Annotated in this window: 42 protein-coding genes, 1 tRNA gene and 2 pseudogenes (2 of these 45 running past the window's edge); 19 read left to right on the forward strand and 26 right to left on the reverse strand. The window is 50.5% G+C overall.

Features of this window, described 5'->3' with window-relative positions; genetic code table 11:
- The 6 genes from KHS78_RS07630 to KHS78_RS07655 form a co-directional block, all read right to left on the reverse strand.
- On the reverse strand, positions 1-1,252 hold the 5' portion of the coding sequence (locus tag KHS78_RS07630) for a phage tail sheath family protein (RefSeq protein ID WP_211826867.1). The gene continues 152 nt to the left of window position 1, outside the view; only the first 1,252 of its 1,404 coding nucleotides appear in the window; its start codon is at positions 1,250-1,252; its stop codon lies off the left edge, out of view.
- Between the two features lie 701 nt (positions 1,253-1,953).
- Positions 1,954-3,039, reverse strand: a complete 1,086-nt coding sequence (gene selD, locus KHS78_RS07635) for a selenide, water dikinase SelD (protein ID WP_211826869.1) — start codon at positions 3,037-3,039, stop codon at positions 1,954-1,956.
- Positions 3,040-3,042: 3 nt separating this feature from the next.
- Positions 3,043-3,438 carry a GrdX family protein gene (locus KHS78_RS07640; RefSeq protein WP_211826871.1) on the reverse strand — a complete coding sequence of 132 codons (396 nt, stop codon included), beginning with the start codon at positions 3,436-3,438 and terminating at the stop codon, positions 3,043-3,045.
- Positions 3,439-3,441: 3 nt separating this feature from the next.
- Complete coding sequence (selB, locus tag KHS78_RS07645) at positions 3,442-5,244, reverse strand: selenocysteine-specific translation elongation factor (RefSeq protein ID WP_211826873.1); 1,803 nt, start codon at positions 5,242-5,244, stop codon at positions 3,442-3,444.
- Positions 5,241-6,596 (reverse strand): L-seryl-tRNA(Sec) selenium transferase, encoded by a 1,356-nt coding sequence (gene selA, locus KHS78_RS07650; RefSeq protein ID WP_211826875.1) that lies wholly within the window; start codon positions 6,594-6,596, stop codon positions 5,241-5,243. The genes selB and selA overlap by 4 nt, the downstream gene beginning before the upstream one ends.
- A gap of 51 nt (positions 6,597-6,647) precedes the next feature.
- Positions 6,648-6,739, reverse strand: a tRNA-Sec gene (locus KHS78_RS07655).
- An 896-nt stretch (positions 6,740-7,635) separates the two neighbouring features.
- On the opposite strand from KHS78_RS07655, the gene KHS78_RS07660 reads away from it, so the two are divergent.
- Together KHS78_RS07660 and KHS78_RS07665 are read left to right on the forward strand one after the other, a co-directional pair.
- On the forward strand, positions 7,636-8,184 hold the full coding sequence (locus KHS78_RS07660; protein ID WP_211826877.1) for a hypothetical protein: 549 nt from the start codon (positions 7,636-7,638) through the stop codon (positions 8,182-8,184).
- Between the two features lie 374 nt (positions 8,185-8,558).
- Complete coding sequence (locus KHS78_RS07665; protein ID WP_211826879.1) at positions 8,559-9,371, forward strand: methyltransferase domain-containing protein; 813 nt, start codon at positions 8,559-8,561, stop codon at positions 9,369-9,371.
- Between the two features lie 128 nt (positions 9,372-9,499).
- On the opposite strand, the gene KHS78_RS07670 is transcribed toward KHS78_RS07665, so the two are convergent.
- Positions 9,500-9,850, reverse strand: coding sequence for a hypothetical protein (locus KHS78_RS07670; RefSeq protein WP_211826881.1), 351 nt, complete (start codon positions 9,848-9,850; stop codon positions 9,500-9,502).
- A 699-nt stretch (positions 9,851-10,549) separates the two neighbouring features.
- On the opposite strand from KHS78_RS07670, the gene KHS78_RS07675 reads away from it, so the two are divergent.
- The gene (locus KHS78_RS07675) at positions 10,550-11,980 is read left to right on the forward strand and encodes a rhodanese-like domain-containing protein (RefSeq protein ID WP_211826883.1); all 1,431 of its coding nucleotides are present in this window, start codon (positions 10,550-10,552) and stop codon (positions 11,978-11,980) included.
- A 50-nt stretch (positions 11,981-12,030) separates the two neighbouring features.
- On the opposite strand, the gene KHS78_RS07680 is transcribed toward KHS78_RS07675, so the two are convergent.
- Positions 12,031-14,481, reverse strand: coding sequence for a PP2C family serine/threonine-protein phosphatase (locus KHS78_RS07680; protein WP_211826885.1), 2,451 nt, complete (start codon positions 14,479-14,481; stop codon positions 12,031-12,033).
- A gap of 514 nt (positions 14,482-14,995) precedes the next feature.
- Here KHS78_RS07680 and KHS78_RS07685 point away from each other — a divergent pair.
- The gene (locus tag KHS78_RS07685; RefSeq protein WP_211826887.1) at positions 14,996-16,321 is read left to right on the forward strand and encodes a hypothetical protein; all 1,326 of its coding nucleotides are present in this window, start codon (positions 14,996-14,998) and stop codon (positions 16,319-16,321) included.
- A 130-nt stretch (positions 16,322-16,451) separates the two neighbouring features.
- Here KHS78_RS07685 and KHS78_RS07690 read toward each other — a convergent pair whose 3' ends face one another.
- A complete protein-coding gene (locus KHS78_RS07690) occupies positions 16,452-18,590 on the reverse strand; it encodes a hypothetical protein (RefSeq protein WP_211826890.1) in 2,139 nt (712 codons plus the stop codon).
- Between the two features lie 282 nt (positions 18,591-18,872).
- On the opposite strand from KHS78_RS07690, the gene KHS78_RS07695 reads away from it, so the two are divergent.
- The 4 genes from KHS78_RS07695 to KHS78_RS07710 all read left to right on the forward strand — a co-directional run bounded on the left by KHS78_RS07695 (position 18,873) and on the right by KHS78_RS07710 (position 23,428).
- Positions 18,873-19,232 (forward strand): hypothetical protein, encoded by a 360-nt coding sequence (locus tag KHS78_RS07695; protein ID WP_211826892.1) that lies wholly within the window; start codon positions 18,873-18,875, stop codon positions 19,230-19,232.
- A gap of 117 nt (positions 19,233-19,349) precedes the next feature.
- Complete coding sequence (locus KHS78_RS07700; RefSeq protein WP_211826894.1) at positions 19,350-20,561, forward strand: PilT/PilU family type 4a pilus ATPase; 1,212 nt, start codon at positions 19,350-19,352, stop codon at positions 20,559-20,561.
- 168 nt (positions 20,562-20,729) lie between these two features.
- Positions 20,730-21,959 (forward strand): hypothetical protein, encoded by a 1,230-nt coding sequence (locus KHS78_RS07705; RefSeq protein ID WP_211826896.1) that lies wholly within the window; start codon positions 20,730-20,732, stop codon positions 21,957-21,959.
- An 80-nt stretch (positions 21,960-22,039) separates the two neighbouring features.
- Entirely contained in the window at positions 22,040-23,428 is a 1,389-nt protein-coding gene (locus KHS78_RS07710) for a hypothetical protein (protein ID WP_211826898.1), read from the forward strand.
- A 25-nt stretch (positions 23,429-23,453) separates the two neighbouring features.
- Here the strand turns inward: KHS78_RS07710 and KHS78_RS07715 are convergent, their stop codons facing one another.
- The 11 genes from KHS78_RS07715 to KHS78_RS07775 form a co-directional block, all read right to left on the reverse strand.
- Positions 23,454-24,473, reverse strand: a complete 1,020-nt coding sequence (locus KHS78_RS07715) for a PTS sugar transporter subunit IIC (RefSeq protein ID WP_211826900.1) — start codon at positions 24,471-24,473, stop codon at positions 23,454-23,456.
- Positions 24,474-24,833: 360 nt separating this feature from the next.
- Positions 24,834-25,862, reverse strand: coding sequence for an L-threonine 3-dehydrogenase (gene tdh / locus KHS78_RS07720; RefSeq protein WP_211826902.1), 1,029 nt, complete (start codon positions 25,860-25,862; stop codon positions 24,834-24,836).
- Between the two features lie 158 nt (positions 25,863-26,020).
- Positions 26,021-27,217: a glycine C-acetyltransferase gene (locus tag KHS78_RS07725; RefSeq protein ID WP_211826904.1), complete on the reverse strand. Its 1,197-nt coding sequence runs from the start codon at positions 27,215-27,217 to the stop codon at positions 26,021-26,023.
- A 70-nt stretch (positions 27,218-27,287) separates the two neighbouring features.
- Positions 27,288-28,553 (reverse strand): cation:dicarboxylate symporter family transporter, encoded by a 1,266-nt coding sequence (locus tag KHS78_RS07730; protein ID WP_211826906.1) that lies wholly within the window; start codon positions 28,551-28,553, stop codon positions 27,288-27,290.
- 209 nt (positions 28,554-28,762) lie between these two features.
- The gene (gene grdB / locus KHS78_RS07740; protein ID WP_246506214.1) at positions 28,763-30,061 is read right to left on the reverse strand and encodes a glycine reductase complex selenoprotein B; all 1,299 of its coding nucleotides are present in this window, start codon (positions 30,059-30,061) and stop codon (positions 28,763-28,765) included.
- Positions 30,062-30,084: 23 nt separating this feature from the next.
- Complete coding sequence (locus KHS78_RS07745) at positions 30,085-31,377, reverse strand: glycine/sarcosine/betaine reductase component B subunit (protein ID WP_211826909.1); 1,293 nt, start codon at positions 31,375-31,377, stop codon at positions 30,085-30,087.
- A gap of 49 nt (positions 31,378-31,426) precedes the next feature.
- Entirely contained in the window at positions 31,427-32,581 is a 1,155-nt protein-coding gene (grdD, locus tag KHS78_RS07750; RefSeq protein WP_211826911.1) for a glycine/sarcosine/betaine reductase complex component C subunit alpha, read from the reverse strand.
- Between the two features lie 10 nt (positions 32,582-32,591).
- Positions 32,592-34,127, reverse strand: coding sequence for a glycine/sarcosine/betaine reductase complex component C subunit beta (grdC, locus tag KHS78_RS07755; RefSeq protein ID WP_211826913.1), 1,536 nt, complete (start codon positions 34,125-34,127; stop codon positions 32,592-32,594).
- Positions 34,128-34,446: 319 nt separating this feature from the next.
- Positions 34,447-34,917, reverse strand: a complete 471-nt coding sequence (grdA, locus tag KHS78_RS07760) for a glycine/sarcosine/betaine reductase complex selenoprotein A (RefSeq protein WP_246506227.1) — start codon at positions 34,915-34,917, stop codon at positions 34,447-34,449.
- Positions 34,918-35,132: 215 nt separating this feature from the next.
- Positions 35,133-35,450, reverse strand: a complete 318-nt coding sequence (gene trxA / locus KHS78_RS07770; protein WP_211826923.1) for a thioredoxin TrxA — start codon at positions 35,448-35,450, stop codon at positions 35,133-35,135.
- A gap of 10 nt (positions 35,451-35,460) precedes the next feature.
- Entirely contained in the window at positions 35,461-36,669 is a 1,209-nt protein-coding gene (locus KHS78_RS07775) for an FAD-dependent oxidoreductase (RefSeq protein WP_211826926.1), read from the reverse strand.
- A gap of 608 nt (positions 36,670-37,277) precedes the next feature.
- On the opposite strand from KHS78_RS07775, the gene KHS78_RS07780 reads away from it, so the two are divergent.
- A complete protein-coding gene (locus KHS78_RS07780) occupies positions 37,278-39,173 on the forward strand; it encodes a S41 family peptidase (protein ID WP_211826928.1) in 1,896 nt (631 codons plus the stop codon).
- 468 nt (positions 39,174-39,641) lie between these two features.
- Here KHS78_RS07780 and KHS78_RS07785 read toward each other — a convergent pair.
- Positions 39,642-39,869: pseudogene (locus tag KHS78_RS07785) on the reverse strand (M24 family metallopeptidase); the annotation flags it as partial.
- Between the two features lie 71 nt (positions 39,870-39,940).
- On the opposite strand from KHS78_RS07785, the gene KHS78_RS07790 reads away from it, so the two are divergent.
- From KHS78_RS07790 to norW, 6 genes are all read left to right on the forward strand, one after another.
- The gene (locus tag KHS78_RS07790) at positions 39,941-40,093 is read left to right on the forward strand and encodes a hypothetical protein (protein ID WP_211826930.1); all 153 of its coding nucleotides are present in this window, start codon (positions 39,941-39,943) and stop codon (positions 40,091-40,093) included.
- A 156-nt stretch (positions 40,094-40,249) separates the two neighbouring features.
- The gene (locus KHS78_RS07795) at positions 40,250-40,819 is read left to right on the forward strand and encodes a class I SAM-dependent methyltransferase (protein WP_211826932.1); all 570 of its coding nucleotides are present in this window, start codon (positions 40,250-40,252) and stop codon (positions 40,817-40,819) included.
- A 15-nt stretch (positions 40,820-40,834) separates the two neighbouring features.
- Complete coding sequence (locus KHS78_RS07800) at positions 40,835-41,167, forward strand: cupin domain-containing protein (RefSeq protein ID WP_211826934.1); 333 nt, start codon at positions 40,835-40,837, stop codon at positions 41,165-41,167.
- A 56-nt stretch (positions 41,168-41,223) separates the two neighbouring features.
- Positions 41,224-42,414, forward strand: coding sequence for an anaerobic nitric oxide reductase flavorubredoxin (locus tag KHS78_RS07805; RefSeq protein WP_246506216.1), 1,191 nt, complete (start codon positions 41,224-41,226; stop codon positions 42,412-42,414).
- A gap of 19 nt (positions 42,415-42,433) precedes the next feature.
- Entirely contained in the window at positions 42,434-42,616 is a 183-nt protein-coding gene (locus KHS78_RS22265; protein ID WP_246506218.1) for a rubredoxin, read from the forward strand.
- Between the two features lie 19 nt (positions 42,617-42,635).
- Positions 42,636-43,781, forward strand: a complete 1,146-nt coding sequence (gene norW, locus KHS78_RS07810; RefSeq protein WP_211826935.1) for an NADH:flavorubredoxin reductase NorW — start codon at positions 42,636-42,638, stop codon at positions 43,779-43,781.
- A 41-nt stretch (positions 43,782-43,822) separates the two neighbouring features.
- On the opposite strand, the pseudogene KHS78_RS22645 reads toward norW, so the two are convergent.
- The 4 genes and pseudogenes from KHS78_RS22645 to KHS78_RS07830 all read right to left on the reverse strand — a co-directional run.
- A pseudogene (locus KHS78_RS22645) lies at positions 43,823-44,071 on the reverse strand (DUF488 domain-containing protein); the annotation flags it as partial.
- Between the two features lie 297 nt (positions 44,072-44,368).
- Positions 44,369-46,459 carry a site-2 protease family protein gene (locus KHS78_RS07820; protein ID WP_211826937.1) on the reverse strand — a complete coding sequence of 697 codons (2,091 nt, stop codon included), beginning with the start codon at positions 46,457-46,459 and terminating at the stop codon, positions 44,369-44,371.
- Entirely contained in the window at positions 46,404-50,165 is a 3,762-nt protein-coding gene (locus KHS78_RS07825; protein WP_211826939.1) for a cadherin-like domain-containing protein, read from the reverse strand. The genes KHS78_RS07820 and KHS78_RS07825 overlap by 56 nt, the downstream gene beginning before the upstream one ends.
- A gap of 171 nt (positions 50,166-50,336) precedes the next feature.
- Complete coding sequence (locus KHS78_RS07830; protein WP_211826948.1) at positions 50,337-50,933, reverse strand: DUF938 domain-containing protein; 597 nt, start codon at positions 50,931-50,933, stop codon at positions 50,337-50,339.
- A 237-nt stretch (positions 50,934-51,170) separates the two neighbouring features.
- Here KHS78_RS07830 and KHS78_RS07835 point away from each other — a divergent pair, with 237 nt between their 5' ends.
- The 3 genes from KHS78_RS07835 (at position 51,171) to KHS78_RS07845 (ending at position 56,813) form a co-directional block, all read left to right on the forward strand.
- Positions 51,171-52,991 carry a hypothetical protein gene (locus KHS78_RS07835; RefSeq protein ID WP_211826951.1) on the forward strand — a complete coding sequence of 607 codons (1,821 nt, stop codon included), beginning with the start codon at positions 51,171-51,173 and terminating at the stop codon, positions 52,989-52,991.
- 192 nt (positions 52,992-53,183) lie between these two features.
- On the forward strand, positions 53,184-54,602 hold the full coding sequence (locus tag KHS78_RS07840; RefSeq protein WP_211826953.1) for a hypothetical protein: 1,419 nt from the start codon (positions 53,184-53,186) through the stop codon (positions 54,600-54,602).
- A gap of 402 nt (positions 54,603-55,004) precedes the next feature.
- A complete protein-coding gene (locus KHS78_RS07845; protein ID WP_211826955.1) occupies positions 55,005-56,813 on the forward strand; it encodes a sensor domain-containing diguanylate cyclase in 1,809 nt (602 codons plus the stop codon).
- Between the two features lie 56 nt (positions 56,814-56,869).
- Here KHS78_RS07845 and KHS78_RS07850 read toward each other — a convergent pair whose 3' ends face one another.
- Positions 56,870-57,466 carry a pyridoxamine 5'-phosphate oxidase family protein gene (locus KHS78_RS07850; protein WP_211826957.1) on the reverse strand — a complete coding sequence of 199 codons (597 nt, stop codon included), beginning with the start codon at positions 57,464-57,466 and terminating at the stop codon, positions 56,870-56,872.
- An 89-nt stretch (positions 57,467-57,555) separates the two neighbouring features.
- On the opposite strand from KHS78_RS07850, the gene KHS78_RS07855 reads away from it, so the two are divergent.
- Positions 57,556-57,671 carry the 5' portion of a DSD1 family PLP-dependent enzyme gene (locus KHS78_RS07855; RefSeq protein ID WP_211826959.1) on the forward strand. The gene runs 1,000 nt beyond the window's last position, so only the first 116 of its 1,116 coding nucleotides appear in the window; its start codon is at positions 57,556-57,558; the stop codon falls past the right edge of the window.

The raw sequence follows: 57,671 nt of genomic DNA on the forward strand, positions 1-57,671 counted from the left end.
CACGCACTTCACCAAACAGAGCCCCCTGCTTCCAGAGACCTTCCAGATAACTCTCAATCATGGTCTTGAGCTTCAGCCAGGTGAATGGCGTGTTCGGTTCAAACACCGCGAAACCGGTCGCTTTCTGTACCGACTCCTCCACTAGATTGAACAGACGACGTACAGGGATATAACGCCACTCGTTGTCATTACCCGCCAGAGTTCTCGCGCCCCAGACCAGCGTGCCTTTGCCGGTAAACGCACGAATGGCATTGATGGACTTCCCGGCAACGGTGTCCACGTTCATGTCCATCTGTTCGGTGTTATCAATGATACGAACCGGCCCCATCACATCGCTGACACTGACATTAGCCGGCGCTTTCCAGACTCCCCGGCTGCCATCCACCCGGGCATAAATACCGGCCATCGCCGGACAGGGTGGCAGCACCATGTACTGGCTGGAGAGCTTTGTCTTAAGCAAGGCATGCAGCGCCGTACCTTCCAGTGAACTGTCGTCCATGGCGACACCATCCAGTGTTACTTGGCTTTCATCGTAAGTACGCGACATGGTGGTACGCAGGTAGGGATAGTAGCTGGCACCATATTTCAGGTTATTCATGCCAACGCCTGTGATCGTAGCAGTACCACGAAGCGCATCCATATCCTCACTGATGAGGTCAGTTATGGAATCAATGGTATCAATCAGGGTAAAACGATCTTTCAACTTGGCACACTGGGCCATGGCAGCATCAGCCAGCGCATAATACAGCGTCGTATTATCGTGAAGCCTCGCCACTGCATCAGATAAGACCAGCAATGTCACTTCATCTATTTTGGCAATCGCTTTCAACGCATCATCAAAGAGCGCTTTTTCATCGGAGTCTGTCGCCGTCGCACCATCCTCATAATTTCCGACAGAGACCACATGACAGGCACCTCCGCCATTGGCAAAGAAATGGGCGACACAGTGGTAGAGAATAAAGGGGCTCACCGCCGGTACGGATGCCAAGTCCTGCTTGACATCCACAACATTACCCTCTGCATCCGTCACTGAGGTGAAGGAAAAGCTTTCCAGGTAAGGGCCACCGAACCAGCGTTCAAATTCCACCATGGAAGTAATCCGGATCGGCTGGTTCACCAGTGACTCGCCAGCACCATCAGCCTGAACTTCAGTGCGGCCGATAAACGCGGGGATTGCCGTGGCCACTTCAGCCACGGAAGGCGGAAAAATAGATTTTTCCTGTACATAGACGTTTGGAGTCTTCAGTTGCATTGCTGCTTCCTCTGCATCAAGCAAAAGGCACACCGGCAGGTGCCGGTGTGAATGAGTAGAGAGAGATTGAATCGGAACTGCTCAGTCCTGCTGAAACCTGCCAGATGCCAGGTCACAGAACTGGGTATGCATGGAAGCCGGAAGCGCACTTTCCGGTCATGCTATACAATTTGTAGCGTTATCCTGTGGTCATTAACAAGGTTATCCAGAACCAGAATACACAGGCTGTGTAGATTACTAACCCGTTGTTCAGTTTCCCGGTTTTTATTCAGGAAGAAAAAACCAACATCGATAAGGCCAGACAGGGTTCTGTGGAAAAGCGGTTTCTCTATTCCCCCTGTTCCCTTCTCTTTTCCATCCCCAAAAGAGGACACACCGGCCGAAGCCGGTGTGTATGCAGGAAGGGATTTTCGGGGAGTTCTAGCGAGGTGCGGCCTTGCCGCCTGAGTGGGAGTAAGGGGTAGCAGGCAAGGCCGCAGCATGAAACCAACAAAAGGATTTATCGGTCATGCTATAAATTTTGTAGCGCTATAGAGTGGTCTAGAACAAGAGCGAAACGCGCGAGATTACACAGGCTGTGTATTTATGAAGACTTGTAAGCGTATTAACCCATTATTCATGAGGGCGTTTTGAGAAAATTCCATCACACCTTTTCAACAATAACCCGCCATACCTTAGCGGGTTATTGTTAGCATGAAGGTTTACTGATCAAAACGGATGGTCACCGGTGATGAATCATCATGAAAGTGCCCCATCACTTCCAGCGCCAGCCCTTCCTCACGAGCCGTTGCGAGAAATGCCTGCTCAGCATCCAGTTTGACTGCGACCAGGAGACCGCCACTGGTTTGAGGATCCAGCAGGATTTTGATCTCCCTTTCCGTCATCGGTGCAATACGCTCACCATAGCTGTCATGGTTTCGCTGGCTGCCACCCGGCGCACAACCCAGTGACAGGTAACGATCCACATCCGGCAGCAGCGGCACAGCATCCCGATAGACGACGGCGCCCAGACCACTGCCCTCACACATTTCCAGCAGGTGCCCCAGCAAACCAAAGCCGGTGACATCAGTCATGGCCGTGACCCCCTCCAGTGCCGCAAACGCTGCACCAGGCTTGTTCAGACGGCACATGGTTTCCGTTACCAGACGCTCATGTTCCGGCAGGCAATGGCCTTTCTTGATCGCCGTTGTCAAAATACCGATACCTAACGGCTTGGTCAGGTACAAGCGGTCACCGGCCTGCGCGCTGTCATTACGCTTCAGACACTCAACGGATACACGACCATTCACAGATAGTCCGAAGATCGGCTCCGGTGCATCGATACTATGGCCACCAGCCAGCGGCATGCCGGCATCACGGCACGCATCTCGACCACCCCGCAAGACTTCACGGGCCACTTCCGGCGGCAACGTATTGATTGGCCAGCCCAGAATCGCGAGCGCCATCATCGGCGTTCCGCCCATGGCGTACACATCGCTGATGGCGTTGGCGGCCGCTATCCGTCCGAAGTCGTACGGATCATCCACGATCGGCATGAAAAAGTCGGTGGTACTGATAATGGCTTCACCATTATCCAGCGCATACACAGCGGCATCATCCGCCGTATCGTTGCCCACCAGCAACGACGGATGCCCGGTATTATCGGACAATCCTTCAAGCATCGTTCCCAGGACCCTGGGAGAAATTTTGCAGCCTCAGCCACCGCCATGGGAGTAGCGGGTCAGGCGCACCTGTTCCGTCGTTTCATCCGCCCTGACCGGACGGAGATCTGCATTCTTTTCACTCATACGTCACACTCTCACCAGGGCGGGATCAATGGCTTCAAGGCCAGACTTCAACAGCTGATAATCAATCAGCTGGAAATCGCCGAGCGTTTTGTCGTCGTAGTACCGATTCCGGGGCGCGGCTGTCATCGTATTGAATCGGTCAATAGCACTTTCGATGACTTCCAGCGACCGCATATCCAGCGTGCCTTCAATATCATCAATTGCCACCGAACGATAGGGCGATTCCCCGGGTTTGACACTGCCCGCCAGCGGGTGTGTCAACAAACGGGCGCCAGCATGTATCCGGTTACGAACCTGGTGCAGTACCTGTTCATAGCTGTCGCAGGCCTGCTGATTCAGCGTTGCAAAGTCTGACGCCACCTTGGGGTTGTTGCTGATGATCAGCAATTGTTTTGTCATGGTCTATGCCGCCTTATCGTGAACATCCGGCAGTTTCAGTACTATCCGGTCGTTGTCGTCCCGCCGGACCCAGCGATCCAGTTCCATTTTATTCAACAGGGGAATGATGTATTTCCGGCTGAGTCCGGTGCGCTCACGGGCCAGGTTGATACCAAACCGTTCACCTTCGCCGAAACCTGCCAGAATATCCCGCAGCAATTGATCGTAGAGCTCAGTCGCATAATAGATCTTGCCTTCAAAGGCCACGACGAAACCAAGGCGCACCAGGTTCCGCAGCAGTTTCTGACCGCCAACAACCTTTTCCTTGTCCGCTTCAAAACCATCCTTGCCAGCAGCACGAATACGGCCCAGCAATTGCTGGCCGTCATGACCCAGGTCATCTTCTGATGCACCGCCACCGGCCATCCAGGCATCCTTGCTCATACGAATCTTGTCTTCGTCTTTCAGCCCCTGCAACACCTGCTCCATGACAGCAACATTGACTGACAGGCGCGTGCTGAGCTCCACCAGCGTCATGGCGATGCCTTCGCCATCCAGCAGTTTCAGAATGCGTTCGCGCAGCGCTTCGCTGAAGGTGCGGCTAACCAACCAGTCGCCCAACGCAAGGTAGTCGCTGCTGTCGATGAAAGCATCACCATCTGCTACAGCCGCCAATGGTGCATAACCGTTCAGGTCAAGACTGAGTCGCAACTGGTCGGAAGGCGCCAGCGTTTCCGGCAGATCATTCAACAGGGCCTGCAGGCGTTTACGCAGATGCATGGCAACATCACTGGTCCAGACAATACGACCACTGTGGATCAGTTCGCTGCCACCGTGACGAATCATGGCCATGGATTGCCCCCAGAAACAGGGCACCGGTTTATCCAGCTTCAGCAGGGCAAGGCGGGTATCCTTGATGTACACCAGTCGCGCCAATCCATTCCAGGTACCGAGTGCGACTTCCACTTCACGGTTACGACGACTGGTATCCGCGCCTTCTTCAAGGCGAACAAACAGACGATCTGTGACCTGACAAAGCGCATCACGCCCAGCGATACAGCAACCACGTTCCAGTTCTTTACGCGTCACGCCTTTCAGGCCAACCGCTACACGGGAAACCGGTTCGGCTTCGTCCAGGTTTCTGTGATAAGACTGCAGGGTTCTGACCTGCACATCCTTGCCGGAAGGGTACATTTTCAACCGGTCACCGATTTTCAGGGAACCGTCCGCAAGGCTACCGGTCACTACAGTACCGATGCCGTTTACTGTGAAGACCCGGTCAATATAGAGATGTGCCGAATGGCCTAATGGCTGACGCTCGACCTGACGCAGCTGTCTAAGAACCATCTTACGCAGCGCGTTGATATTCTCCCCGGTCAGGGCAGACACGGTGATCGATTCCGGTATTTCGTCGGTGATGGCAAGACAATGTTCCAGCGCGTCCTCTTCGACCAGCGCCAATGTCTCAGTGTCAACGGTATCCGACTTGTTGATGCAAAGGATAATGTTACGAATCCCCATGGCATGCGCCACCTTCAGGTGATCCGTTGTCATCGGCATCCAGCCTTCATCGGCAGCCACAACCAGCAGCACCAGGTCCAGACTCCAGACACCGGCAACCATGTTGCGAATAAAACGTTCATGGCCGGGTACGTCGATGACACCGACGGTATTGCCGTCGTCATCATCAAAATGGGCGAAGCCCAGGTCCAGGGTCATGCCCCGCGCCTGCTCCACCGGTCGTGCCGTGGTTATACCGGTCAGCGCCTTGATCAGGGCGGTCTTGCCATGGTCCACATGGCCGGCTGTGCCAATCACCGCTTTCATAAGCCGAGGTAACTCCTGAGTTGTTCCGTCAGCACGGACAATTCCCGCGGTAGAATTGCCGCCATGTTCAGCTGTACACGGTCATTACGGATCACGCCAATCACTGGAAGCGGCATTGCCCGCAGATCGGCCAAAATCTGGTCAGCCGATTTATCGACCTGTAATTCCAGTGACCAGGATGGGAAAAATTCATCCGGTAACGTGCCACCACCCACGACCATTTCCGAGGGCAACAAACGCACACTGTCGCCCAGCTCAGACGCCAGCTGTTGCGCCCGCGCCTGAATAACGGCCTGACCGGTCGCCGCCTTTTCTGCCACGCCCTGCCCTTCTGATTCACGGTTGAGTTTGCGAATCAGCAATTCTTCGAGCAGGGAATACACCATCCGACCGGGCCGGAAGGCTCGCATCAGCGGGTTTTTCTCAAGCTTCTGTACGATTTCCTTTCGGCCACAGATGATGCCGGCCTGAGGGCCTCCCAGAATCTTGTCACCGGAGAAACAGACAAGATCGGCGCCCGCACGGATATAATGCGCCGATGGTGTTTCATTTGCGGCAAAGCGTTCTGTCGACAACCCTGAACCCTGGTCAACGGCCAGGATCACATGCTTCGGCAGCCGGCGCGCTACATCGCGAATGTCAGGGGATTCAGTAAAACCACGCACGACGAAGTTCGAACAATGCACCATCAACACCATGGCGGTGTTTTCCGTCACGGCATTGATATAGTCATCCGCCGTGGTGATATTGGTGGTGCCCACTTCAACCAGTTTGGCGCCAGAGAGCGCAAGAATATCCGGAATTCGGAACCCACCGCCGATCTGGATCTGCTCACCGCGGGAAACAATCACTTCCTTGCCGCGGGCCAGCTCATTCAATAATAGATAAACAGACGCCGCATTATTGTTGACCACCATGCCTTCTTCGGCACCGGTCAGACTGCTGAGCAGCTGGCTGACAATTCCCTTGCGCTGACCGCGCTTGCCATCCGAGAGCTTGATCTCAAGATTGCAGTAGCCGGTGTTCACATCGGCAACCGAATCCCACAGGGCAGGGTCAATAGGAGAACGCCCCAGGTTGGTATGAACCACGGTACCGGTGGCATTAATAACCCGCGCATGACGCTGGTTCAACAGGAAACGGCAGGCGTCTTCCAGGCGGGCATACAGCATTTCATCGGCAATGCCTTCTGTGCGGAAAGATGCCTCTTGTCGTATGGCGGCCAATGTACGGCGCACGACATCGGTGACCAGCGGACGACTCAGTTGACGAATATAGGGGGCGAGGATCGGTTCCTGGAGCAGCTGCTCCACTTGCGGCAGGCGAACGATTCCCTTCGGGTTTGCGCTCATGGCTATAACAACCCCGCAGTCTTGCGTGTAATAAGAAGGAAAGAAAAGCAGTGGCGGAAGGAGCAGGAATCGAACCTACCAGAGCCTTCGCGGCTCACATTGGTTTTGAAGACCAAGGGGACCACCAGATCCCATCCACTTCCGAAGTACGGGATGGATTATCTGGATCCGATTGGCGAAATCCTATTACGGTTTTCCGCAATCAAGGGCATGATGCAGGGTTTTATTGAGCGATATCAACGTTTCCCACCATACTGAGACTTAGCGTCAGATTTATTGCTTTTTAAGTCACAGATGCGTCATATATCTGGAATTACCGTTTAACGTACAGATAGAGATAGTTTTACTTGCACCTGTAATACCTCCCTTCTACTTTTCATTAGACTCTCGTATTAATGGGGAGAAAAAGGCTGCCAACCTAATCATTCCTCATTTTAGTCATATAAAGGAGCCTAAAGATGCCATCATCCAAAAGCATTAAAAACAGTTTTCACATATCAAGCTTTCTTTATTTAACAACAATGATGATATCCCCATCTATATGCATCGCTGACGATGAAGAAGATATTTATCCTGAAAGGATCGAACATGACACCAACGATAATGCAACAATAATTATTGATGAATTGATACGCCTACGTCCTGGCGGGCTCCGCCAAATCAACACAGAGATTCGATATGGAAATCCGGATTCACCCTACCATCAATTGAGCCTGATAAGAGGAGGCAGTATTGGAAACACGCAAATAATAAAGGCCCCCGTTGGTACGAGGATCGTAGTCAGTTACTCCCCCTATACCGCACTACGATGTTTATATTTTGATATTACTGACCTAGGTGAATCTACCATCAGATTCAACCACAATATTGACTCATATACTACGTTCAGAATTACTAATACAAAAACGCTAAAACCAATATTCAAATCCGATTTTGATCATATCATCTCAGACAATTACTATCACTGCCCATGGCCTGAACCTGCTCAATATTAGATATATATTAGCAAACACATAAATTATACGACACACGACAATTTATGAAGCAAACTACCGCATTAATTAGCATATTATTTTTATTACTACAAAACCAAAGCGCTATTGCTGACCCGATTTCGATAGAGAACGATGAAAACTTACAAAACACTAAGCCCACCGAATTATTGATTCGATTTGTTTCGGGTGCTGAATTTGATGCTACGATCTATTTTGGCGATGCGGATCAAAATGTTGAAAACCTGAAACGAGTGTGGACCTTTTACAACCGCCAATACCAACTGTGGTTGCCGGTGGGCACTCGCGTATTGGTCATTACTTATGCGCCTATCCCTACTGGCTGGGAACTGCTGGCAAGTCTCATGACAGGCGACCTGGATATACCCGAAGAAGTAGTCTGCCATTACTTTACGGTTCAGTCCGAAGGATTTTCCACCGTAGATTACAGGGGGACATATACCTATCCTGTATTCCATATTTCAGACCCAAACGTATTCAAACCTCTGTTTAACTCTGAAGACAACCATGTTTCGACATCAGGCACATGCCAATGGCCGCATCCTGTCTATGAAAATGTCTCAATACAGGAATAACATTATCGGTCTCGCTAAAAACACATCCCGCTACATTCTCAAAGCCCGTGCGTTTCACTTACCCCTTGGAGATGCGGCCATATTCGATATGAGAGGCATTCATGCCCACCATCATTGAGAGAGGAAGACGGCATCAACATTAAATGATTAAGTCACCGCCCTTTGCATGTTAGAAACATGCACATAGGAAGACGTGAAGATTCGCGTCTTTAGTATAGTCAATAATTTGGCCAAATCTTGATTAGAAAAAATATTCATATTCTTTGGCAACCTATTGTTTTCATTAACTGAAGACTTAAAAACGATCCAATTCTGGACAAATTTACTCATACTAACCTATACATTTTCGCCTTCATGCCATTGGAGTTAATGAAATGGACAAACTGTCCCATTATGTCATCCGCAGCGGCACAGAAGGCGCAAAAAGAATGCGTCTGATCGCCCCGCTTATTGCTACCGATACCAGCGCCCTGCTTGACAGAGTTGGGCTGAATAATGGCCTTGAATGCCTGGACATAGGCTGTGGAAGCGGAGCGGTTTCACTGGAGCTCGCCAGGCGGGTCGGGCCTGACGGCCACGTAACAGGCGGCGATATTGATGAGATCAAATTAACCATGGCGCGAACCGAGGCCCATTTGCAAGGCATTGATAATGTCACATTCCTGCCAATGGATGTCAGGGACCTACACGACAGCAGCGCTTATGACGTTATCTATGCCCGGTTCCTGTTGACGCATCTGGCATCCCCTTCACAAACCCTGACCATGCTTTACAGGCATCTGAGACCCGGTGGCAGCATTATCCTCGAAGATATTGATTTTAAAGGGAATACAACTTACCCAGATTGCCCTGCATTTGAACGTTATCAGGCACTCTACTGCGCCTGTGTCAAGCATCGGGGAGGAGATCCCTTCATAGGCATGAAACTACCGTCACTGCTGCGGCAAAACCACTTCACTAATGTCAGGATGGCGGCGGTACAAGCCTTGGGTATGGAAGGTGATATTAAGCTGATCAGCGCGATCACCATGGAAAATATAGCTGATACCCTGCTACACGATGGCTTGGCCAGCGCACCGGAAATCGATGAAATCATCACTGAACTGTATGCTTTCGCAGACAACCCGGACACAATTGCCGGTATGCCACGCGTAATCCAGGCTTGGGGTTACCGGCCAATAACCTAGTAACGCCTGCAACCCCATAGTAAGCCGCTTACTACAAGCACTTACTCTGCCTGTGTCAACAAAAGCGGCACTAAATCGTCATATAATCTTAAAAACACACACGATCCAGGCGAGTTTTAAATACAGAATCAGCCTTTCTTGTGATAGAAACTCTGGCCTGTAAATTCTGTCGTTAACAACTCATCCAACGACCTGTTTTCCTCCATGGCCCGGCACTGAAGACGGCGCCAGCGGATCGCGTATTCATCCACCGATTCACGTACCAGAAACCGAAGGGAAACACCCACGACAAAGACCACAACACCAACCAGGGATGGTATGGGTGATTCAATGGAAAACACCAGGGCAATCAACTCATACCCTATCAAGCCCCCCCCTACCATACCGGCGACAACGGCCACATGACTTAACAAATTGTCTGCGAATACCAGATTGGCAATTCGCTGATTACTAAGACGACCAAGAAACCAGCACCACACTGATCAACTCCCCCTGTAATCTGCTGCCAGAAAGCAGAAAAAGAGCCTACATTGCAGGACTAAACCTTGCGCGCTCTGAATGTGTTAACAGAAATGTTATTGATGGATACGCTGAGCCCTGTCAGCGATGGCTATGATTCTTCAAGGTGAGATCCCCCATGGCCGCCTATCCGGTCAGCCGCAGTTTTGGCTGGTGCTTCTGCACGCATACAACACTTTATCTCATTTTTCATGAGCGACAGATGGTACACGCTTTCAAAGCCGCTTCAATAGATCAATCCCATCCCTCCTGAAGATGGGCAAATAACACGATAAAACGCTGATCTTTCACCATGACTCGCTTATTTTATTCTTCGCACGTGAACCACCCCAATGATTTTCACGGTGTATTACCCGAATAAAAGTCACCCTACAGGACGATTGACTAACTGCGGGAAAGAAAACAGGCATATCTCCCTCATGAAAATCATCATACCCATGCCATGAAAGCGTCGCTGTCACTATCAATGACACATTCTATCGATAAATGACGCTCGCCTCGGATATCCCATAGACAGGCACTGCGGCAGTACAACCTGCCTACGTACAAAACCGATGCAATGATGATCGCTTTTTTGATCTGCGTTAAAACATGCCCGGTATCCTTTCGGCATATTAATGCCCTTCTGCGACTATTGAACTCGCAACAAAAGGAAGACCATGTTGTACACATCTCTTGCCAGGGCAATTTGCCTGGGTGGTATGGTATTGTTTATTACCGCCTGCCAACCCGACAAGCCATCGATGACTGCATCTACTGCTTACACGACAATCGAACCACAGCAGTTGTCTCAGAAGCTGACTACATCCCAATACACACTGATTGATACCCGAAGCCCCGATGCTTTCAATGGTTGGACATTGCATGGCGAACAGCGGGGCGGGCACATTCCGGGAGCCAAACTCCTGTCTGCTGACTGGATTACCCGTGACCTTCCCGAACTGGACACGGCGTATCAACGTACCGGTATTCAGCCAGACCAATCCATCGTCGTTTATGGGTATGACCGCGAGCAAAGCACGGTTGTTGCCAACTGGCTCGTGAGTGAAATGGGGCTCAACGTAGCTCAGATCTCGATACTGAAAGGCGGCTACAACCAGTGGGCAGCCATCAAGGACAATCCTGTCGATCATTTGCCGGGGTATCACTCACTGGTTCCCCCCAGCGCTCTTAATGAGCAAATCAAAAACAATCCACAACTGAAAGTCGTTGAGATCGGCTGGGATGGTGGTAAGGGCAACGCATACCGTAAAGGCCATATCCCGAGCGCCCTGTACTGGGATGACCTGGAATTCGAACATCCCCCCATTTATGAACTCAACAGTGTTGAAGATATCCGTGCGTCGCTGCTACGACTTGGTATAGACAAAAAAACGCCAGTTGCCGTATACAGCACCGACTCTATTGGTGCCGCCCGTGGCGCCTCGGTCATGAAGTATGCCGGTGTCAGCGATGTGGTCATGCTCAATGGTGGCAAGAATGTCTGGTCCGCCGCCGGTCTTCCGCTGGATAAAGGCTGGGTTCAACCAATACCGGTAGAAGACTTTGGGGTGACCGGCCCGGGCGATGCAGGTGTCGTGATTGATATCGAGCAGGCGAAAGCACTGCGCAACCAGCACGATGGCGCACTGATCAGCATTCGCAGCTGGGAAGAGTATGTGGGTGATATCAGTGGCTACGGTTATTTCCAGAAGAAAGGCCGGATCACCGGCGCCCTCTGGGGACAGTCCGGCGACTCTGCCTGGGATATGAATGACTACCACAACCCGGATCACACCATGCGCAACTACCGGGAGATTGAAGCATTCTGGAGTCAATGGGGTATCCATCCGGATAGCATGGAGCTGGCTTTCTATTGCGGCAATGGCTGGCGAGCGTCGGAAGTCTGGTGGTACGCGCAGGCCATGGGTTACGAAAACAACCAGATATACAGCAGTGGCTGGATGCGCTGGAAAAATGATCCTGCTAATCCTGTATCAAAGGGCGATATTACCCGAGAGGAAAGCCTTCAAGACTGGCGTATTGCCTCAGGAAACCAGTCACCGGGTGTATTGGCAGCCGAAAAAGTCGACGTTGTTACCACCCACTGATGCAATAAATTACCCTGCCCTCTTTCTGTACAACATATGAAAGGGGGCATTTATGAAGCGATGCCCGCTTGCTCCAAATCCAGCAACCAACCAAGGGCAGTCGTGTTATCGCTTGATCCTGAACGGAAAACCTTTTCTGCCAAATCCTTGGTTAGCTTTTTCATACAGCCGTACTTTGTATAGTTCTCACAAATAAAAGCACCAATATTCTCAACACTATCCACTTCTGATACACCATCTGAGTAACAGATTACCAAGTGCTTATTACCCTGCAAGGACTTCACGCTGGTACGCCCCACGTTAGCTCGTGCTGTCAGTGCACCACCATAATGGGGATCACCGAATGCACTGCTCATACTGAGTTTTGGTACTCCTCTAGCGCTTCTAACTCCCAAGACTTTTTCATGGCCCGGTGCCGTGTCTGCATTCAATGTCCCTCCATACAGGGCTACACGTCTGGCAGTTGCTTTATCTGTCATTAGTTCTTCGGCACTTAATTGCTTTACAGTACCCGTCTCCGGGGTAATGAGCAGAGTGGTGCTATCACCAATATTGCAGGCGTAAAGATGCCCTCGATGATGCAAAAAAATCGCTGCTGTTGATCCGTCATCCCCGGTATAGCGATGATTCATCTTTACTGACGTCATAACCAGCGCATTATAAAACGCATCCAACGACCAGCCGAAACAACAGCGTTCATTCAGTTCATCTTTCAGCACATCACCAAATTGACTAGAAAAATGCTCCGCTGCATGAGGCCCTCCATGCCCATCACAAACCATCATCAACGTAAAAGTTTCTTCAACACCGCCAGCATGATATGAAACACTAGAGGTATGAAATGTATCTTCCATTCCTTTGTGACGTCGCCCTTGGATCGCAGCAACGCCTTTATCCTTATTTGTGCCTGGCAATGTGAGATGTTCATTCTGTTCTGGAAGCTTTTCAAGCTGTCTTGCCAAAAGCACTTCCTCTACTCGTTTTTCTCGCTGAACAAATTCATCACAGAGTTTACTGATACCAGACTGAACCCCAGGCAACGTCCTCGAACCAGCGTCTTGCCATATTGATTGTTCGTGTAATTCAATCCTCCACTGTGGTGGTAATTGACTTTTAGCCAATGAAATATCAGCACTTTGAAAACGACGCTGAGACCGTATCCCCTGTCTTTCAGCCTCCAGGGCGGTTGCCGCCATTCTTCTCCTCGCTATCTCAGGACAAAAACATTCGGCATATTCAGCGCGAAGAATCGTTTCACGGTATTTCGAACGATACGTGGCAGGCACATCGATCAATGCAAGATCAAGTCTGCGAAAGAGGGCGTAACGAACCAGGTTTGATAATACGTCTTCATGACAAGCGTCCAATTTAAGGCGTTTAACCACCTTTGTGAGATATGGTTTCTCTTTTGACGCAATGAAAGCCTGAAAAAGATGATGCCCCTTAACAACCTCTTTGTACATATCACAGGTTAAGCCGGCAAGTGTTTCAAGCTCACCCAGCGTGAAGTACTCAGACTCAATCACGGCCATCAACCGTTCTATTTCTAATCTGATCTCCCTGATCTCAGTCTGACAGTTTGTCGTAATACATTCGTTAGCCCGCAAAGCATTCAGCTCACTCATTAACTGTTTAACGCATTCTCCAAACTCAGCCTCTATGACGTTTTTTTCTTCGGCATCACCATACCTCCACTTGAAAAAGCAGCTAAACAGATCATCAAAAACTCGGTTACAACGTTGATCAAATTGACGCGTCACCTGCGTTACCGTTAACAATGGCTGCTTGATTGATTCTAACGCGGACTCTTTCGCCTTATCCTCCTGAAGTTTTTTGTTGATAGCCTTCATCAGCTGCATCAATATGTTTTTATGGCATAATTCTATAAAGGAGAAATCCCTATGGAGAGAAAAGTACTCATCTAACGAAAACTTTATTTTATCACTTAGCTCAGTCTCTACTGTTGAAAAACAATCAGAATTCCAACCAGTCAGTTCTTCTTTTGACTTCGTAATTATTATTTCTGCAGCCAAACCAATGACTATTTTAAATTCACCACTCCAAAAAAACACCTTGGCAAACTCAGCATATCGATGGAACCACGCCATTTCATTAGAGCCACCTATCGCCAATACCTCCAAGCACTCCAAGCACTCCTTCATCAACAAGTGAAACTCTCGTTTTATAGCACGCATTGAGGTTCTTTCTGGTTCAGGTAGGAGGGCATTCTGTAACATTGACTGAATGGACGTTACACAAACCTTTATCATACGGGCAGGGGCAGTCTGAACACTCCATTCTTGTTTATAAAAACCATCTTCTTTTTCAATATTATCGTCATGTACTCTGGAACAGAGATTCAATTGACTGCGCCACGCCTTAACATCCTTTCGACATACGCGCCAATGAAACGCCCCTTCAAAAGGCTCACGACACCGATCAGTTTTCCAGAGATTATCGTCCGAAGCCGCCCGCCTCAAACCCGCCTGACTTAGTTTCATAAAACATCCTTACACATGACAAATTCCAAACAGCGTTAACTACGAGCGCTTCGTTGTTACCAGCGTTTCCTCCATAAATCAGGATATGGATAAGTGCTGCTCTCACTTTAGGCTACCTAAAACAGCACAGAACCATGACATCTTCGATCAGGATACCCTACGCTATTTCACCAGAAGCTAGCGATACATCAACCAAACAAGAGAGGTAAAATAAACTTATTTCCCTTTTCTTTATTGCCTGTCTTAGACAAGACTATTTTAAAAAACACTTCACTTGCTAAAAACAGATTAAGATTCCGACAAACCAGTCATACTTCTCGAAACGCAAATCATCATTTCGAATCAGAAATAGAGACATTTTTTGACAATAAGTTCCTGCCAAACAGTGGTAGCATCAGTAAACCAAACACCTCTGTCAGCATTGCTGAGGACGATAACCGGTTTACGTTACTCATCCATAAATGGTAAATATATAAGATTGAATACACGGTTGTCGGCAGGAGCTCAGCAACCCATGGCCTACATAAAAGTAATGCTGTTTTACCTGATAGGGTTGATCTGCGGGATCATCACCCTCGCCATGGCTGTTGATCCGACCGTTGGCTGGATGCCTCCAACCCTCTCAGGCCTGGTCACATTCCTTTTTGTATATCTTGCCGGCCCCGCAACCTCTGACCCTGGCTATGCACCTCCCCGTGCCAGGCAGGATGAGGAAGAGGCGGCCCCGGCCACACTGCCCGCCACTGAAAAAACCCCCTTGAACAGCGCCCTTAGCACCAATGATTCAGGCCGCCTCATCTACCAGATACCCCCTATCGAGAAAACAGCCAACGGCTATCTGCTCAATCCTGGCACCACCTCTCAACTAACACTGGCCACCGACTCCGAAGAGATCGCCCAAGCGGTGAGAGAGCGGATTGACCACTACGAAAATGGCGAGTGGCTCGAAAAGGCCCCCCTTGCACCGGTGCTCGCACGCTACCAGGCCCATTGCCTTGAGGTTGACGCCTACATCAAAAAGCACAAAAAACAGTTCAAGGAAACCATCAGTTCGCTCATTGAAAACTCTCAGGACTGGGAGGGCGCAAATAAAACAGATCAAAGCTACATGATGAGTGAATTTACCGACAAAGCCATGCAATCGCTTCCCATCCGGCTCTCGTCCGACATTGCCCCGTTATTGCGTGATGTGCCGGATACCAAAGGCCTTGATGAGATTTTCATCACCAACCACGGTAAAGAGGCCCACGAAATCTACATCCCCTATGCCTCGCATATCGAAAAAATCATGCAGATCAGCGACACTGACAAACTGGTTATTCAGCATATGAAAAAGCTGGTTAACGCAACCCTCTGCCTGCAGGGCGCGGATATTCCACAATCGGTGTTACTGCAGCAGCTCAGCATGACTGACCTGTCTGAATTGATCTCCGACTGCAACATCCATGAAAAAGCCAAGAACAAGGCCGATGCGATTTCCTTGCTGGAAGGTGCAAAAGGTGTCATGGGGAAACTGGTCAATATACTGCCGTTGAGCGAACTCTATTACCTGATTCCCCCAAAAGGCATGGAGAAAAAGATCCGCGATTTACAGATGGCCTGGCAATACTATGAAGCGCTGGCCAAGCTGATGAAAAGCACCTACAGCGTTGCCCGAACCAATACCTTCCGACTTATTACCGCGCCGGAGGGTGAAAAACTTCGCTGGGAAGTCAAAAGCTGCGATGACTGCGCTGACTGTGAATCCCTGCAACTGATCTATGAGCACAGCCCGCCGCAACCCCCTTTGCATGTTGGCTGTCAGTGTCTGATATTCTGGCATACGGCAGCAGAAGGGTAAGACGTTATATCTTCCTATACAGATCAACCGTCGTCATGTACTCACCCTATGTCACCTAAAATTCAAACCCACCGAACGTACTGATGATCCTGTCTAATAGCCCCACAGACAAGGCGCCATGCTTGAAACGTTACTGCTCCTCGGATGAATCCTCCCTATCCTGCGCAGATAAAGGTCCGGGTACTGGAACTGGAACTGGAACTGGAACTGGAATTGGAATAAGAATAGGAACAAGGATCGGAGCAAGAACAGGCATGGGTATGGGTATGGGCATGGGAAGTATCAACGGCGACTGACTGGTCTGAGGAGTGGATTCCGCCACTACGCTACTGTCGGAAGCGCTGACAGTGACGGCACTCACGGCTTGTCCTGAATCAGGCTGACGACTCCCTCCGCCTACCACTGGTTGTTTCTTTTGATAATGCCTAGCCACATAATCTGGCACCCCAGTCTGAGTCCGTACCTCTTCCCACGTCTTACCTTCACTGCGCAGCGCCAGAGCCTGCATTTTTTGTTCATGAGTATACTGCTTCTTAGGTATAGGCTCTTTACTCTTCTGCTTATCTGATATTTTCTTCTGCGTTTTAACATTAGTTACAAGGCACTTATAAATATTCATGAAATCATAACGTCTGTTAAAAGGTTCAAGATTAGTTGTTAGCGTTTTATTACTAACAGGATCATGGAGAGTCACACTCCTTTCTTCCAGATAATCGCGTAGAATTTTCCCGTCTTCGACCTCTTGTTTTAACTTCCACTTTGATAATATGTCAGGCTTACCCTGAAAATATTTCATAAACGCGATCGGTAACTGATCAGATCCAACGTGTACATGAATAATTTCCGCTTTAGATTTCCCTCTTTTTTTATGTCTACTGATCCCCACAGCCTTCAAATCATTAATCAACCCCTCTGTCTTTTTTCTTATAAGCTCCATTGCATCAAGGGCAATCCCCCCACAACTATCATAGTCATACTGCAATCTTAGAGAGGGATACAAAATATATATCCACTTATCCTGATAAACACCCTGTAAAGCCTCTTCGATCTCACACCTTAATTTACGCGCCACTTCATTCTCACTACCAAGCGTCTCATGAATATAACATACCCATGAATTATTATTTTCAAACAGGAAGACAGCTACAGTATGCAAATGACTTTCCAAATGATAAAAAAAGTGTATCCGCTGCCGTTTAGTCGACTCATTCAAAAAAACAGGAAGTGAATCCTTTGTACACCATTTCCAAGCAAGTGACTCTCTCCCACCTTTATCTGAAGGCGAAGCCCCCTTATCCTGCTCACATTGATGCTGATAAATCGTACTGATAACCTCTTTAGACAAAAACGGTTCACCGTCACTAATCGTAATACTTTCAGCGTGTTCATCGGCAATAAGAGGCGCTTGGTAGACTAGCGTTTTCAATTCAAATTTCACAGGTTTGTTTCGGTAATGATATAGCAGTTTCCACACCATATCTTCTCTTTGGAACACTGCACCCTCTCCGGGTTTAAGCCAAATCGTATCAATTGACATATGACTGCTACGCGTGTTTTTAGGTAGCTTGAATGACATCTGCATGTCGCATTTTTTCGCACTTCCTGCAAGATGGGCACTCGCCCATTGATCAACAGCAGGACTGGAAAAAAACACCGCGACGACCTTGCCGGTTGCAACATTACCTCTACCGGGTAATTCCACATAGGATTGTTTATCACTTAAGTCTTCTGGCTTACCAAGATAGCCACAGGTGAATACCTCAACAGAAGGCGACTTGGACTCTTTACATTCAATCAAAAAATCATCGGCATCCTCTATTTTTTTTACTAGTTGAATAACGGCATCACTTTCTTTTTCCACTGAAGTGCCTGCATGACTTTCTTCCTTTGCGACCGGAGTAGACGCATCATCTTCTTGTTTTTTACGTTGACTAAAACAGACTTCAATCCTATCAAGAATCTTAATATGGAACTCCCTGTCTGGTGGTTTATCAAAGCCTGGGAATTTCGCATGGAAAACCGGGAGTATTCGTGTTTTCAAGTCAATGCCATAACTATCCCACACCTTCTGTGGCACATACCGCTCCCTCTCAGATGGGGATAAAGAAACAACCCGGATTTTCTCCATACTTCCGACATAGATCCCCTCCCTTAGCTGAACCTTATCTTTAAAGTCAAACATCCTTTTTGCTTTATGAGGCGTACTATCATGCGACAGTTTTCTTTTACCCATTCCGCTTGAACCCGCAACTGCAGGCAGATTTTCCATATTGGCAACCATGTAACTAAGAAAGAATTAATGCATGACCGTTTGTCTGAAAGAAACACATAAAGTTTCATTTCAAACCTAACAAAGCAGACTTGAACGATTAAAAAACACGCAACTATACGTTTTGGTTATAAAAAACTAAAAACCAGTAAAAAAACTGACATTTTCTTCATGAAATGCGCAAATAACACATCAATTATGTCTTAACACCCACTCCCTACCCCCAGCCTTTATTGCTATCGTTAATTAATAGTGCGAGTCCACGGAGGGATTTACACTACTATGCACAGACCTTTTATTGTCAGCCTGGATTCAACGGTATTTTCCAGCCAGAAAGTGGGTGAAAACGCCCGTCTTCAGGAAAGCGTGAAATATAATCATGCCACTGAATCCATTACAACGGTCAGCACATCCACTATTGGTCACCTGCTGTCCCGTTGCCAGCCCCGCTTTTTTATCAATCGCTCCTTTTATGCAGCCGTATCGGATGCTTATGGTGAGCATGCCGTCAGAGAAGCGTTCCATGCCTTCTATCATGAGGCGTATTCTCATCACCATACCGTGATCACACAGCATGATGCCGAACACCTGCTGCAGGCAGCCAGAGCGATCGATCAGGGCGTCTGGTCGAATCACCAGTAACCGTTGGCTCCCTTCATTTTCCGCACACCGGGACGTCCCTCCCAATTGCTTCTGGCTGTGCTTTACTTAGATACGATAACCATTTCCAGTAAGACCTCGTATCAGGGACGATAGCGTATGGAATTCAATAAGATGCTCAAGATTCTGGCGAGCAAGGACGGCTCGGATCTGTATCTTTCCACCTATGCGCCTCCCTGTGCGAAATTCCAGGGTACATTAAAGCCCCTGGCCAAGGAGCCGTTTCAATCCGGTGATATTGAAGCCATTGCCAACAGCATTATGGATGAAGAGCAGCGTCAGGATTTTGAGCGTGAGCTGGAAATGAACCTGGCGATATCCATACCCAACTGTGGCCGGTTCCGGATCAATATCTTCAAGCAGCGCAATGAAATCTCCATCGTTGCCCGGAACATCAAAACCGACATCCCTAAATTTGACGACCTCAGACTCCCTGAAATCCTGAAAGACGTCATCATGACCAAGCGCGGGCTGATCCTGTTCGTCGGTGGAACCGGTTCCGGTAAGTCAACCTCCCTCGCGGCCCTGATCGATTACCGGAACAGCAACTCCGGCGGCCATATCATCACCATTGAAGACCCGGTTGAGTTTGTGCATAAGCACAAGAAAAGCATCATCAACCAGCGCGAAGTCGGTGTGGATACCCGTAGCTTCCATGCCGCCCTCAAAAACACCCTGCGCCAGGCGCCGGATGTTATCCTGATCGGTGAAATCCGGGACCAGGAAACCATGGAATACGCCATGGCCTTTGCCGAAACCGGTCACCTGGCGATTTCCACCCTGCATGCCAACAACGCCAGCCAGGCGCTGGACCGGATCATCAACTTTTTCCCGGAAGAGCGGCGCAAACAGCTGCTGGGGGATCTCGGTAATAATCTCCGGGCATTCATTTCCCAACGCCTGATTCCCACCGTGGATAAAAAGCGCTGTGCCGCGATTGAGATCCTGCTCGGTACACACACGATCAAGGAATTGATTCAAAAAGGTGACCTGGCCTCCATCAAGGATGTCATGCTCAAATCCGAAGAATTAGGCATGCAAACCTTTGACAGCGCACTTTTCAAGCTCACCGTCGAGGGAAAAATTACCGAAGATGAGGCGTTGAAAAATGCTGACTTTCCTAACAATCTTCGTCTAAAACTCAAACTGCACCATGAAAACGGTAGCAGTTCGAGCAGTGGTGGTCTGGATCTCAGCGTAGAGCCAATTAAAACAGAAGAGGACGAAAAGGAAGAGGAAGAACTCGCAGAACTGGAAGCCTTGAAAAAACAACACCAGCCTGACAATAAAAAGCCCGATGCCAAAAACTAGCTTCGAAAAGTAACGGATAAGACAGGAAAATTCCTGCCAGCACCTGTTAAGTAAATTGACAATACCAGCCCCATAAATCCGCATTGCGGAACTACAGCTGTTAATACCAATCTATAGGTTCACATTAACCACTGCAGTAAACGCTGATATAGCGCTGAGGTATATTTTATGGCTGCTCCCTCAACGTCAACAGGTCGTACCAAGTACCACACGTTCCCATCACGAGAAACCACCTCGACCGCTCAAACAACCAGATGGGGTATTTTGCGCACCTTGCCATCTGCAATGTATTCATGCTGTTCAGACATCGCAGCGTACTTTAGCCTTAGCACAAGCAGAAGAAGTATCAACGATAGACGCATTCAGCTTGAGCGGTTAACACAAGCAGCTTATGCTCCAATGGACAATCAGGCTATCCAAGAAGAATGCAGAGCGTTTTGTAAGTTCGTCGACACCACTATCAAAGCAGAACAGCAAGATTTGCAAAGTGCACTGACAGCCTATATTAGCGACAGATTATTTCACGCCCAAGAAACAGAAAAATGCATAACGTTTAAAATACAATTAATATGCACCTTCGCACAGGCGCTATGCGAAAATAAAACAATAAAAAAACCTCAACCACTACTTAATATACTCAGGAGTGAATACCAAGCCCTCATATTTGAATTGCAGAATACAACAATAGATATTCATGACAGCATCGACCACTACGGCATTGTAACCAGCCAAAAAATTGAAGAGCTTCAAACGATGTTTGAATATAGTATAAGACAATACATTATGGATAACCCTGAAGCGCATCAACAAACAATAATCAGTACAAACTGTCATATTCCGACATCCTGTGTTAGTCATCTAGAAAGAAACATCCCCAACAACAACTATTACCTGACAGATAGTCAAAAGCTAGAACAGTATCCCGTCCTTCCATCGACACACACACCGCTTGAAAGAAAAAAAGCCATTCCTCCATTTGCTGAAAAATTAGCATTACTGCTAAACCACAATGAAAACCTGCAAACTGCCATTTGTCAGCATCTTACTGAGGACATGGGCTTTGCATTAACATCAGTATTCAACGGTTTATTAAGCGTTTTATTAGGTCCACAAACCATATTACTTGAAAGCACACCAACAATAAACACTGCCATCACCAAAAAAAAACCAGCATCATTGGACAACCCTGATGATTTTGTCGTCACAATGAAATTTTGTATTCATCCTGTCCTTAATCGCATTCATACCGATGCATTCGGCAACACTGAAAACCTTAGTCAAATTCGTGAAGAATGGTCGGGAACAAAAATTTGGGCAGAGGCAATACTATCCTTTCGCTCCTGGATGCCTGATACCGTGCAGTTTGCACCTTTAGAAATACACCTGACTCTACCTTGAGACGACATAATCGTTTCCAAGATTTGAGTCTCTACGGCGAATAGTGCCTACAAAAACCAGCAAAGAATGAGGGTTAATGCATGCTTTCAAAACCTCTCCACAGTGAGGCTCGATTATCTCCCACGATCTCCGCATATCATCTGGATAGTGACTCTCATCCAACGGGTGAGAGCTATTTTATGCAGTTGCCACCTGCTAATTCTATAGCCGACATTTTTTTTACATTTATATGCTGTAGGCGAACACGACCTGTTACCCAAGAAACAATCCCTCTTCTTTTAGAAGGCATGCAAACGCCAATAACTACTGATGCCCCTGATACATTTCCGTTTGTACTGGGTGATTTTGAAAACTTTGTATCTGAACCAGAAACAATAATTGCTTATGAAATTGAGGCGTTAAAAAAACAGGTAACAAAGACTTTAGCCACTATAACAAAAGAGAGCTTTTTTCTGGAGAACATGTGGTCACATATCAAAACTCGACTAAAAGAATACGAAGCCCATAAACTCAGAATGAAACTATGTCTCATTGACACCCTCACCAAAGAGCTAAAAGAAATATCCATCAATCCTGAAGATTACCTGCCTGCGCCATATCAAAGGCCTTCACAAACCCACTTCACTGCAGAAGCAACCCGAATACTCAGAGGTATACCTTTTGAGATTGTGGATGATTTGCTAAAGCCTGCTTTCTGTGAGGAATGCATTTCAGATATCAATGAATTAATCATAGACATTGAATCGAACCATGATACCTCTTTAACAATGACTGACGCAGCGCTATCGCGCATCCATAAAACAATAAAAAAACAACTCCGCGAAACAGCATTACAAAATGTGCACCGTGGAAAGATGGAGTTAACTCTAAAACTAAAAGATCAATTAATAAGAAGCATACCAAAATACTCATACACAGTCAGAAATCAACATGGGCGCATTGGTGCGAAATTAGCAAGCGACAGAGAGCTATCGAACATTGATCTCAGAAAATTTATTTCACGCATTCAATCACTAACCCTAACCAAGTCTACTACAGTCGACTTTATCCTTTGCCACCTTCTTGAGGATACAATTTTTTTCATTAATGAAGCTTTAACGAAGATCCTCCCCCATTTCTTAGGTGTTAGCGTCAACATATCACCTGAAAACCAGCACGCAAGATTCACCATAATGGAGTTGAGTAACCACTCACACACTGCAAACACAAGTTCAGATAATTCCACAATTAGAATAGAGGTTTCTTTATTTCATCCTGGCAAAGACATCATAATCACCACATTTCCACAACCATTGAATATGGGGCAAATTATTCCGTCTCCTGACAGTGTCTCCCTTCGTTGTGAGCTGGCTGTAACAATCAACCCTCGTAAACCACATAGGCCAACGTTCAGTAAGCTTAAAGTTCAAATGACGCCAAAACAAAGAAGATCCCATTCATTGGGACCTTCTTTTGGATTAAAACGCTAACTCACTGGTTTTAACCATAAAGAATTCACACAGGCTGAGGCGCAGGTGCCTTGGCTGCACCACTGAGCTTCAGGTGAATCTCGGTTCCGACAAAGCCAGCCAGCGTACCACCGATCACCGCGACCACCAGCGCACCGATCACATTCATCGGGTCGTTGAAGGCAAACGGCGCCAGCAGGCCGGGAATCGGCGCAGCAGTACCTGGCGCGTTGTTGATGATCCCGAAGTAAACCGCACCCAGACCTGAGAGTGCGCCACCAAAGAAGTTACAGGAGTAGAACTTCAGGGCATTCATGGTGACAATCGGCGCCTGGGTCAGTGGCTCGAGCATGATCGCCGCCACGTTACCGTTATTCCCCAGCTTGAGACGCTTGAGCACAATACCGTTAGTGAAGCTGCCACCGACACAGGCAATGGCGGCAATACCCATCGGCAGGCCGGTCAGGCCCAGGATGGCGGTCAGTGCCATGGAACTCAGTGGTGAGGTGCAGACAATCTTGATGATGCCGCCCAGCACAATGCCCATCACGTAAGGTGACTGTTTGGTCGCTTCACTGATAGCCAGTCCGACAACTCCGAGCGTCTCATTGACCACCGGCGCAGACCACATCGCCACCAGATAGGCAATCGGCGCCGTAATCAGTGCACCAGCGATCATGTTCACACCTTCCGGCAGCTTCTCTTCCAGAACCTTGGCAATGAAATAGCAGGCATAACCGGCAATGAAGCCTGGCAGAATCCCCTGCCCGGCGACGGCGACACCCGCGACGACCGCAAGCACGGGGCTGGCTCCCATACCAATGATGACCAGCATGGCAGCCGCCGGACCGCCCATGGAGCCGGCAGCCAGGCCAGTTTCTTTCAGGAAGGCAATCCCTATGAAATCACCGGTGATGTAGGAATGAACCGCTTCGACAAGGAAGCTGGCAATGGCCGCATTGGCCAATCCCCCCATGGCAGCGCGACCTTTTGGCATGTAAGCACTGAACAGTGAAAACAGCGACAGTGTGATGAGCAGTAACGTGACACCCTTTAGGAGTTCCATACTCAGACCCTTTTTTGTTGATAAAATCGGTTCGTACGTTACGTCGCAAAACCTGTTATCCACTGTTCCTGCATGGTCCCACCAATGACTGGGACGCTATTTCCCGTTTTGCGACGGCTTACAAATTCGTCAAATGTCCTTTCACTCCACCAGGGTCGACGTTCGATGCTGACCCCTACTGCCCCATTTTCAGCGTTTTACACGTCATTTGTCGTTTTTATTGCGTGTATTCTGCTGTTTGGGTATTGCTGCTTTCAGTTATCTGGATGACTTCCTTTCCATCTCTGGTCTGATCCCGTGTCAGAAGACCCGGGACATGGCAGACGGCAATCCTGCCGTCTGCTTTCGATCAGCGAGCTATCAGCTCCAATCAAGGACAACCTTGCCGGACTTGCCGCTGGCCATCACTTCAAAGGCTTCCGCGTAGTTATCCACGTGGTAGCGATGAGTAATGATCGGCTCCATGTTCAGGCCGCTCTGGATCATGCTGGTCATCTTGTACCAGGTCTCGAACATTTCACGGCCATAGATGCCCTTGATGAACAGACCCTTGAAGATGACGTTGTTCCAGTCGATCACGGTGTCCTTACCGGGAATACCCAGCAGGGCTACCTTGCCGCCATTTTCCATGTTGGCCAGCATCTGGTTGAAGGCAACGCCGTTACCGGACATTTCCAGACCCACGTCGAAACCTTCACGCATGCCCAGCTCGGTCATGACGTCTTCCAGGGATTCCTTGGAGACATCAACCACACGGTTGGCAGCACCCATTTCACGGGCCAGCGCCAGACGGTAGTCGTTTACATCAGTGATCACCACGTGGCGGGCACCCGCGTGACGAGCGATGGAAGCGGCCATGATGCCGATAGGGCCAGCGCCGGTAATCAGTACGTCTTCACCGACCATGTCAAATGACAGCGCGGTGTGAACGGCATTACCCAGCGGATCGAAGATGGCGGCCAGGTCATCGGAGATATCATCGGGCAGCGGGTAAACGTTGGCCGCAGGAATCGCCAGGTATTCTGCGAAAGCGCCCATACGGTTAACACCCACACCGACAGTGTTCGGGCAGAGATGGTGACGGCCTGCTCGGCAGTTACGGCAGTGACCGCAGACGATGTGACCTTCACCGGACACACGGTCACCGATCTTGAAGCCTTTCACTTCCTTGCCCATCTCAACGATTTCACCGGCGTATTCGTGACCGACAGTCATACCTACGGGGATGGTCTTCTGCGCCCATTCGTCCCAGTTGTAGATATGGATATCAGTACCGCAGATAGCCGTCTTCTTGATCTTGATCAGGACGTCATTGTGACCGACTTCTGGCATCGGCTGTTCGTCCATCCAGATGCCTTTTTCAGCCTTGAGTTTGGCCAGCGTTTTCATGTGTGTACCTTACAACCATTACCTTGTGGGTATTCTGACTGCCATTGTGCAGCATCCGTGGAAATACAGTCTTGACCGCACCCCCTTGACCCGGACTGCACTTTTGGTGTCAGTCCCCGGACGCTGACCTTGTGGGTCAGCGCCGGTCATTCTTTCGATCAGATGACGCCCAGTTCGCGGCCAACCTTGGTGAAGGCGGCGATAAGGCGCTCAATGTGCTCACGGTCGTGGGCAGCAGACATCTGAGTACGGATCCGGGCCTGACCCTGTGGTACCACGGGGAAGCAGAAACCGATTACGTAGATACCTTCTTCCAGCATCTTCTCAGCAAATGCCTGGGCCAGCGATGCATCAAACAGCATGACCGGAATGATCGCGTGATCCTTGCCCGCCAGGGTGAAGCCCAGCTTCTCCATTTCAGTGCGGAAGTACTGGCTGTTGTCACGCAGCTTCTGACGCAGCTCTGCACCGTCTTCCAGCATGTCCAGCACCTTGACTGACGCGTTGGCAATCGCCGGGCACAGGGTGTTGGAGAACAGGTACGGACGAGAGCGGTTACGCAGCATCTCGATCACTTCACGGCGTGCAGCGGTATAGCCGCCGGAAGCGCCACCCAGGGCTTTGCCCAGGGTACCGGTAATGATGTCGACACGGCCCATGACGTCGCAGTACTCGTGGCTGCCACGCCCGTTCTCACCGATGAAACCCACGGCGTGGGAATCGTCGACCATCACCATGGCGTTATACTTGTCCGCCAGATCACAGACGCCTTTCAGGTTGGCAATGATGCCGTCCATAGAGAAGACACCGTCAGTGACGATCAGCTTGTAGCGGGCGCCGGCTTCTTCAGCTTCCTTCAGGCGGGTTTCCAGCTCGGCCATGTCGTTGTTGGCATAACGGAAACGCTTGGCCTTGCACAGACGCACACCGTCGATGATGCTGGCGTGATTCAGGGCGTCACTGATGATCGCATCGTCCGGACCCAGCAGAGTTTCGAACAGGCCGCCGTTGGCGTCGAAGCAGGAGGAATACAGGATGGTATCTTCCATACCCAGGAAGTCGGAGATCCGCTTTTCCAGGGTCTTGTGGATTTCCTGGGTACCGCAGATGAAGCGCACGGACGCCATGCCGTAGCCCCACTTGTCCAGACCTTCCTGACCGGCCTTGATCAACTCCGGTGAATTCGCCAGACCCAGGTAGTTGTTCGCACAGAAGTTCAGAACCTCTGCACCGGAATTCACGGTGATGTCGGCCTGCTGCTGCGAGGTGATCACACGCTCGCTCTTGTACAGACCCTGTTCTTTCATGTCGTTGAGCTGGCCTTGAAGGTGCTCGTAGAAAAATGCCTTGTTCATTCGCGTTCAGCTTATTTCTTCAGGAGTAACACAGTGGCGTGCCAGGATCACCGGCACACCGCATCGAGAACTATTTCGTCGCTGCAACTGCTTGTTCTGCAGCGTCTTTTTCATGGAGCGATTTCATCGCGGCCTGGTCCTTCGCGGTCAGCTTGTCGACGATCATGGAGATCGCGCCGTCACCGGCCACGTTGGAGGCAGTACTGAAGGCATCGTTGGTGATACCGAGGGTATACATGATGCCGGACATTTCCGGGGTGAAGCCCATGAAACTCTTCAGGACAGGGACAGTGGCCGCTGGCGCACCACCAGGAACACCGGGGGCTGCGATCAGGATAATGCCGAGGAAGATGACCAGCGGCAGCATCATGGCCAGAGTCGGAACTGTACCATGGAACAAGAAAAATACCGCCATGGAACCAAACGTTTGTGTCACTGCAGAACCGGTCAGGTGGATGGTGGAGCACAGCGGAATGGTAAAGCCGCGGACATCCTCAGACACACCATTCGCTTCGGCGCACTTCAGGGTCACCGGAATGGTCGCGGTGGATGACTGGGTACCCAGCGCGGTGAAGTAGGACGGCAGCATGTTCTTGATCGCGGTGATCGGGTTGCGGCCGGTCAGGCTGCCCGCCGTGAAGTAAAGCACCAACAGGTAAGCGATCTGCAGCATGATGATCACGCCGATGATGCTGGCAAAATTGAACAGGTTCTGGAGGATGTTTCCCTGTGCGGACATCTTCGCGAAGATGATGCCGATGTGGTAAGGCAGCAGCGGCACAATAAAGCCGCCCAGAATCTTGATAACAATCTGCTTACCGTCGTCCAGAAACTTCGGCAGGGTCTCGCTCTTGATGAAAGCAGCGGCCAGGCCGATGGAGAATGCCAGGGCGATCGCGGTAATGATGCCCATGATCGGCTCGAAGGTGAAACTGGCCGGCAGGAAGGAGCCAACATTGATAGCATTGGCTTCTGCGGCAGAACCGGGCGTTACGATAGCCGGGATAATGCTGGCGCCCAGCAGGTAGGCGATCAGGGAGACACCGAAGGCGGAACCGTACGCCAGCGCGACGGTAATCAACAGCGCCTTGGAGGCTTTCATGCCCAGGTCAGCAATTGAGGGTGCGACCAGGCCGACAATTAAAAGCGGTACAAAGAAACCGACATAGCGGTTGAAAATATCACTGAAGGTGGCACCGACCCGCAGGCCATACGTGAGCACTGTGCCAAGACTGCCGCCGTCGGTAGCGGTGACGACCTGCCCGAAAAGAATACCTATGATGATTGCAATGATGACCTTCAGGAGTAAGGGCATCTTTTTCTTACCGTCTGTCATAACGACTTTCCCCCGGATGTTTCGTTGTTACTAGCGCATCAAAGTGGAACGGGTAAAACGATGGATGATCCGGAAAATCGTCAGGGGGGAATAGAGGAATTGGTTGGTTTAAAACGCATTATCGAGTCCCAGAATGTGTGAGGGTTTGTTTCTTATTGTTCGTTCACGCCTAAAAAAATCCCCCGGCACCGAAGTGCCGGGGGTTTACCTTAGAAGACTGTCTGGTCTTCGATCTCAGTGGCCAGCGCGACCAGCGCTTTTTCCACCAGACCTCTTCTCAGAACTTTCTCTTCAGTCGCATCCATCTTGGGGTTGCCCAGCGGATGAGGGATAGCGACGGCAGGAACGATACGGTTAGCACCTACAGTCTGGGAGATCGGCACAACAGTGGCGATATGGACGACAGGCATAACTTTTTCGATTTCTTTGACGAGCGTTGCACCGCAACGCGTGCAGGTTCCTCAGGTGGAGGTCAGAATGGCGGCGGTAACCCCCGCATTCTTCAGGTGCATCGCGATTTCAGCGCCGAACGCTTTAGAGTTGGAAACGGAAGTACCGTTACCGACCGTGGTGTAGAAGGTGTCGAACAACTTGCCGATCTTGCCTTCTTTCTCCATGTCGCGCAGTACGTCGACAGGCAGAACACGGTTGGAGTCCTGGTTACAGGCAACCGGATCGTAACCGCCGTGGGCAGTTTCGTGGGTTGCTTCGCACAGGCATTCCAGGCCGGCAATGCTGTAGGCGCCGTACTTAGAGGCACTGGAAGACTCAATGTGGTCAGGGTTGCCTTTCGGCACCACGCCACCGGAAGTCACCAGGGCGATAGTCGCAGTGCTCAGGTCCTTGACGGCTGGCTGAGGTGCAACACGGTCGAATACGGGCATTTCGTATTCAGTCTTGAAAGGCGTACCTTCGATCTTGGCGATCAGCATATCAACCGCACGCTTGGCGCCACGCTCTTCAGCGAAGAAGTTAACGCGCAGACCGCGAGGCATGTAGCCTTCTTCTTCCGGAGTACCCAGCTTGCCGTCTTTCTCAATGAAAGCGGTGATCAGCTTGGCCATGGCAGGCATTGCCTGACGCATGCCGGCTGCGCTGTTGGTGGTCTCAACCATGAAGGAGAAGTTTTTGTACAGCTCGTAACCGGGGTTCTCGTTGTACATGCCGCTGATGGTCGGGATGCCCAGACCGTTAGCCACTTCACCGACCTTGCCGCAAGCCATGCCGTAACGGCCAGCGTTGAACGCAGGGCCGGCAACCAGCAGGTCAGGCTTAATCTCTTCGAGAATTTCGCGGATGCCCATGCAGGCTACGCCTTCGTTCTCGTTGAAGTAGGAATCGCCGCAGATGATAGTCTTGACGATTTCTGCCTTGCCATTCAGGGCTGCAGACAGTGCAGTACCGGGTCCGACGGGGCCGTCTACCAGTTCGATAGGCAGGTTGGCTGCTTCTTCGCCACCCTTCTGACCGAAGAACTGGTTGATGTAATGAACAATCTTGATAGTCATGATCTGTTCTCTTCCTGTATTCCTTAACCTGCCATGGCAGTCAGGTTGTGGTAACCCAACTCGTTGGTAGCACCGGTGATCACCTGGATCTCTGCAGTGATGGAGCCGTCAGCGTGCAGGCTGCCGTCCCAACCACCGGCGATCATGTCGGCATAGGTGTCGTGACCGATCAGACGATCCATGGCCGGCAGGTGAACGACCTGGTTGGCGTTACCGTTGGTGACCACTGCGTCGCCCTTCGGTGTGGAGTCAGCCAGTGACTGGCTCTCACCGTTCTGGCCGGCGTATTCGTCGGTCAGCAGGACGGTCTTGATACCGGCTTCTTCCAGCTTGCGGCAGTTCATTACCAGGTCAGCATCGGGGTTACCGAAACCTTCCTCACTGACGATGACCGCATCCAGACCCATCTGCACAGCCAGCTTGGCCACGTAGTTGGAGGAACGCTCCTTGTCAGCCAGGGTCACGTTTTCGTTGGTCACGATCGCGCCCATGAAGTTGTACTTGGTGCCGTGGTGCTCATACAGCTCGTGGATAATCGGGCTGTTCTGGTGCACGATGCTGGGGTTCTTGTCACAGGCGGATACGCAGTTTCCGCTCATGATCGCGCCGTCCATCACTTCTGTGGGGTACAGCAGTGTGGGCAGAATGGTCTTGACGTCAACACCGTACAGATAGGTGTCGTGCATCAGGCCCTGGCTCTGCAGCATGTAGATGTAGCCGACCTTAGGCAGGTTCGGATACTGGGCAGCCTGCTCCAGCAGCGGCTTGGTTTCGTAGGTGCGGGTTTCATCCGCAGCCACGTCCTTGGCCAGCTTGCCAATCAGGTTGGCAGTTTCGATGCCGACCTTCCGCAGGATGGCTTCGTGATCATACTGGTTGCAGCTGTCGTCTACTTCACAGGTAATCACCAGGTTCTGGGTCTTGGAGAACGGCGTGTACTCCGCACCAGGACCACTCATATCGATGATACCTTCCTGGAAGCCCACCACTTTACCGGTAGTGACGATGGCCATGCCTTTCAGTACATGGGTACGGCCTTCGCCGACCATGGACTCTTCGCCGGGGTTGCGGCCCGGGAACATGGAACCCTTGCCTTCTGCCTTGACGCGTGGCTCGATGACATCTTTCACGGGCATGATGCGGGTCTTTTCGCCTGGCAGGGCGATGTCCAGCTTCACTTCAGTGATGCGATGGTCCAGTTCACGGATGAAACCAGTCAGTTCTTCCTGGTTGATCTGCACCCGTCCGGAGGAAAGAGCGGTGTTCTCACCGAACGCCAGCTCCTTCACATGGATATTGCCAATCTCTAGTTTCATTACACTCTCCTGAATAGCCTGTTGACCGGGCGCCGGAGCGCCTGATCGATCAAGCGATAAAACCGGATTCCTTCAACACCAGACGGGCCTGCTCAAGATCATCCTGCGCCACCATGACGACAGGACCGGTGCAACCCATACCGGTGCGTGCAAAGATCTGTTTTGCCCAGAGGGCGTCGCGAGCGGTTTCGATATCAAGGATATCGATGCCGTTGATATCACCGTCAGTGATCTTCTCCGGCGGCGCAGTCACGGTCTCAGTCTTCTCGGCGGCTGCCTTGGGCTTGAGGCCCTGCAGTACATCGTCAAGACCGGCGTCTTTCGCAGCCTTCATTTCACGACGGTAGACATCCAGAAGTTCACCCTGTGCGCCGTCAGCCATCAGGCGCATGGCCCCGGCGATAACGGGCGCACCGGAAGCGCGGGAGATGATGCCGACCAGGCGGCGGGCTTCTTCACCCAGGCCCGGGCCGTAGCCGTAGCCTAGTGCTTCGTAGCTGCCACCGGTGTTGAAGGAAGAGAACACCTTCATCATCAGGTTGCCGGTCAGGCTGTCCGCGACCATCACATCGGGCGCGCCCTGCAGCAGGTCATTACCGCGCATCAGGACACCACCGTCTGCACGGGCAGATTCGGTGAAGTTCATGCGGTAACCGTTGTCGATGAGCTGACGCAGTGCACGTTCTACCTGTGCCGCACCTTCCACATTCAGGATGCCCACGGTGGGTTCCTGGATGCCGGTGGCCTTGGCCAGTGCGATACCGGCGATGGCGTTCTTCACCATGGCGATATTACGGATGGTGTCGCTGGTGCCCGTGGTGGTGGCCAGGATCATCTCGCGGCCAACCGCCGGCGTGATCACCTTGCCCACGGTGCTGACACCCAGCGGGAAGCTGTAGTGCAGAGTGACGCAGGCATCGATCTTGCCTTCGTCCAGCAACGTTTCCATGACCTGGTGGCACTCAAGCAGATCAGAGGCCGGATGCAGCTCGAAAGGCGCCTCGGCAACGTCACCGATCAGAACCGGTTCGATATCTGCGTATGTGCGTGCTGCCAGTGTGGCCGCTCGCATCAGTTCATCAGAACCGTGCTCACTGCCGACCAGGGTCAGGCCGATACGCTTCTTGCGTCCGAAACTACCACTGACCAGGCCGTCGGCCATGTCACTGAAGGCACCGGCCAGGGCTTCATTAAGATTTGCCATGACCTTCTCCTTATTGCTCACCGGCTTTTTCCAGCAGACGCTCAGCGACGTCTTTCATGGCTTCTGCAACCAGCTTGCGGGCTTCGCTGCCGTCAAAACTGCTGTCAGAAGAGATACCAGTATTCTTTTCAATCAGAGTGGAGATACCGTCGAACTGGTTGGTCATACGACCCAGGAACAGACTGCCCTTGCCGACCACCATGAAGCTGTTGATCTCACCGTTGAGGATCGCATCGCGGCCGTGGCCCAGATAAGGAACACCTGATGGGATGTGACCCTGGGTCAGTGCGTAACCGGGAATGCCGTGCTTGCCAACAAAGCTCATCAGTTCGCTGCGTTCCAACTGACCTTCTTTAACGGCCAGGGCGGCGATCATCTTGTAGTTGGCTTCCGGTACGTTACCAGCACCAGCAGGCTTGGTGATCTCGGCGTTCTGCATTTCGGTGGAGAACTTGTCGACATCCGGAATGGTACGGCCAACACGCTTGAGCGGCGCGGAGATCAAGCTGGTCATAACGGCTTGCGGTGCAGAACCGGTGCCAATGGTGTGACGACCCACGATGTCGGTATTCAGAACCGGGCTGACACCGTCGTTTTCGCTGATGATGGTAGCGAAACCGGCCAGAGCGTCTTCCAGAACCGGCAGACCTTTCTTGACATGGTCACGGCCGTTCATGGCCAGCTTGGCGACAGCGCCGCCGGCAACGACCATGACATTCTTGAATACGCCGCCTTTGACCAGCGCTGCCGCGTGAATCAGAGCATGTGCAGGTGCCGCGCAGAAACCACGCAGGTCACTGCCGGTAGCGTTGACACAACCAACCAGTTCACCGATAGCCTTGGCAAAGTTGCCACCACCACGCTGGTTGATGTCACCGCAGGCTTCTTCGGAGCATTCGATGATGTAATCCACCTGGGACAGGTCCATTCCCTGCTTCTTCAGGTGCAGTGCCGCCAGGATACCGGAGGCTTTAACGCTCAGGTTTTCCAGAATGAAGTGGGCACTGAGGTTTTCATCGTCATCGTGGGCGCGCTTGACGCAGCCGACCAGCTCACCGTTCATGGTCAGTGGCTCAGCGATGTGCTCTTCCACCAGGGCGTGCATATCAGTAGCAGCCATGGCGCACTTGTCGTCCAGCACGATATGGCTGAGCAGCGGATGGGTGCTCAGGCGCTGGTTAGCCTGCTCGATAAATTCGGGGGTCAGTTTGACCAGGTCAAACACATCAGAGTGCTTGATCAGGGCGAAGAATTCGTCCTGGGGCATGATTTCGCCGAAGCGACCCTGACGCTCGGCGCCTTCCATCTGGTTTTCATACCAGGGAGCAGCCATGCCTTCGAGGGCTTCAGGGGTGACGTTACCGATAAAGCACTGGTTTGCCGGATAGGCGACAACATCTTCAAAAGGACGCTGGTGCTTTTTCAGTGAAGAAAGGTATTCCTGATCATTCGACTTCCGGGCAAATACCTGGGTGGAGCCGAAAGGAATAAAATCAGGTGTATGTGCAAGTACGTAACTTGCGCCTTTAATAACGGGGTAGTCCACGGCACGAACTCCATCTGGTCAGCCGCAAAGGAAACAAACCAATGTTCCCGTTGGATCTATGTCTGATTACCGCGGCAATTTGAGGAGCTGTACAGCAGCTAATTAATCATCGCCGAAATAATCGCCGGATACTGGTCTGGCAAATCACTGCCCACCGGCAGTCCTGCCATCACACATCTACCCCATCCGTTACACTGAACCGATGCCCCTGGGGACACCCGGTTCGAACTCTGTCGTCTGCCTGGATCAACACAGGCTGGTCCCGGACAGACGACAGATGCACAAACCTTACGGTTCAGTGCAACATCCGGGTGAATGGTTATCCAAGAAACTTACAGAATTTCTCGCGGTATTCCTTAACCTCACCGGTGATTTCATCAACCGGCATAACCATTTCCATCATTCCAACCTGCTCTTCGTAAACTTCCGGATCAACTTCTTCCTTGATTTCCGCGTCTACGATGTGGTGTACACGAAGTCCCAACGGGACTCCGGCCAACGGACCTGCAAAAGTCGGGTCGCCGCTAGTTACGGTTTCAGCTGCAAGGCCAGATGCTTCGGCCTCTGCGCCGCCGAGAACAACTACAATGTTCTCAGGGCCGTACTTTTCGGACAATTCCTTGACCCGCTTTTGATTTTCAAGATCCATTGCGCCTGCGCTAGTTCAGACGAAACACTCGGTAGTACTGAATACAACTTCGGCACCAGCGGTCTTGACACATTCTTCAATGGCAGGACCTGGGACGCCGTCGCGATCACCGAGTATTACGACTTTCTTGTCTTTCAGCATGGCTTTCTGACCTGAAATATCGCAATAAAGCGAACTCGAAAAATCAATCCCCTGCAAAGGAGATCACCTTACAAAATGCTGTCATCGAATGAATCGAATCCAGCGTCGGAATAACAGTCTTTCAATCATTCATTAATAACTGCAACGATGATGTAAATTCTGTTATTCCTGTTTTAAAAATTTCAGCAATGAAACTTTTAAAATTCTTTACTCAATTAAACGTATTGTTTAATTGCGTCTTCAATCTGCTGGGCATCCAGTTCTTCACCGGACAGGTGCGCCTGCTTTTCGCCGTCTTTGTAGAAGACCATGGAAGGCAGACCCATGACACCCTGACCCATGGCAACACGACGGTTGCCGGCAATGTTCAGTTTGGTGAACTTAATCTTGTCACCGTACTTTTCGGACAGGGCAACCACATCGGGCATCAGCTCCATGCAGCGACCGCAGCTTTCACCCCAGAAGTCGACCATGACGATGCCCTGGTGCTGCTTCACTTCCTGTTCGAAATTATCTTTACCTACTTCGATCATCTCACTCACCTCAAACGAGCTTTTCGAGCTGGTCCGCTGCGGGGGCGTCGAGACGGCTGGCCGGCTCACCCTGACTGAAGCGGATCACTGTGGGAATCTGGCTGACTTCGTAGCGGTCAGCAATATTGCGGCTCTTGTAAGTGTCCATGGTCACCAGACGCAGACTGTTTTCAGCTGCCATCTTTTCCAGGTGCGGCATCAATTCCAGGCTCTTCGGATCGACCGGGCTCCAGAACGCTACCAGGACATCCTTCTCGGCTTCCAGCACGGATTCGCTCCAGTGCTCTTCTTCCTGAACGTAACGATCAGCGGCTACAGCGGCTACGGCACCGTCACCTGCAGCGGTGACAACCTGACGCAGGAACTTGTCGCAGACATCACCGGCACCATAGACACCAGGCATGGAGGTTTCCTGCTTGTCGTCGACGACAATATAACCGCCCTTGCTCAGTTCAATGGTGTCTTTCAGGAAATCTGTCATCGGTACGGTGCCGACGAACATGAAAACGCCGTCGCAGGCTTCATCGGTGATTTCACCGGTCTTCAGGTTCTTGATCTTGACACCGTTAACCAGTTCGTCGCCGCAGATTTCGTCAACACAGGAGTTCCAGATAAAGGAAATCTTGTCGTTAGCGTAGGCCTGTTCCTGAGCGGTACGATCCGCATCCAGAATGCCTTCGTCGTGCAATACGACCATGCGGACACTGTTAACGAACTTGGTCAGGAAAACGGATTCTTCAACGGCGGTGTTACCGCTGCCTACCACGATGATATCCAGATCTTCATAGAAGTCAGCATCACAGGTGGCACAGTAAGAAACGCCCTTGGCAGTAAATTCTCTTTCGCCCTTGATACCCAGGACGCGTGGGTTGGCGCCGGTGCCAATGATGACACTCTTGGCCAGCAGCGTTTCGCCGTCGCGGGTAGTGACACGCTTGTGGAAACCGTCGCTTTCGAGCGCCAGGCCGGTGACCTGTGCACGCTGGAATTCAACACCGAACTTGTCACAGTGCGCCCGGAACATGTTCATCAGGCCAGGACCGGTGGATTCAACAATGCCCGGATAGTTTTCTAATTCTGATGTCTTGGCGCACTGGCCACCGGTGTTGCTGCTGGATTCCAATACCAGCGTCTTCATTTTACCGCGTGCACAATACACACCAGCAGACAAGCCGCCAGCGCCGCCACCAATAATGATGACGTCATAAACTTCTGACATTGTTGCGCTCCGATCCGTTAAACGAGTGGCACAGGCTGGAACGCCGATTACGTACTTATACCTACGTAGCGGAGGCGCCATTTAGCCCGAAACCATCAGTTCCGACTTGCTGCGTATGGTGCTACTCCGAACGTCCGTATGTATTGATCTATAACAATATCTGTACCGATCACTGTAAAGGTCTCACAATATGTACGACATATGATATTTATTGGTTTTTTCCGGTTAATATCTCTAGATTCCTAAAAAAAAGAACGAATACTTTCTGTAACACCACATTTATTAGCATCAGAAAGGAGTAACAAACTCATCCGATATGCACATATACCTATTCGATAGGTGCTATTTACTATGCGGTAAACGCTTTTTCTGTTGCGATTTTATTACAGCTCTAAGTATTTTTGGTGGATCATTTACACAATCACACAACGCTTATCGGACGACAACTAAACACAACGATTGAAATCCACACATAAAAGAACGTTAGTTATTTTTATCTTTATTCCAGACTTTCCATGCACGTTCTTAATCTAGGGTCTAACTTTGTTCACGCTCTATTCCCGCTTCAAATAGCTGTCAACTATGATTCAGACAGAAGGAGTTGCACCATGCGTTGGTTATACACTTTTTGTTTACTACTACCATTTACTTTTAACACTGCACATGCATTTTCTGATCAATCCAAGGTAACAGACAATCTGATTAATGAGGATATTAAAGCCTTAACCACACTTATCGAAAAGCAATTTTCTTTTTACCCGATCTACAGTAAAAACGATTTAGAACAACAGATCAGTAATCTTTCACGATATACATTACCAGAAGATAACGTCCCCTACCGCCTGACATTACAGAAGATAATCGCTTCTTTTGGTGACGCCCATGCCCGGGTGAGGGATCTATTTGATACCGAGATACCTGAAAACGATGATATCTATAAACGTGTTATTGGTGAGATTAAAGTTATTCCTGGGAAACACCCTCAACTCGTTTTCATGAATCAAGGCACGTTCGTGTATGAAAATAATAAAACCTATTGTATGCAAGATACTTTCAACGCAAATCATCCCTACCTTGTAGCGATTGATGATATATCTATTGATGAGTGGGTTACACTGCTGCAGCCCTCAATCCCCTCATACAATCAGGCACGCATATACGACAAGGCAGCTCGTTTTCTCAAGTACCTGAATCAGGCGCGCGCGCTGACTGGACACCCGGTATCAGATCGAGCAAAGCTGACACTGGCGGCTGAAGATGGTCAACAAATCACCCAAAAGGTCGACCTCCAGCGCTGGCACATTGACTGCCGGCTAACCTATAACAGCGAGCTTCATACCATTGACCTTACTCCATCGAATCAGCTCACAACCTCTGGTAAAAGCCGAATCATGTATCTGCGGGTATCTGAGATGTTCGATATCACAGATCCTCAGGAAGGCCTGCAACTGCTTGATATTCTATCTCACTTTAGACAGGTTTCAGGACAACGAGGGCTCATTCTCGACATGCGCAATAATGGGGGAGGCAGCCGAACCACTCTGATTAGCCTTTACCCCTTCCTTATACATAAAGATGCCTTCCCGCGTATTACCAATGTAGCCACCTATTTACTGCCAGAGAATGAAATGGCAACGCCATGGGGATACCCAGACAGCGACAAGCTGTTTCCCCGTTTTATGTTCAGGCAGGACAACGCAATCTGGTCTCAAGAAGAGCAACAGACCATTGACGCTTTCCAGTTAACCCGATTCACGCCCGATCTCAGCCCGGTTTCCAACAAGAAACCACAAGCCTGGTATAAAGAAAATGTCTACAGCGCCTGGCATTATCAAGTGCTGTCACATCAGCAAGCATTCTTCCGCACACTCATCAAGGACTTCACTGTTGAAGATGAAGAAGACGCCCTCATTAAAAAAAACCTGCATGCGCTGATGGCATTATGGGATGAGTTATTACCAGACTATAAGCGTCCCAAGCATATTGTTGTTCTGACTGATGCCGGAGTCTTCAGCGCTGCAGATATTATGGTCAGTGCTCTCAAGGGACAGGACGGAATTACACTGATGGGAGCCCCTACTGGCGGTGGCAGCTCAATGGCCATCCCTTATGCACTTCCCTCAGGCATAGAAGTCAAACTTGGCAGCATGCTGTCGTTCACCCCCGAGGGCAACCTATACGATAGCAATGGTGTCACACCGGATAAAACACTACAAACATCCCCGTCATCGTTTTATTTTAAAGGGGTAGAAGATCAACTCTCAGCCCAAATCACACACCCTGAAGATGACTTGTTGAAAGCAGCTATACGCTTTATCAAGGCACAAAAAGTGGTCAGTCGAAGCTTTAAAGCAGGTCCCATTTGGGATCACGGTGATGCCAAACGAAAATGTCCATCGGTTTGTTACAGTCACGATGGTCGCTGGAATAATGTCTGGAGGACCGTCATCACTAATGAAATGTCGGTTTGTCAGTGCGATGTACCGATAGATCCCGCCCAATAATCACTGCTTGGATGAATGCTGGAATTCATGTCACGACAACTGTGAATTCCAGCTTTCTCAAAGCCTAATAGTTCTCTATAAACTCAGGCATATTAACTATGTCGGTTATGCATAACCTCCTATACCTATCACTCTGCCGTAATAGCGCTTGTTCAAAAATAAATTGAACTGAATGTACTAATAACATGAAAAGGCATTTTCATTCACCCTTGACTATCTATCAACAAGAGGAGGAATAACTCTACGGCTATTATCTTAATCATTAAATGGGGTACAAAGCATAGATTGCCCGCTCCCTTCCACCCAAACACCTGCAGCATTTTCTCTCAATTGTAACAACAACTGTTTCTATATATTCACTACAGTGACCCGCTATTTTCAATCTAAGATCCAACTATTTGGCAAGCTATAACCAACTATTTAGGAGCGGACAGGAACCTGGTCTGAGCCAGGTTCCATCCACAAGTATTATTTAATAAACAGCTCCCGCGGATACTGACAGAAGGTTTCACAGCCGGTTTCCGTGATCATGATACTTTCTGTGATTTCGAGACCCCAGGCATCCAGCCACAGGCCCGGCATGAAGTGGAAGGTCATGCCGGGTTTTAGCTCAGTATCATCAGTGGGACGCAGGCTCATGGTGCGCTCACCCCAATCCGGGGGATAGCTCAGACCGATCGGATAACCGCAGCCTGCTACTGGAAACAGCGGCTGACAACAGCCCTTGTGTCTGGCTGGCACTGCCTGATTAGATGATGGAGCACTGCTTGGCACAGGGGGTTCTGGTCACACCCTGCCAGCAGTTCTGTCCCAGCCCCAGGCTGGCACCGCGCAGAGTTCGGGTCAGCCTGGGCGCAGAAGCGTATCGTCCTCGCCTGCAGGAAGGACTGCAGATCGTTCGTAACATTATCGAAGCTTGACCGCGGCGGGAAAGAAATCCCGGTTAATGAACGCCAACCAATAACATATATATTTTCTACACCTTTTACGTATACAAAGAACCATCGAGCTTCAATAGAATACCCAACCATATTTGTCAGGTAATACGCCTGAGTCATGCAGGAGGCTATCCAACGATGGTTAAACCCGTCAGTTTCGCCGATCCGGATCGGTGCAGTGAGATTTTTGATGCAGACAATCGGGTCGAGTGGCAAAACACGCCGCATGTTCTGAACAGTCTTCCGCTGAAAGAAGACACCCGCATTGCAGATATCGGCGCCGGTACCGGCTATTTCGCCAGTCAGTTTGCCAGACTGTCACCCCGAGGGCATGTCTACGCACTGGATACCGAACCCAATATGGTCAACCACATGGAACAGCGTTTCACGGCGGAACAGCTGACCAACATAGAAACACGACTCTGCCAGCCTGCTGATCCCTGTCTGCCAGCACCGGTTGATATTGTGTTCCTCGCCAATGTGTACCGGTTCATCCAGGATCGCATGTCCTTTCTCGCCTGCCTCCGCCGGCAAATCGATCATAAAACGAATGTTGTTTTTGTCGATTTCCGGGGTGATAACGCCAGGGTAACGCCTGTCCAGGCACTGGACGAAGTCCGCCAGGCCGGTTTTCGTATTGAAACCATGGACACCAGCGGCTGTCCTGACCATTACATCATGACCTTTAAAAAAGCCGTTTCATTGTAAAACCGAGTGAACACTATGAACTACAAAGTGACCATCGAAAAGAACACCCGGATTCCCTATACCGACCTGCTTGCCTTTGCCGATAACGGCATCGCCAGCAGTACCCTGCTCAAAACCGATACAGCCGAAGTTTGTGTCATGACCTTGGACGAAGGAGAAGAGATCAGCGAACACGCGGTTCCCAAGGAAGTGTTGATTCAGGTTTTCGAGGGGCGGATTGCATTTACTATTGATGGAGAAATACTGGACATTCGTCCCGGCGAAATCGTCCGTATGGCGCCACAGGCTCCCCATTCCCTCCGGGCACTTGAACCCTCCAGAATGATGCTGTCTCTGCTATCAGTCTGAAGGCGCATTTTTTTGACCATTAAAATGTATTTTTTATATATGTTATTGAGGTGAAAATGAGTTTTCGTGTATCCGGAAATATTCATTGGGTTGGTAAGCAGGACTGGGAACTGCGGGAATTCCACGGCAGTGAATACTCAACCCATCGCGGCTCCAGTTATAACAGCTACCTGATCCGCGAAGAAAAGAATGTCCTGATTGATACGGTATGGGCACCCTATGCCCAGGAGTATGTCGACAACCTGGCCAAAGATATCGACCTGGACAAGATCGATTATATTGTTGCCAACCACGGGGAAATCGATCACAGCGGCGCCCTGCCTGCACTGATGGCGCGAATCCCGGACAAACCCATTTACTGCACGGCAAATGCCGTCAAATCATTAAAGGGGCATTATCACCAGGACTGGAATTTCCAGGTGGTCAAAACGGGTGACACCCTGAACATCGGCAACGACAAACAGCTGGTATTTGTTGAGGCGCCGATGCTGCACTGGCCTGACAGCATGATGACCTATTTGACCGGTGACGCTGTTCTATTCAGCAACGATGCCTTTGGCCAGCACTATGCCAGTGAGCTGATGTACAACGACCTGGTCGATCAGAATGAATTGGCCGAAGAATGCCTCAAGTATTACGCCAACATTCTTACCCCTTTCAGCCATCTGGTCACCGCCAAAATCCAGCAATTTTTATCGCTGGAACTGCCCTTGAACATGATCGCCACTTCACACGGCATCATCTGGCGGGATGACCCGGCACAGATTGTCCGTCATTACCTGAACTGGGCTGATAACTATCAGGAAGATCAGGTCACCCTGGTTTACGACACCATGTGGCATGGTACCCGACAGATGGCGGAAGCTATTACCCGGGGCCTACGCGTTGCGAGCCCTGCGACACGGGTCAAAATGTACAACCTCGCGACATCCGACAAGAACGATGTACTGACAGAGATCTTCAAATCCAAAGCGGTCCTGATTGGTTCACCGACCGTCAACAACAGCATGCTGCCCCATATCGCCGCACTGCTTGAAGAGATGAAAGGGCTGCGTTTCAAGAACAAGAAGGCTGCGGCCTTTGGCTCCTATGGCTGGAGTGGTGAAGCCGTCGACCGAATTACCGAACGACTGAACGACAGTGGCTTTGACACCTTCAACGGTATTCGCGCCGAATGGAAACCGACTGACGACGCGATTGCAGAATGCATTGAATACGGCAAAACCTTCGCCAACGGACTGAACTGATCAACCGGACACCATCATCATGAGTGAAAAGAAGATAACTGACATGCAATCCATGCGTTGCCGGGTCTGCAGCTGGGTCTACGATCCAGAACTGGGCGAACCCAACCAGGACGTGATGCCCGGTACAGCCTGGGAATCGGTTCCCGAAACCTTCCTTTGCCCTGAGTGTTTCCTGGGCAAATCTGAATTCGATCCGGCCTGAAGGAGGCACAGTAGACAGCATGCAGTTACCTGTCGTAATCATTGGCAGTGGCTTTGCCGGCTACCAAGTGGCCCGTGAGTTCAGACAACTGGATAGCCAGACGCCGGTGATCATAGTGACCGCTGACAATGGCGACGATTATTCCAAGCCTTTGATCAGCCATGGTTTCAGCCGCCGACTCAGCGCCGACGCCATGATTCAGAAGCGTTGCGATGAACTGGCAGAAGAGCTGGCGATCACCATTTTGCCCAACACTCGCATTACAGCCATTGACGTACAAAACAAAGCCATCAGCTATGGTGATGCAACCATCACCTACCGCGATCTGGTGCTGGCAACGGGTGCAGAAGCTGCCATTCCCCCGGTGTGCAGCGATAGTGCCGCACAGATCCTGACGCTCAACAGCCTTGAGGAATACCGTCACGCCAGCGACTGTATCGCTGATAAACAACGGATCCTGGTGATCGGCACAGGACTGGTCGGCACCGAAATTGCTCTTGACCTATCGCTTGCTGGCAAAGATGTCAGACTGGTCGGTATGACAGAAAAACTGATGGGGCATCTGCTGCCAGATTTCATCAGCAAAGAACTGAAACAACGATTTCAAACATCAGGTTGCCAGGTCATTACCGGGCAAACGGTAGTTGAACTCACACAATCAAACTCAGAACTGCGGGTTACGTTGTCTGACGGTCGCGTGATTGAAACAGATGCCGTCATTGCTGCCACTGGTCTCCAACCACGGACAGTACTGGCTCAAGCCGCGGGCCTTCGCATCAATCGCGGCATCTGCGTCGATGCCGGGCTCCAAACCAGCAAACCTCATATTTATGCGCTGGGGGATGGCGCTGAAATCAACGGCACATTACTGCCTTACCTTCAGCCTATCGCACTGTCGGCCAAAGCCCTGGCAAAAACATTAGCGGGAAACCGAACAAACGTCGTGCTACCTGTCATGCCAGTCATCATCAAGACACCGGTCATGCCGATCCAGTTGAGTGGTGAAACCAGCGGCGCGCACCTGAGCTGGCTTGTTGAACAAACGGACAATGGCATGATCGCCAAAGCTTACGTTCATGATGAGAAAATGGTGGGATATGTTGTCACTGACAAACAAATTGCACAGGGATTCTCACTACTCGCGCAACTGAGAGCCGCCGCTTAGCGCATGGAACCAAGCAGAGTCGCTCTTTTTCGCCATGACGCTCAGACTTGCTGGTTTTCAACAGACGCGTTCAAGGCCACAGCATGGTTATATCGCGCATCCCGCGATGAATAGATAAAAGTGACAGGCCCTGCTTGCAAATGCTTAAAGATAGGTTCCAGCGAAGACGGTCGTATATGCAGTTCAGCAAAATAACGCTTTTTGAATTCCTCCCACTTTTCAGGATCGTGATTAAACCTGTGACGCAGTTCAGTGGACGGAACTGCGTCTTTATCCCAAAAGTTAATGCTCGCTTTTTCCTTTTATATGCTCCGCGGCCATAGCCGTGCAACCAGAAAGCAGGCATGTATCAGTAATGCGATGACAGTGACAACCAACGCCAGTGCGTTGTTTACCTGAACACAGATAAACCTCATCAGTTGAAACAGCACGGCATTCACCAGAGTACGCTTCATAAACAATGAGCTATAGAATCGAGTCACGGTGCTTTTTAATCGTTATACGTCGTTTGTTTTATCCCAACATACTGTGGATAACAATCATTGCTAATATTGCGATGTAAAAACGTCCACAATAAAAAATACCCCTTAAAACCCTGACTCTCGATGTAACACCGTTACGGCTTTTCGCCACCACCCTGCCACCAGGCTTTCCGATACACCATTAATCACAACGGCACCGCGTAACACACGTTCTGGCAACACCGAGCCGTCAGGCAAACTAAAGAACACCCGATAAGTCCCCTTTACGGGGATCAGTTCACGGTCGCGGTTTTCACGCACCGCCAGGTCACCACCAAACAGTGACGCAGAATACAGGCTGTCCAGCTCACGGATAGCCCGCGCCTCAACATCGTCGACGGTTATGGGAATCGGTGACCAGTGCCCTTTTTCTGGATAAAAGAATCCCGCCATCCCTGGCCGAATCCGCATCAGTGCTGACTCATCCAGATACCCGATCAGTTGTGGACGCTCTCTATCCAACACAGATAACAGGGGCTCTCCTTCTGTAACCCACTGCCCAGACCTGACCTCCGGTGATACATCTGTCACGATGCCGTCGTACGGCGCGTGTGCAATGAGTCGTTGCTGGCGGGCTTTCAAACTTCGGATATTCTGCAGCTGGGTGCTGAGTTCCGTACGGATAACCAGCGCCTGCTCCCTGAGTTTCGGATCAAAGCCGATCGCGCGGCCCTGCTGAGCCAGCTCTTTCAAACGCAGTCGGGATCCTGAAACCTCTTGTTCAAGTTCCGATGCATAGACTCGAAACAATGCCTCCCCCCTGGATACTGCCTGACCCGTTTCCGGTAATGATGTTGATAACCGGCCCGATACGGGCGCATAGAGTATCGTATATTGTCCCTGCAACCAGGCAGGCATATTGATCGATTCACGCCATGGCACGAGGAGAAGGAACAGCAAGACAATCAATAGTCCTGTTGTACGAACGGTCGTACGATTCCAGCGCATATGCCGTCGCCGGTCATGCCACTCACGGAGTTCATTCCAGATTGGGCGGACAATGAAATACCCGATTTCAACCACAAACAGGAAAATACCCAGTACCTTGAAAAAGAAGTGGTAGACCAGCAACGCAATCCCCAGGAACAGCAGGAAGCGATAGATCCAGACGGCAATCGCGTATCCAATCAGCAAGGCTCTCGGCTGCTCGGGGGGCGCTTCACCAAGACCGAACAGACGCTCTCTCAGCCACCAGCGCGATAACGCAAAAGAACGGGATTCCAGGTTGGGTACCCGCAAGGTGTCCGATATCAGGTAATAGCCGTCAAACCGCATTAACGGATTGAAGTTAACCAACACGCTCAACAGCCAGGTCGTGGTCGCCAGCAGGAAGAAAACACTCCGCCACACGCCTTCCGGTGTGAGGCTCCATGCGAGTAACGCTATAGCCGCGACGCCCAGCTCAACAGCCACACCTGCTGCACCAATGGCCAGCCGATCGTTTCGTCGGGTAACCCGCCACGCATCACTGGTATCCGTATACAACACTGGCCATCCCACCAGCAGTGCAACTCCCATAACCGATACACGACACCCTTTGGCTTTGGCCACCCAGGCATGCCCCAGCTCATGGAGAAGCTTGATGACAAACAGTGTCAGACCATAGGCTGCCAGCCCCTGCACATTGAAAAAATGTTGGAATGTTGTCAGGAACTGATCAAATTGACGCCCCACCATGATCAAGCCGACCACGGCACACACTACCAGGGCCATCCGCACATAGCGGGAACCCAGCCAACGCACCCAGGGCAAGGTCTGGGTCAGAAAACGATCAGGCCTGACCAGTGGTATTCGTACAAACAGGTAGGTTTTCAGGAGCTTTTTGAAGAACTGCGGCTTTTGCGACAATTGACGCTCAAACCACGTGTGCTGGGCACTGTCAGCCTCAACCAGGTGATTGTTGCGCAGAAACGCAAAGATCGTCTCAACATCCGCAACGGAGACAATATATCCCGAACGCGATGCCGCTTTTTGTGCAACAGTTTCGGCATCACTGCCATTCAGGCAAGAGAGGATATCGACCTCAGCCTCGCCCAGCCGGAAAAACCGGTTTGACAATGGATCATGCAACAACCAAACCGGTGAACCATCAACTTCCGGCTCACCGGGTAACAGCTCCAGGTCCTGCCGTAGCGCCGGCACTGGCGGCTTGGGCATGCTCTCCATGGCTAAAGCCCCAGCCACTGCCGTGCCGCAGCAAACGGACGTCTGAAGAGGTAATAGAACAAAGAAACATTCTCTCCACTGATTCGGGCGGTTCCCCGCCATCCCAATACTCCAGCACGCCCTGCTGAGGCAGGCTCCGGATCTTGAACCAGAGGTCATCCGGCAACCCTTCGATATACCCGACAGAATCAGTATTCTGACTCTGCGGCTCCAACGGGAAAGGCAGTGCATGGAGCCTGTCAGCCTCCAACGCCTTTCCATCCATCTCAACGGTCAGTCGGGCGTCGCCCCCATTTTCCCAATACACCAGGTCAATGGGATAGAGCCCGGCCTTTGCTGCCGTGAAAGCTCCCTGGCTTTTGGCATAAGCACGGTTGCCGTCGTACTGGCTGACAGTCTGGCCATCAACGTTCAATCGAAAGCCATCATCCGAGCCAATAGTGAAATGATGCTCACCCGCAGTCAGGTCAATGTAACCGCGAAAATGAAATGCCATGGTCGTTAATGCGGCCTGCTTATTCCCCCCTCTCAGGCTCTGGGCATCGGTTGTACCCAGAAAATCCTGCAGGCTGTGACGTCCCTGATCCGTGTAGTGAAAACTGGACGCCTTGAAAACACTATCCGGCGGTTCTGACATCAGTCGTTCCGCACTGGCGATGCTGTTGAGACTGGCCAGGGTTTCAATCCAGTCTCCCAGAAGACTGCCGCCCGTATCGAAGACTTCTCCGAGTAGCCCGCCCTGGCTGACCGAAACGGATCGTCCATCAACATCGGTTAACTGTTGATAAGTCTCCTTCCCTTGAGGCTCTGCCGCAGCCCTGGGCTTGAACAGGGTATCCGGGTTAATGGACTGGCCATCCAGTTCCACATCCAGTGTCGCCTTGCCGCCATTTTCCCAATAGATCAGCTCGACGGGATAGAGACCCTCCCGGTCAGCATGGAAGTCACCACTCCCCTTGTTATCACGACTATAGGGCCGGTTTCCGTCATACTGGCTGATATCCCGGCCACCAACACGCAGGACAAAGCCGTCATCTGATCCGACAGAGAAGTGATGATCCCCAGCTTTCAGGTCAATGTAACCGGTGAAACGGAATGCCATGGTATGCAGGTGTGCATCCGGGTTACCAAACAGGGTATGACTGTCTTCTACGCCCAGAAAGTCTGACAGGGTATGCCTGCCATGGTCTGTGTAGCTGAAGGTTGTTGCGGTGAAAAAGCTGTCCGGCTCCTGATGGGTCAGGGTATCAATATCTGCCACTTTGCTCAGGGCTGCGCCGGTATCATAGACCTCGGCCAGCAAACCGCCCTGCCTGACGGCGACTGGCTGCCCCCTGACATCCGTAATGACAGGATAATCTTCACTGCCATCCACATCCGTCGCCATGATCTGTTTGTCCGTAATGGCAGCAATGCCGGTCTGGGTACCGGCTTTTTCAATCACCGTCAGCTCTCCGCCCCTGGCGACCGGCCGATCATTGACCGGAATGGCACCCAGTCCAAGGATTCCATAGACCCGGTTTGGACCGCCATCTCCAACGGAGAACTCAAAGCTGCTGACATGGTCCTCACTGCCGTCATGCACAAAACGAACACAGTTGGAATTGATGTTCTGCTGGGTGAAATAACCATAAGACTTGATATCGTTTCGTTCATCGCCACAGTGATGGTCACCTATCAACCGCGTACCCACATCATCCCATTGCACACCATCGTAAACCTGCAGCTGACCATTGGGCGGTAACCGGGTCACGGTAAAGATAACTTCCGAAGGCGGTGTTTCTTCAGTGCCATCCTTGCTAATCATGCTGTAGTCGAGGTTCACGTTGGTGATCAGCGCTTCTCCCCCTTCGATCGTCATGACAGGCTTGGGCGCACCCTCGTTATTATTCACAGGAAACGTCGGTTTCAGCTCCTCCAGCCCGTCCTCGGGTAGCAATCCCTCACAGGGTTTTGTTGAAGGTTCCGGAATATGAATAGTAAAGCGGTTATCAGTGGCTATCGGTTGCCCCTTACCGTAGCGCACACCGCCTTCCTCACCGGGATTCGGCCAGGCCTTGAGCGTGGAATCACGCACGCTGAACATAAAAGTATCGGTGACATTTCCCGACACACTGACGGTTTGAAGATAACGGACCTGCCCTTCGTCGATCTGCTTCTGCGTAAACCGTGCGCCAACCGATACCTCTTTTGGGGTACCGCCGATATTGACGACAACCAGACCGTATACTGGTGAACTTTCGAGGGTATACACCAGTTCAGAGGGGCGATTATCAATATCGTCTGAACGCAGGTGGTCGCGATCAATCCGGGTGGAACTGCAGGGTGTGACAGTTATTGGATTATTCGTCACCAGAACCGGGTCATCATCGACGGGCAGAATATCAAGCACAATGGTTTCACTGGCAGTCAGTTTACCCGCATCACCGGTGCCACCGCCGGCATCCGTGACAGCCAATGTAAACGACAAATCACCATTACTTCCGGTTTCCCCGCCATGATGCTCATACGCGACTTTATCCAGCTGATCTGCGGTAAATACACTGCCGATCGTCAGCTCGGTATCTCCGGCCCCGAAAACACCATCGCCATCATTATCCAGGAACAGTCGGCCTTCACTGACCAGCCCTGCCGACAGCCCTGTAACATTGATCTGCACCTTCTCCGGCGTATCCGCATGACTGATTTCAGGATCCTGCAGGGATAACGCCAGCCTCTTACCCTGGCCTTCAAACAAGGTGTTATCACCGACACTGATCGCTGGCGGCTGGTTTTTCGGCTGCAGATCAATGATGACCTCGCCATTGTCCGACGTCCCGGCACCATCAAAGACCGTGACACGGAACCGATCGGTTTCTCCTGCCTGCACGTCCTGACCATTATGGGTATACACCAGCTTATCGAGCTGATCGTAAGAGAACGTGGTACCCGCCACCATCCGATTCCCCTTGAAAGTCAGCTGCCCTTCCAGCGGTAGGCTGTCAATGCGAACGGTCATCTGCTGCAGGAGCTGGTCACCGGTATCAATATCCGGATCACGCAGACCAAACTGGTCTGCCACAAAGGTAACTGCCCCGCCCTCCTGGGCCGAGAGATGAATGTCATCGGAGATCGTTACCGGATCGTTCACCGGGCGAACCACGATGGCAACCGCCAGGGGATCACAGGAATCACCACTGTCATCGGTCACCTGGAAGGTCAAGGTGATGGTGCCATTGAAATGGCCTGTGGGCAGAATCGTCATCCCCGTCAACGCATGATTCAGCGCAACTGATGTGCCGGCCAACGTAAGCCCGTCGACACTCGGGGTTACAGTCACATCCGTCGAGTCCCCCAAGATCAAGATACGATCCAGACTGCCAGGATCAACCCTGGGGTTGTTATCCGCCATCCGGATGGTCAGGCTCAGCGTCTCCTCCGCTATGGGGTGCGAGACACTGATACCGTCGATTGCGAGGGGGGTTGCTGAATCCTCCTGCATTCTTCGGGACGAGGCCCCTGCATCGGATATGGCAGGCACCGTCGTCTCTGCAACGTTGCGTAGCAGTCTGTCGGCCGCGTCCCGGTAATCCGTATCCGTCGAGATAAAGTCGGTATGTTCAACCGGAGCGGGGGAAGTATCCGCCAACGTGGCCAGACCCGCCGCATCGAGCAACACCCGGGGTTCCAGCGCCTGCAATAGAAATCGCACAGCCATGCCTGATAACACCTGACAACAGTGAACAACGAGGCAATTGAATGCTCAGGGAAGCTGCCGTCATGAACGACAGAATGAAAAGCACCATCGTATAACCCCTCCCAGCATAGAACCGGAAGGCCTGAGTTGCACAATGGCCATGAAGGCTTTCTATCAGGAGACAGTGTCGAGTTATTGCATGCGCTGGAAAACCACGAACTGGTTGTTAGCCGGCATGGCGTGATCGGCCACCAGCGACATACCAGCATCCCCTGCCCAGGCGATCAGCTGTTCAATATCACGGATTCCCTGGTGATCAGCACGCTGCTTCAGCTGCAGGTCAAACGCGGCATTGGAGGCACTGGTGAACTGCCCATCATACTTAAAGGGGCCATAGAGAAACAGGTAGCCTTTGTCTGGTAGTTGCCGACCGGCTCCCTGAAACAACCGTTCAACCGCTTCCGATGGCATGATATGCGTCGTGTTGGCGGTAAAGATATGATCAACAGCCAGACCTTCTGGCCAGGGCTGGCAGACATCCAGCGCTAGGGATTCCAGGAGATTGGCCAGACCGCTCTGCTGACGCCAGGCTTCAACCTTTGACAGATTGGCTGACAACTCGGTTGGTATCCATGTCACATGAGGTAGATAACGGGCAAAATGCACGGCATGCTGGCCAGTGCCACTGCCGATTTCCAGTACTGTCGACGATTCCCTGAGATAGCGCTCCAACCACCTCAGTATGGGTTCACGATTCCGGTGTGTCGCAGGCGCATCAGGTAAGGACATGGTATGCCAATCCTAACTAATAAGATGAAACGGTAACGCCACAAAAACTCGCATCACAGCGTAAAATAACATAAATAGCCACTGATCATTCATCACACGTTGTACAGTATCAATAACACTACTCTTAGCTCTGCCACCTTTTATGACCCCAAAAAGAACAATCCTGCATGACATCTGAGGAAACTAAATACAACTTATTGTTGTCATAAGCTTAAACATACCTGTCAGGAAAATGCTATGTCAGTGGCAACCGACTATTGCACACCTCCCAAAATTGATTCAAACGCAAAAAACTGCGACATACCCGCAGAGTGTTTTTATCATTTCCCAGTAAAAAGCGTAGAAACGGCTTGTGGCAAACTGCTTAAACAAGATTCAATCAGAACACGATGCCGGGCACTGGCTGACCGAGCTATTGCAACAATGAGCAGGATAAAAACAAAAATAACCCATCACTGGAAAAGCGAGTCCATAATACGAAACCTAAAAATCGCTGCCTATATCGCTGCAGCCATTGCGGTTTTCATTCTCATTAACGCTGTAACAGTGGGACTACTGGCGCCACTAGTATTATTAGGTAGTATTGGCGTAATACTGCTTATTGAATTCGGCGTTATACTCTTCCCTCTATCCATTGCACTATCAATTTATGCTGCTTATAAAGTTGCTGAAAATATTAATAGTTTGCCACGACTTATATCTCCAACCTTCAGGGAAGAAAACAACAACACCCATCGAGAGAATGTTCCTGCAATATTGTTAGATGGCATCAAAGAACTGCATCAAAAGCTGCTAGTAGTTGCAGACAAAGACGTTCAAAACCTTTCCCAAGAGGATATATCAACACTTTTCCATATACTTAAAGAAGTGGACGACTTATCGAAATTAGCATCAGGAAACAAAGACTACGAAAAAGCCAAAAAATCTCTCACACAATATTTACAGAAAAATGCCAAAGCTCGACTTAAAGACAAAAAAACACTTTTAGAAAAAATCAAAGATCATGCGTTAATGAAAGATACAAAAAGATTAGAGCACCTTATCGAAACCATCAACAGGAACACTAACAATAAGGAAACCACCCTTAATTATCTGAACGAAATCACTGACATTATAATGGCTTATATGGATGAGGAAAACATACACCCCAGCATTGAAGCATTAGTCACAAAATTACGTCCAATATTACTTGACCAGCTCGATAAAGAAAACAAAGCGCTATTACATGAATTTACAGAACTGACTGAGCTTAAGGTTTTAACTGGAGACGACAATATGATTGCGTTTATCAATGCTGACGGCGATAAAGATGAAATAAACCTCTATGATTTGGTAGATAAACTTCATACTATCGAGAAATTACACCAATTATTACCTGTATTAACTGCCTATAGTAGATCATGTATTACAGCTGTTGAAAACGATCCAGCGACTGATGACACTGTATACATCAGTGCATCCCCAGTGTCGGAGATACCCTTTTCAGTCACTGCTAGCAAACCTGACTCCCCCACCAGGAAAGCAGAGAAAAGGCTACCAGAGTTTGAAACCAAAGAGGACTTATTCAAGATAAATCGCATCTACATATTACTACGAGAAAAACTACTCAAGCTCACCGGTCGTGATAATCAAGCAGCAGGTTGTAACGGCCCTCAAAGAATGTGGGCAATGCGATCTGCGACAAGAAGAATCAAACATTTCTGGGAGGATAGAAAACATCCGGTTAAGCTCAATACCGTTGAGACGAACGAAGACACTTATGAAAGCCCAATAGACAGGATCCCATTTGATGAAGTCGCTCCCACCCTGAAAACCGCTGATAATATTGTACTATTGCTTAAGGATGGCAGAATCTATGCCCGTGACGAGCTGAGAAAATGGGCAGAACAGCAAAACTTCGATGATGGATTGCTTATCAGTCCTTTTACAAGGGAGACTGCTCATGTTTTAGATATGTGCCCCTTGCCAGCCATGATCCCTGCAAAAGCATTCACGCTTGAGACATTTCTACCGCAAGCGCTCCCACTACACTTCATCATGCAACTTCCGTATGACTAACCCGTTACCTCCACCGGAACAACAGATTTGGATACTCACCTCATCACCGCTACACCCATTGTCGGGAATCTCTCATTAGATCAATGAAACAGTTAGGACATTGACACGGGGAACAGTGAACTTTCCTCACATTGTCTCGTCAATAAATAAGAGATCACCCAGTACTGAAACCCCATCAAGGTTCCTGTCGGCATGAATAGCTGCTTCTTGGCACAACCGGGCACGTCATTCAGAAAAGCGTCTCTTTCATACCCTACCACGGCGAAACAGCGATATGGCTATTTGCTGACACCCGTTATCCAGCAGGCGCTTGACCCACATTTTTTAGCACAACCCTCACATCCAAGTACGCTAAAACGTAAATTATGTGATTTCGCCATAGCAACCCACAAAAAGGTCCGGGCTTATTTTTCCGACCCAGCAACGGCAGATCGTATCCGACTGGCTTTCCTCACATTTATCACGTTACTTGCCATTAGCGCCTTGATTTACCTACTATTTCTTGGCATTGGCGCACTCTTACTCAATTCACTGGCCGTGATTATGGCATTTTCAGTCTGCTGCTCGATTCCCGGGCTCTTACTGGCGGCCATTTATGTTCCGATCTATCTTCGTGAGCAATATCCTTGCCGCCCGCGCCAGACCGTACCATCCGCACCTCCCCTGGAGCCAGAACCGCCTTACGCCCTCGCTAATGTTCAGGCTCTACTCCAAAATGCCAAAGCGTGCACTGAAGAAAATTTTGAACCTTATGTTACCTTGATGGTGGAGCTCTATGCCCTTGGCCATTTTAAAACCTTTGAACGGTACCACGTATCAGCCACCTGGCTGCACAGCCAACTCCTGGACAACCCTACCCTCAAGCAATGGCTCTTAAGACGCTGTATCGAACATGATAGAAATCGCATACAGGAAACCTATCAACGCAGCCTTACACTTGATGACATAGGCTATCTTTTACAATTTATTAAAGCTGATAAACACTGCCTCAGTACCGAAGAAAAAAGTACACTCTGCAAGTATATTGGTGGTCAACTATGCAATTATTTAAGCAGTAACATTACCTTGTTACACGATGAAATAGATAAAGATTCTTTTGAAAATATTCTTCGGACCGAAGCCCATAATATCGACACACTGATGGAGGAAGTTTTTCAACTTTCCCAGTTCATACATCTTTGTGACACTGTCACTGATTTATCAAGCAGTGACAATGAAAGCTTCAGCTTACAATCTGGAGTAAGAGAGTACGCTTTTCAGCGCTATCAGAAAATACGTGAGCCTTTTGAAACATACTGCACCCAAAAACGTATCACCTGGTTTAAAGCGCCATTAATCAGGGCGATCAGGCAGCATCCACTTATAGGCATGTACAGACCTTTTGACGATTCAATATGGCCCCGCTTGAATGCGATAGAAACCCCTGCTATAAACTTGGTAGATAACAGCCTTGTCGATTACACCCAACTGCAACATTATTTAAATAGCTGCAACGATGATGAAGTCAGTTGGATCTCTCCGATTACTGGTAACAAGTTTGCACGGGAGGATATTATATGCCTTGATAAAATCCTACCTATTCAACAATACAGAACCACCCAGCAGCTATAGTACCCATATAAAAAATATATTCAGTCACCAAATTATTCCGCCAACCATCACATTCATCTATTTGCAAGATTTTCTAGAAAGTACTGAGACTGAATAGTACATAAACACCTATTACCGCAGACACTTTTAAATTGAATCAGCCAATATAATCACCTGATAATCAAGGAGTTTATTGTACGCATCGCTATAATGTCAGAGAAACAGTGGCATTTAGCAATGCTATTCATTTAACAGCAGAAAACCCATCAAATTGACATCCATGCATCGTTTATTTCCATGTCAACTGAAGCTTAACGGGCTTATTTCCATTATGTTCTAAAACTACAGCACGAGCTCTTCCCCCCAAAGGCCTTTCTCTACGATACTTAATAGATATTGATCTCATCAGTCAGGGACGAAACGATGTTTAAGCGCCTCGCCCTCTTTTCCATGCCACCGGTCGTGATGACCATTGTGCTGCTGGGCAGCCTGACCCTGCTTTCCTTTTATTATGAAAAACTGCTGATTGATTCCAGCAATGACCGTTTGAAGCAGGTGGCGGATGTCGCCGCCATGGTATTCCGCAAAGAGGTTCACCACGACGAAGGCGCCCACGCTCACGAAGAAGAGGCCGCAACGGATGATGCGTTTCTTGATGCCTTGATCGCCGAAGAGGACGGCACGGCATCCATGCCAGCGGTTGAGGAAGATGACGCGCATTACCAGGATACGGTCAACTTTGACGCGCTGATTGACCAGATAGCCACCACGACCGGCAGCCGGATCACCCTGATCGATCAGAATGGTGCGGTCCTAGGGGATTCCAGGCTGGATGAACTGGACCTGTTATCCGTGGATAACCATGCGGAACGCCCCGAGTTTGTTCGCGCCCTGGATATAGGGCTTGGCCGCCATCAACGCTATAGCGAAAGCCAGGGCGAGGATATGCTCTACGTAGCGGTCAAAGCCTATATTACCGACCATTACGGCATTACAAGCCCCTACATCATCCGTGCATCCCTGCCGAGAACCATGATCTCCAACCAGATGTTGCAGATCTGGATGTGGGTCTCGCTGATCAGTTTTGTCGGTATCGCCTGCGTTATCGCCATCACCATTTTCTTCAACCAGATGATGAACAGGCAGTCCGCCCGGGAACAGGCGGGCCTGAAAGCCGAGGTCAAGGAACGAACCCGTGAACTCAGCCTGATGCAGCAGCTCGGCAGCCTGATGTCAGCCTGTACTACCATGGACAGCGCCGCAAAAGTTGTACACCCGGTGGCCGCAAAACTCCTGCCCGGTTGCAATGCAGGGGCCATTTCCCTGATTAAATCGTCCCGCAACCGACTGGATATGCTGACCACGTGGGGGGAAGAGTGGCAGGGTTCTGACCGGTTCGAACCCAGCGAATGCTGGGCCTTGCTGAAAGGCCATGCCCACTGCAGCGACGATGACGGTCTGGAGATCCGCTGTAACCACAGCCACGATGGCCATGACGTACAGATCTGTATTCCCCTTGTCGCCCAGGGGGAAACCCTGGGTATCCTGCACCTGAGCTACCCCGATAAAGAGCACCTGGAAGCCAGCCACGCCATGGCGGAATCCATGGCCGAGCAGATCGGCCTGGCACTGGCCAACATGCGTCTGCGTGAAGACCTGCGCCAGCAGGCCATCCGCGACCCGATGACCGGCCTGTTCAACCGCCGCCACATGATGGACTTCCTGGAGCAGCAGGTTTATCAGACCGAGAATCAACACAAGCCACTGTCGCTGATGATGATCGACCTCGACCACTTCAAGCGTTTCAATGACACCTTCGGCCATGATGCCGGTGACTATGTCCTCAAGCAGGTCGCCATTGAGCTGCGTCAGGCGGCTGGCAAGAACGACCTGGTCTGCCGCTACGGGGGCGAGGAAATCTGTATTATCTGTCCCGGCCGAGACCTGGACGCTACGCGGGAGTTGGCCCTGGAACTTGTGCATCGCATTGCCGGCCAGGGCATGCAGTTCAATGGTCAGGCACTGGGTAATATCACGCTCTCAGTCGGTGTCACCACCCGGCGTGACAACGAAACCTCTATTGAGAAGATGCTCAAGGAAGCCGACGATGCGCTCTACGAGGCCAAGGACGGGGGCAGAAACCGGGCGGTCGTCAACAGCGACAACCTGCCACCGGTCAGCAACATCACATCCATCGACGATGTGAAACCTTCAGGCCACGATGCCGGGTAACACGGCCAGCCACAGAATTCTGCGCTTCTCGTTACAGCCTGAATCCGTTGATGCGTTTACGGCATCAGCAGGGTTTTCTGCCATACCCCATCCACCCAATCATACTGCTCACGACGATGCAGCCGGTCATCCTCAGAGCCGGTCCAAATCTCGACCATCTCCGGCAATAACTGCAATACCCAGACGCCCTTAGGAAACGGCAGCGCACCATTCGCCCCGTATTGCTGCCGCAGCACTGCGGCGCCCTCAGCGACGACCTGGTGGGACGGAATCACGCTGCTCTGCGGTGCCACCATTTCGTGGAGCACATCAGCAATCTGGCTGTAGACCGGCTTGCCTGCCCAGCCGTGCCGGAACGCCTCATCCTGCCGATAACAGTAACCGCCGCGAATACGGAACTGGATAAAGTCCTGCGGCCAGAAAATATGCAGTTCATACCGGCCGTTTTCCTGCAAATGCTGCGCCTTCGGACTCTCCCGGTTCACGTAAATATCAATGCCCGCTTCTGACACCGCCCTCAACGTCACCATCCGGGTACGGGGAAAGCCCGTTTCATCCACGGTGACCAGGTTGCCTGAACGGGCCAGAGGGTCCCTGGCTCGGATCGCGCGTTGATAATGGTGAACCAGTTGGTCGATCGGGTTGTCTGACATAAGGATTCCACACCGGCTGCCGGTCAATAGTAACTACATTATCTGGAGTGTATCTCCATCCATTCAGGTCGCAGGCAGAAGCACACACCATGAGAGTTGCAGAACCATCGAAATTGTCCATCGATACGCCGGCCCTGGTGCTGGATCGTCAGGCACTCAGGGACAATATCCAAACCATGCAGGCCTATGCCGAGGAGAAAGGGGT

The organism is Kistimonas asteriae, assembly GCF_018263925.1.
Taxonomy (GTDB): Bacteria; Pseudomonadota; Gammaproteobacteria; order Pseudomonadales; family Endozoicomonadaceae; genus Kistimonas; species Kistimonas asteriae.

Coding starts and splice junctions, on each gene's coding strand:
- KHS78_RS07795 (WP_211826932.1), top strand. CDS start 40,250: ATGGTTAAACCCGTCAGTTTCGCCGATCCGGATCGGTGCAGTGAGATT.
- KHS78_RS07640 (WP_211826871.1), bottom strand. CDS start 3,438: ATGACAAAACAATTGCTGATCATCAGCAACAACCCCAAGGTGGCGTCA.
- KHS78_RS07850 (WP_211826957.1), bottom strand. CDS start 57,466: ATGTCAGACAACCCGATCGACCAACTGGTTCACCATTATCAACGCGCG.
- selB (WP_211826873.1), bottom strand. CDS start 5,244: ATGAAAGCGGTGATTGGCACAGCCGGCCATGTGGACCATGGCAAGACC.
- KHS78_RS07675 (WP_211826883.1), top strand. CDS start 10,550: ATGTTGTACACATCTCTTGCCAGGGCAATTTGCCTGGGTGGTATGGTA.
- KHS78_RS22265 (WP_246506218.1), top strand. CDS start 42,434: ATGAGTGAAAAGAAGATAACTGACATGCAATCCATGCGTTGCCGGGTC.
- KHS78_RS07845 (WP_211826955.1), top strand. CDS start 55,005: ATGTTTAAGCGCCTCGCCCTCTTTTCCATGCCACCGGTCGTGATGACC.
- KHS78_RS07830 (WP_211826948.1), bottom strand. CDS start 50,933: ATGTCCTTACCTGATGCGCCTGCGACACACCGGAATCGTGAACCCATA.
- KHS78_RS07820 (WP_211826937.1), bottom strand. CDS start 46,459: ATGCCCAAGCCGCCAGTGCCGGCGCTACGGCAGGACCTGGAGCTGTTA.
- KHS78_RS07700 (WP_211826894.1), top strand. CDS start 19,350: ATGGAATTCAATAAGATGCTCAAGATTCTGGCGAGCAAGGACGGCTCG.
- trxA (WP_211826923.1), bottom strand. CDS start 35,450: ATGATCGAAGTAGGTAAAGATAATTTCGAACAGGAAGTGAAGCAGCAC.
- KHS78_RS07840 (WP_211826953.1), top strand. CDS start 53,184: ATGAATAGCTGCTTCTTGGCACAACCGGGCACGTCATTCAGAAAAGCG.
- KHS78_RS07775 (WP_211826926.1), bottom strand. CDS start 36,669: ATGTCAGAAGTTTATGACGTCATCATTATTGGTGGCGGCGCTGGCGGC.
- KHS78_RS07825 (WP_211826939.1), bottom strand. CDS start 50,165: ATGGCTGTGCGATTTCTATTGCAGGCGCTGGAACCCCGGGTGTTGCTC.
- KHS78_RS07745 (WP_211826909.1), bottom strand. CDS start 31,377: ATGAAACTAGAGATTGGCAATATCCATGTGAAGGAGCTGGCGTTCGGT.
- KHS78_RS07780 (WP_211826928.1), top strand. CDS start 37,278: ATGCGTTGGTTATACACTTTTTGTTTACTACTACCATTTACTTTTAAC.
- tdh (WP_211826902.1), bottom strand. CDS start 25,862: ATGAAAACGCTGGCCAAACTCAAGGCTGAAAAAGGCATCTGGATGGAC.
- KHS78_RS07685 (WP_211826887.1), top strand. CDS start 14,996: ATGGCCTACATAAAAGTAATGCTGTTTTACCTGATAGGGTTGATCTGC.
- KHS78_RS07695 (WP_211826892.1), top strand. CDS start 18,873: ATGCACAGACCTTTTATTGTCAGCCTGGATTCAACGGTATTTTCCAGC.
- KHS78_RS07660 (WP_211826877.1), top strand. CDS start 7,636: ATGAAGCAAACTACCGCATTAATTAGCATATTATTTTTATTACTACAA.
- grdD (WP_211826911.1), bottom strand. CDS start 32,581: ATGGCAAATCTTAATGAAGCCCTGGCCGGTGCCTTCAGTGACATGGCC.
- KHS78_RS07705 (WP_211826896.1), top strand. CDS start 20,730: ATGGCTGCTCCCTCAACGTCAACAGGTCGTACCAAGTACCACACGTTC.
- KHS78_RS07715 (WP_211826900.1), bottom strand. CDS start 24,473: ATGGAACTCCTAAAGGGTGTCACGTTACTGCTCATCACACTGTCGCTG.
- KHS78_RS07835 (WP_211826951.1), top strand. CDS start 51,171: ATGTCAGTGGCAACCGACTATTGCACACCTCCCAAAATTGATTCAAAC.
- KHS78_RS07725 (WP_211826904.1), bottom strand. CDS start 27,217: ATGAACAAGGCATTTTTCTACGAGCACCTTCAAGGCCAGCTCAACGAC.
- KHS78_RS07710 (WP_211826898.1), top strand. CDS start 22,040: ATGCTTTCAAAACCTCTCCACAGTGAGGCTCGATTATCTCCCACGATC.
- KHS78_RS07665 (WP_211826879.1), top strand. CDS start 8,559: ATGGACAAACTGTCCCATTATGTCATCCGCAGCGGCACAGAAGGCGCA.
- KHS78_RS07730 (WP_211826906.1), bottom strand. CDS start 28,553: ATGACAGACGGTAAGAAAAAGATGCCCTTACTCCTGAAGGTCATCATT.
- KHS78_RS07690 (WP_211826890.1), bottom strand. CDS start 18,590: ATGGAAAATCTGCCTGCAGTTGCGGGTTCAAGCGGAATGGGTAAAAGA.
- selA (WP_211826875.1), bottom strand. CDS start 6,596: ATGAGCGCAAACCCGAAGGGAATCGTTCGCCTGCCGCAAGTGGAGCAG.
- KHS78_RS07680 (WP_211826885.1), bottom strand. CDS start 14,481: ATGAAACTAAGTCAGGCGGGTTTGAGGCGGGCGGCTTCGGACGATAAT.
- norW (WP_211826935.1), top strand. CDS start 42,636: ATGCAGTTACCTGTCGTAATCATTGGCAGTGGCTTTGCCGGCTACCAA.
- KHS78_RS07805 (WP_246506216.1), top strand. CDS start 41,224: ATGAGTTTTCGTGTATCCGGAAATATTCATTGGGTTGGTAAGCAGGAC.
- KHS78_RS07800 (WP_211826934.1), top strand. CDS start 40,835: ATGAACTACAAAGTGACCATCGAAAAGAACACCCGGATTCCCTATACC.